Annotated in this window: 54 protein-coding genes and 1 pseudogene (2 of these 55 running past the window's edge); 26 read left to right on the top strand and 29 right to left on the bottom strand. The window is 67.7% G+C overall.

The annotated features are described in order from the left end of the window. From BP68_RS11660 to BP68_RS11675, 4 genes are all read left to right on the top strand, one after another. A protein-coding gene (locus BP68_RS11660) for a pyridoxine 5'-phosphate synthase (RefSeq protein ID WP_496371874.1) crosses the window boundary here: on the top strand, window positions 1–352 show its end. The gene continues 428 nt to the left of window position 1, outside the view; the window shows 352 of its 780 coding nt (coding positions 429–780); its start codon lies off the left edge, out of view; it ends in the stop codon at window positions 350–352. A gap of 57 nt (window positions 353–409) precedes the next feature. Continuing rightward, on the top strand, window positions 410–802 hold the full coding sequence (gene acpS, locus BP68_RS11665; protein WP_496371876.1) for a holo-ACP synthase: 393 nt from the start codon (window positions 410–412) through the stop codon (window positions 800–802). A gap of 67 nt (window positions 803–869) precedes the next feature. Then, complete coding sequence (gene nagZ, locus BP68_RS11670; RefSeq protein ID WP_496371878.1) at window positions 870–1,961, top strand: beta-N-acetylhexosaminidase; 1,092 nt, start codon at window positions 870–872, stop codon at window positions 1,959–1,961. Window positions 1,962–1,981: 20 nt separating this feature from the next. Then, window positions 1,982–3,043, top strand: a complete 1,062-nt coding sequence (locus BP68_RS11675; RefSeq protein ID WP_496371880.1) for a 6-phosphofructokinase — start codon at window positions 1,982–1,984, stop codon at window positions 3,041–3,043. A gap of 110 nt (window positions 3,044–3,153) precedes the next feature. On the opposite strand, the gene BP68_RS11680 is transcribed toward BP68_RS11675, so the two are convergent. Next, window positions 3,154–3,504 (bottom strand): hypothetical protein, encoded by a 351-nt coding sequence (locus tag BP68_RS11680; protein WP_496371882.1) that lies wholly within the window; start codon window positions 3,502–3,504, stop codon window positions 3,154–3,156. 387 nt (window positions 3,505–3,891) lie between these two features. Between BP68_RS11680 and BP68_RS11685 the strand changes: the two genes are divergently transcribed. Both BP68_RS11685 and rbp read left to right on the top strand, forming a co-directional pair. After that, a complete protein-coding gene (locus BP68_RS11685; protein ID WP_496371884.1) occupies window positions 3,892–4,107 on the top strand; it encodes a hypothetical protein in 216 nt (71 codons plus the stop codon). Window positions 4,108–4,371: 264 nt separating this feature from the next. Next, window positions 4,372–4,674: pseudogene (rbp, locus tag BP68_RS11690) on the top strand (RNA-binding regulator); the annotation flags it as partial. A 259-nt stretch (window positions 4,675–4,933) separates the two neighbouring features. Here rbp and BP68_RS11695 read toward each other — a convergent pair. From BP68_RS11695 to lysS, 8 genes are all read right to left on the bottom strand, one after another. After that, the gene (locus BP68_RS11695; RefSeq protein WP_496371886.1) at window positions 4,934–5,644 is read right to left on the bottom strand and encodes an ABC transporter ATP-binding protein; all 711 of its coding nucleotides are present in this window, start codon (window positions 5,642–5,644) and stop codon (window positions 4,934–4,936) included. Beyond that, window positions 5,644–6,411, bottom strand: a complete 768-nt coding sequence (gene livG / locus BP68_RS11700) for a high-affinity branched-chain amino acid ABC transporter ATP-binding protein LivG (protein WP_496371888.1) — start codon at window positions 6,409–6,411, stop codon at window positions 5,644–5,646. Before livG ends, BP68_RS11695 begins: the two co-directional genes overlap by 1 nt. Continuing rightward, complete coding sequence (locus BP68_RS11705; RefSeq protein ID WP_496371890.1) at window positions 6,408–7,649, bottom strand: high-affinity branched-chain amino acid ABC transporter permease LivM; 1,242 nt, start codon at window positions 7,647–7,649, stop codon at window positions 6,408–6,410. Before BP68_RS11705 ends, livG begins: the two co-directional genes overlap by 4 nt. Beyond that, on the bottom strand, window positions 7,649–8,575 hold the full coding sequence (gene livH, locus BP68_RS11710; protein WP_496371892.1) for a high-affinity branched-chain amino acid ABC transporter permease LivH: 927 nt from the start codon (window positions 8,573–8,575) through the stop codon (window positions 7,649–7,651). Before livH ends, BP68_RS11705 begins: the two co-directional genes overlap by 1 nt. Before the next feature lie 99 nt (window positions 8,576–8,674). Further along, a complete protein-coding gene (locus BP68_RS11715) occupies window positions 8,675–9,796 on the bottom strand; it encodes a high-affinity branched-chain amino acid ABC transporter substrate-binding protein (protein ID WP_496371894.1) in 1,122 nt (373 codons plus the stop codon). Window positions 9,797–10,155: 359 nt separating this feature from the next. Beyond that, a complete protein-coding gene (locus BP68_RS11720) occupies window positions 10,156–10,821 on the bottom strand; it encodes a mechanosensitive ion channel domain-containing protein (RefSeq protein ID WP_496371896.1) in 666 nt (221 codons plus the stop codon). Between the two features lie 43 nt (window positions 10,822–10,864). Continuing rightward, on the bottom strand, window positions 10,865–11,890 hold the full coding sequence (locus tag BP68_RS11725; RefSeq protein ID WP_496371898.1) for a GGDEF domain-containing response regulator: 1,026 nt from the start codon (window positions 11,888–11,890) through the stop codon (window positions 10,865–10,867). Window positions 11,891–11,957: 67 nt separating this feature from the next. Further along, window positions 11,958–13,508, bottom strand: coding sequence for a lysine--tRNA ligase (gene lysS, locus BP68_RS11730; RefSeq protein ID WP_496371900.1), 1,551 nt, complete (start codon window positions 13,506–13,508; stop codon window positions 11,958–11,960). Window positions 13,509–13,914: 406 nt separating this feature from the next. Between lysS and BP68_RS11735 the strand changes: the two genes are divergently transcribed. From BP68_RS11735 to BP68_RS11765, 7 genes are all read left to right on the top strand, one after another. Then, complete coding sequence (locus BP68_RS11735; RefSeq protein ID WP_496371902.1) at window positions 13,915–14,973, top strand: hypothetical protein; 1,059 nt, start codon at window positions 13,915–13,917, stop codon at window positions 14,971–14,973. 24 nt (window positions 14,974–14,997) lie between these two features. Continuing rightward, complete coding sequence (locus BP68_RS11740) at window positions 14,998–15,660, top strand: class I SAM-dependent methyltransferase (RefSeq protein ID WP_496371904.1); 663 nt, start codon at window positions 14,998–15,000, stop codon at window positions 15,658–15,660. Further along, a complete protein-coding gene (locus BP68_RS11745) occupies window positions 15,657–16,718 on the top strand; it encodes a glycosyltransferase family 2 protein (protein WP_496371906.1) in 1,062 nt (353 codons plus the stop codon). The genes BP68_RS11740 and BP68_RS11745 overlap by 4 nt, the downstream gene beginning before the upstream one ends. 104 nt (window positions 16,719–16,822) lie before the next feature. Further along, a complete protein-coding gene (locus BP68_RS11750; RefSeq protein ID WP_496371908.1) occupies window positions 16,823–17,461 on the top strand; it encodes a class I SAM-dependent methyltransferase in 639 nt (212 codons plus the stop codon). 4 nt (window positions 17,462–17,465) lie between these two features. Then, window positions 17,466–18,626: a DegT/DnrJ/EryC1/StrS family aminotransferase gene (locus BP68_RS11755; RefSeq protein ID WP_496371910.1), complete on the top strand. Its 1,161-nt coding sequence runs from the start codon at window positions 17,466–17,468 to the stop codon at window positions 18,624–18,626. Next, window positions 18,623–19,234 (top strand): sugar transferase, encoded by a 612-nt coding sequence (locus BP68_RS11760; protein WP_496371912.1) that lies wholly within the window; start codon window positions 18,623–18,625, stop codon window positions 19,232–19,234. Before BP68_RS11755 ends, BP68_RS11760 begins: the two co-directional genes overlap by 4 nt. Beyond that, window positions 19,231–21,066 (top strand): polysaccharide biosynthesis protein, encoded by a 1,836-nt coding sequence (locus BP68_RS11765; RefSeq protein ID WP_496371914.1) that lies wholly within the window; start codon window positions 19,231–19,233, stop codon window positions 21,064–21,066. Before BP68_RS11760 ends, BP68_RS11765 begins: the two co-directional genes overlap by 4 nt. A 22-nt stretch (window positions 21,067–21,088) precedes the next feature. Here BP68_RS11765 and BP68_RS11770 read toward each other — a convergent pair whose 3' ends face one another. Further along, window positions 21,089–21,724, bottom strand: coding sequence for an LON peptidase substrate-binding domain-containing protein (locus BP68_RS11770; RefSeq protein WP_496371916.1), 636 nt, complete (start codon window positions 21,722–21,724; stop codon window positions 21,089–21,091). Window positions 21,725–21,817: 93 nt separating this feature from the next. Between BP68_RS11770 and BP68_RS11775 the strand changes: the two genes are divergently transcribed. Continuing rightward, a complete protein-coding gene (locus tag BP68_RS11775; RefSeq protein WP_496371918.1) occupies window positions 21,818–22,366 on the top strand; it encodes a YggT family protein in 549 nt (182 codons plus the stop codon). Window positions 22,367–22,442: 76 nt separating this feature from the next. Here BP68_RS11775 and BP68_RS11780 read toward each other — a convergent pair whose 3' ends face one another. Beyond that, window positions 22,443–23,423 carry an inositol monophosphatase family protein gene (locus BP68_RS11780; protein WP_496371920.1) on the bottom strand — a complete coding sequence of 327 codons (981 nt, stop codon included), beginning with the start codon at window positions 23,421–23,423 and terminating at the stop codon, window positions 22,443–22,445. A gap of 193 nt (window positions 23,424–23,616) precedes the next feature. Here BP68_RS11780 and BP68_RS11785 point away from each other — a divergent pair, with 193 nt between their 5' ends. The 4 genes from BP68_RS11785 to BP68_RS11800 all read left to right on the top strand — a co-directional run bounded on the left by BP68_RS11785 (window position 23,617) and on the right by BP68_RS11800 (window position 26,521). After that, complete coding sequence (locus BP68_RS11785) at window positions 23,617–24,414, top strand: RNA methyltransferase (RefSeq protein WP_496371922.1); 798 nt, start codon at window positions 23,617–23,619, stop codon at window positions 24,412–24,414. A 37-nt stretch (window positions 24,415–24,451) separates the two neighbouring features. Further along, a complete protein-coding gene (gene cysE / locus BP68_RS11790) occupies window positions 24,452–25,243 on the top strand; it encodes a serine O-acetyltransferase (RefSeq protein WP_496371924.1) in 792 nt (263 codons plus the stop codon). Window positions 25,244–25,245: 2 nt separating this feature from the next. Continuing rightward, window positions 25,246–25,791, top strand: coding sequence for an HAD family hydrolase (locus BP68_RS11795; protein WP_496371926.1), 546 nt, complete (start codon window positions 25,246–25,248; stop codon window positions 25,789–25,791). Window positions 25,792–25,858: 67 nt separating this feature from the next. Then, the gene (locus BP68_RS11800; RefSeq protein ID WP_496371928.1) at window positions 25,859–26,521 is read left to right on the top strand and encodes a nitroreductase; all 663 of its coding nucleotides are present in this window, start codon (window positions 25,859–25,861) and stop codon (window positions 26,519–26,521) included. Window positions 26,522–26,568: 47 nt separating this feature from the next. On the opposite strand, the gene BP68_RS11805 is transcribed toward BP68_RS11800, so the two are convergent. The 3 genes from BP68_RS11805 to yjgA form a co-directional block, all read right to left on the bottom strand. Continuing rightward, complete coding sequence (locus BP68_RS11805; RefSeq protein WP_496371930.1) at window positions 26,569–27,669, bottom strand: NAD(P)-dependent alcohol dehydrogenase; 1,101 nt, start codon at window positions 27,667–27,669, stop codon at window positions 26,569–26,571. Window positions 27,670–27,773: 104 nt separating this feature from the next. After that, window positions 27,774–28,379: a molybdopterin adenylyltransferase gene (gene mog, locus BP68_RS11810; protein ID WP_496371932.1), complete on the bottom strand. Its 606-nt coding sequence runs from the start codon at window positions 28,377–28,379 to the stop codon at window positions 27,774–27,776. Further along, the gene (gene yjgA, locus BP68_RS11815) at window positions 28,372–29,028 is read right to left on the bottom strand and encodes a ribosome biogenesis factor YjgA (RefSeq protein WP_496371934.1); all 657 of its coding nucleotides are present in this window, start codon (window positions 29,026–29,028) and stop codon (window positions 28,372–28,374) included. The genes mog and yjgA overlap by 8 nt, the downstream gene beginning before the upstream one ends. Window positions 29,029–29,122: 94 nt before the next feature. Here yjgA and pmbA point away from each other — a divergent pair, with 94 nt between their 5' ends. Further along, window positions 29,123–30,532: a metalloprotease PmbA gene (pmbA, locus tag BP68_RS11820; protein WP_496371936.1), complete on the top strand. Its 1,410-nt coding sequence runs from the start codon at window positions 29,123–29,125 to the stop codon at window positions 30,530–30,532. A gap of 336 nt (window positions 30,533–30,868) precedes the next feature. Here pmbA and BP68_RS11825 read toward each other — a convergent pair whose 3' ends face one another. Then, complete coding sequence (locus BP68_RS11825; RefSeq protein ID WP_496371938.1) at window positions 30,869–31,360, bottom strand: DUF2938 domain-containing protein; 492 nt, start codon at window positions 31,358–31,360, stop codon at window positions 30,869–30,871. A gap of 79 nt (window positions 31,361–31,439) precedes the next feature. Here BP68_RS11825 and BP68_RS11830 point away from each other — a divergent pair, with 79 nt between their 5' ends. Beyond that, window positions 31,440–31,868 carry a helix-turn-helix domain-containing protein gene (locus tag BP68_RS11830; RefSeq protein WP_496371940.1) on the top strand — a complete coding sequence of 143 codons (429 nt, stop codon included), beginning with the start codon at window positions 31,440–31,442 and terminating at the stop codon, window positions 31,866–31,868. Window positions 31,869–32,190: 322 nt separating this feature from the next. On the opposite strand, the gene BP68_RS11835 is transcribed toward BP68_RS11830, so the two are convergent. Beyond that, window positions 32,191–32,748 carry a hypothetical protein gene (locus BP68_RS11835; RefSeq protein WP_496371942.1) on the bottom strand — a complete coding sequence of 186 codons (558 nt, stop codon included), beginning with the start codon at window positions 32,746–32,748 and terminating at the stop codon, window positions 32,191–32,193. Window positions 32,749–33,139: 391 nt separating this feature from the next. On the opposite strand from BP68_RS11835, the gene BP68_RS11840 reads away from it, so the two are divergent. Then, window positions 33,140–34,042 carry an EamA family transporter gene (locus tag BP68_RS11840; protein ID WP_496371944.1) on the top strand — a complete coding sequence of 301 codons (903 nt, stop codon included), beginning with the start codon at window positions 33,140–33,142 and terminating at the stop codon, window positions 34,040–34,042. A gap of 122 nt (window positions 34,043–34,164) precedes the next feature. Here BP68_RS11840 and BP68_RS11845 read toward each other — a convergent pair whose 3' ends face one another. The 4 genes from BP68_RS11845 to BP68_RS11860 all read right to left on the bottom strand — a co-directional run bounded on the left by BP68_RS11845 (window position 34,165) and on the right by BP68_RS11860 (window position 37,989). Beyond that, window positions 34,165–35,184, bottom strand: a complete 1,020-nt coding sequence (locus BP68_RS11845) for a YcjF family protein (RefSeq protein WP_496371946.1) — start codon at window positions 35,182–35,184, stop codon at window positions 34,165–34,167. A 188-nt stretch (window positions 35,185–35,372) separates the two neighbouring features. Next, window positions 35,373–35,699, bottom strand: coding sequence for a thioredoxin family protein (locus BP68_RS11850; protein ID WP_496371947.1), 327 nt, complete (start codon window positions 35,697–35,699; stop codon window positions 35,373–35,375). 33 nt (window positions 35,700–35,732) lie between these two features. Continuing rightward, window positions 35,733–36,245, bottom strand: coding sequence for a ClbS/DfsB family four-helix bundle protein (locus BP68_RS11855; RefSeq protein WP_496371949.1), 513 nt, complete (start codon window positions 36,243–36,245; stop codon window positions 35,733–35,735). Window positions 36,246–36,435: 190 nt separating this feature from the next. Then, entirely contained in the window at window positions 36,436–37,989 is a 1,554-nt protein-coding gene (locus BP68_RS11860; RefSeq protein ID WP_496371951.1) for a fumarate hydratase, read from the bottom strand. A 264-nt stretch (window positions 37,990–38,253) separates the two neighbouring features. Between BP68_RS11860 and fumC the strand changes: the two genes are divergently transcribed. Beyond that, entirely contained in the window at window positions 38,254–39,642 is a 1,389-nt protein-coding gene (gene fumC / locus BP68_RS11865) for a class II fumarate hydratase (RefSeq protein ID WP_496371953.1), read from the top strand. A gap of 11 nt (window positions 39,643–39,653) precedes the next feature. Here fumC and BP68_RS11870 read toward each other — a convergent pair whose 3' ends face one another. The 7 genes from BP68_RS11870 to BP68_RS11900 all read right to left on the bottom strand — a co-directional run bounded on the left by BP68_RS11870 (window position 39,654) and on the right by BP68_RS11900 (window position 47,979). Next, window positions 39,654–40,433 (bottom strand): Crp/Fnr family transcriptional regulator, encoded by a 780-nt coding sequence (locus tag BP68_RS11870; protein WP_496371955.1) that lies wholly within the window; start codon window positions 40,431–40,433, stop codon window positions 39,654–39,656. Between the two features lie 216 nt (window positions 40,434–40,649). Next, on the bottom strand, window positions 40,650–41,366 hold the full coding sequence (locus tag BP68_RS11875) for a response regulator (RefSeq protein WP_496371957.1): 717 nt from the start codon (window positions 41,364–41,366) through the stop codon (window positions 40,650–40,652). Next, window positions 41,363–42,877, bottom strand: coding sequence for an ATP-binding protein (locus tag BP68_RS11880; protein WP_496371959.1), 1,515 nt, complete (start codon window positions 42,875–42,877; stop codon window positions 41,363–41,365). The genes BP68_RS11875 and BP68_RS11880 overlap by 4 nt, the downstream gene beginning before the upstream one ends. Before the next feature lie 215 nt (window positions 42,878–43,092). Continuing rightward, a complete protein-coding gene (proX, locus tag BP68_RS11885) occupies window positions 43,093–44,142 on the bottom strand; it encodes a glycine betaine/L-proline ABC transporter substrate-binding protein ProX (RefSeq protein WP_496371961.1) in 1,050 nt (349 codons plus the stop codon). 52 nt (window positions 44,143–44,194) lie between these two features. Then, complete coding sequence (gene proW / locus BP68_RS11890; RefSeq protein ID WP_496371963.1) at window positions 44,195–45,394, bottom strand: glycine betaine/L-proline ABC transporter permease ProW; 1,200 nt, start codon at window positions 45,392–45,394, stop codon at window positions 44,195–44,197. Between the two features lie 22 nt (window positions 45,395–45,416). Further along, window positions 45,417–46,706 carry a glycine betaine/L-proline ABC transporter ATP-binding protein ProV gene (gene proV / locus BP68_RS11895; protein ID WP_496371965.1) on the bottom strand — a complete coding sequence of 430 codons (1,290 nt, stop codon included), beginning with the start codon at window positions 46,704–46,706 and terminating at the stop codon, window positions 45,417–45,419. 661 nt (window positions 46,707–47,367) lie between these two features. After that, on the bottom strand, window positions 47,368–47,979 hold the full coding sequence (locus BP68_RS11900; RefSeq protein ID WP_496371967.1) for a TIGR00645 family protein: 612 nt from the start codon (window positions 47,977–47,979) through the stop codon (window positions 47,368–47,370). 152 nt (window positions 47,980–48,131) lie between these two features. Here BP68_RS11900 and acs point away from each other — a divergent pair, with 152 nt between their 5' ends. Then, window positions 48,132–50,129 (top strand): acetate--CoA ligase, encoded by a 1,998-nt coding sequence (acs, locus tag BP68_RS11905; RefSeq protein ID WP_496371969.1) that lies wholly within the window; start codon window positions 48,132–48,134, stop codon window positions 50,127–50,129. 180 nt (window positions 50,130–50,309) lie between these two features. Next, window positions 50,310–50,813 (top strand): LapA family protein, encoded by a 504-nt coding sequence (locus BP68_RS11910; RefSeq protein WP_496371971.1) that lies wholly within the window; start codon window positions 50,310–50,312, stop codon window positions 50,811–50,813. Between the two features lie 85 nt (window positions 50,814–50,898). Here BP68_RS11910 and BP68_RS11915 read toward each other — a convergent pair whose 3' ends face one another. Further along, window positions 50,899–51,204 (bottom strand): c-type cytochrome, encoded by a 306-nt coding sequence (locus BP68_RS11915; protein WP_496371973.1) that lies wholly within the window; start codon window positions 51,202–51,204, stop codon window positions 50,899–50,901. A gap of 107 nt (window positions 51,205–51,311) precedes the next feature. On the opposite strand from BP68_RS11915, the gene BP68_RS11920 reads away from it, so the two are divergent. Then, on the top strand, window positions 51,312–51,554 hold the full coding sequence (locus BP68_RS11920; protein WP_496371975.1) for a TIGR04438 family Trp-rich protein: 243 nt from the start codon (window positions 51,312–51,314) through the stop codon (window positions 51,552–51,554). A gap of 118 nt (window positions 51,555–51,672) precedes the next feature. On the opposite strand, the gene ilvD (BP68_RS11925) is transcribed toward BP68_RS11920, so the two are convergent. Then, window positions 51,673–53,367 carry a dihydroxy-acid dehydratase gene (gene ilvD, locus BP68_RS11925; RefSeq protein ID WP_496371977.1) on the bottom strand — a complete coding sequence of 565 codons (1,695 nt, stop codon included), beginning with the start codon at window positions 53,365–53,367 and terminating at the stop codon, window positions 51,673–51,675. 251 nt (window positions 53,368–53,618) lie between these two features. Between ilvD (BP68_RS11925) and ilvD (BP68_RS11930) the strand changes: the two genes are divergently transcribed. Next, window positions 53,619–54,916: the 5' portion of a dihydroxy-acid dehydratase gene (gene ilvD, locus BP68_RS11930; RefSeq protein WP_496371979.1), read on the top strand. It continues 559 nt past the right edge of the window; only the first 1,298 of its 1,857 coding nucleotides appear in the window; the start codon lies at window positions 53,619–53,621; its stop codon lies beyond the right edge, outside the window.

Genomic DNA, 54,916 nt, shown 5'->3' on the forward strand with positions numbered 1-54,916 from the left:
CCCCATTCCCGCGCAGATGGCGTTGGCGCGCGCCGTGGGCGCCGACCGCGTGGAGCTGTACACCGAGCCCTACGCCGCCGCCTGGGGCACGCCGCAGCAAGAGCCGCAGTTGCAGACCTACGCCGCCGCCGCGCAGGCCGCGCTGGACGCCGGCCTGGGCGTGAACGCCGGCCACGATCTGAACCAGGACAACCTGGCCGCCTTCGTGGCGCGCGTGCCGGGGCTGCTGGAAGTTTCCATCGGCCATGCCTTCGTCGCCGATGCGCTGGAGCTGGGCTATGCGGGCACCGTCGCCGCCTACCAGCGGTGCATCGACGACGGCATGGCCGCACGCGCTGTGAGCAACTCCTGATCTCATAGCTGCTGGTGCTTGTCCATCAAGCGTTGGAGGCTTTATTGGCTTGAAACCATGATCTACGGCATCGGTACCGACATCTGCGACGTGCGCCGCATCCGTGCCAGCCTGGAGCGGCACGGCGACCGTTTTGCCGAGAAGGTGCTGGCCGAGGGCGAGCTGGCCACCTGGCGCGCCCGGGGCGCCCGCTGGCCCGAGCGCGGCCTGCGCTACCTGGCCACGCGCTTCTCGGCCAAGGAGGCGTTCAGCAAGGCCATTGGCCTGGGGATGCGCATGCCCATGACCTGGCGCCACTGCGAGGTGGCCAAGCTGCCCAGCGGCCAGCCGGTGATCGTGCTGCACGGCGCGCTCAAGGACTGGTTCGAGTCGCGCGGCCTGCGCTGCCACCTCAGCGTGACCGACGAGAGCGACTACGCCGCCAGCTTTTGCGTGGTGGAGAAAGATTGAAGCAAAATAGGCCTGCAGCGCCCATCCATCAAGCGCTGGCAGCTATCAAAATGAAAGCGAATATCCGATGACAGAACATGCGCCCCTCATCATCGACGTGGCCGGCACCCGCCTGACCGCCACCGACCGCCGCCGCCTGGCCCATCCGCTGGTCGGCGGGGTGATCCTGTTTGCGCGCAACTGGGAAGACCGTGCGCAGCTGCTGGAACTCACCGCCGCCATCAAGGCCGTGCGCGCAGACCTGCTGGTCTGCGTGGACCACGAGGGCGGGCGCGTGCAGCGCTTTCGCACCGATGGCTTCACCCACGTCCCGCCCATGCGCGCCTTCGGCGAGCTGTGGATGAATGACGGCAAGGGTTCCAAGCACCGCGAGGGCAGCGGCGCCCTGCGCGCCATGGACGCGGCCACGGCCGCAGGCTACGTGCTGGGCAGCGAGCTGCGCGCCTGCGGCGTGGACTTCTCCTTCACCCCCGTGCTGGACCTGGATTGGGGCGAGAGCGGCGTGATCGGCGACCGGGCCTTCGCCCGCGACCCGCGCGTGGTCGCCATGCTGGCCCGCGCACTCATGCAGGGCCTGCTGCAGGCCGGCATGGCCAACTGCGGCAAGCATTTTCCCGGGCACGGCTTCGTCAAGGCCGATTCGCACACCGAGATTCCCGTCGACAAGCGCAGCCTCACGGCCATCCTGGCGGAAGACGCCGCGCCGTACCCCTGGCTGTCCAGCGTGCTCACCAGCGTCATGCCCGCGCATGTCATCTACCCCAAGGTGGACGGCCGCCCGGCGGGCTTCTCCCGCAAATGGCTGCAGGACATCCTGCGTGGCCGGCTGCGCTTTGATGGCGCCATCTTCAGCGACGACCTGAGCATGGAGGGCGCTCGGCGCCTGGACGGCCAGGTGGTCAGCTACACCGACGCCGGCGTGGCCGCGCTCAATGCCGGCTGCGACCTGGTGCTGCTGTGCAACCAGAGCCTGGGCGACGGCAGCGCGGTGGACGAACTGATCGACGGCTTGGCCGCCGCGCAGGCCGCGGGCCGCTGGCAGGCCAGCGCCGCCAGCGAGGCGCGCCGCCTGGCGCTGCTGCCCGAGACCCTGCCCCAGCCCTGGGACGACCTCATGGTGCAGCCGGCGTACATGCACGCGCTGGACCTGCTGCCGTAAACACGTTGCCAGGAGGAAGCATGCGCGTAGGGGTGTTGACCGGCGGCGGCGACTGCCCGGGGCTGAACGCGGTGATCCGCGCGGTCACCAAGTCGCTGATCCAGCATGGCCGCGGCAAGGGGCTGGAGGTGCTGGGCATCTATGACGGCTTCGAGGGCCTGATGAGCGAGCCCCCGCGCACGCGGCCGCTGGGGTGGGAGCAGGTGTCGGGCATCTTGCATATCGGCGGCACCATCCTGGGCACGAGCAACAGCGCCAACCCGCTCAAGGACGCGGCCACGCTGGAGCGGGTGGGGCGCAACGTCAAGCGCCTGGGCCTGGACGTGGTGGTGGCCATCGGCGGCGACGGCACCATGAGCCTGGCCCATGGCCTGGAGCAGGTGGGCCTGCGCTGCGTGGGCGTGCCCAAGACCATCGACAACGACATCGCGCTGTGCGAGCGCAGCTTCGGCTTCGACACCGCCGTGGCCACGGCGACGGATGCGCTGCGCCGCATCGAAAGCACGGCCTACAGCCACCACCGCGTGATGATCGTCGAGACAATGGGCCGCCATGCGGGCTGGCTGGCGCTGGAGGCCGGCATCGCCGGCGCGGCCGACGTGATCCTGCTGCCCGAGATCGACTACGACCTGCGCTCCGTCATCGACCGCTGCCGCGCGCGCGAGCAGCGCCAGCGCTACACCATCATCTGCATCGGCGAGGGCGCCAAGGAGCGCGGCGGCAGCCTCACGGTGCGCGAGCGCGTGGCGCACAGCCCCGACCCGGTGCGCCTGGGCGGCGTGGCCCATGTGCTGTGCGTGCGGCTGCAGCCGCACCTGAAAAGCGAGGTGCGCGCCACCGTGCTTGGCCATCTGCAGCGCGGCGGCGATCCCACGCCGTTCGACCGCGTGCTGGCCACGCGCTTCGGCCACCACGCGGCGCGGCTGGTGATCGAAGGCGCCTTCGGCCGCATGGTCACGCTGCAGGGCGGCCAGATCGGCAGCGTGGAGATCGCCCAGGTGGCCAACACCCAGCGCACCGTGCCGCTGCAGCACGAGCTGCTCACCATGGCACGCGACATCGGCGTGTGCCTGGGGGAATAGACGCCTGCCTGTTCTGTTGCTGCATATTCAGGAGCGTTCAGCGCTTGCTCCATAAGGGCCGGAGGCCTATTTCATCTGATTTCAGCCATGCCTTCGGGACGGTGTGAGGCTCAGGCGGCCGGGGCCCGCGCCCAGGCCAGAAGCGCGTAGGCGGTGCCCGCGGCATAGAGGGCGCCAAAGATGGGCTTGTTGTACTTGGCAAGCCAGCGCGGCAGGTAGATGTCGAAGTTCTCGCGCCGATCGTCCGTGTACCGCGCCGCAACGGCCGTCAGCGGGCAGGTCCATTGGTTGAGGGCCAGCACCAGCACCTCCACCAGCACAACGGCCGCCAGCTCGGCAGCTAGGCGGTGTGCGCCGTACAGGCTGGCCATGGGAATGGCCAGGATGCAGCCGGCAAAGAAGGCCCAGACCAGGGTGTGCAAGACCTTGACGGCTTGCAAATGGACGGAGTGATTCAGCATCGCCGGCAGTCTATGTCCCGTGACGCAGCGTTGGGCGTCAGCGGGCTTCACATGGTCGCTTGAGCCCGTACCCCAGGGGAATATGCATTATTGAGAATAAAAGTTTGCGTTTTTTGATTCGAAAGGGCATAATTCGTCGGCGCGCTGCCCACTGCTTGCTTCGGCGGCGCCCGTCTGACGGCATTCCAGTCCATCCTCTGTTCCGCCGCACTTCTTGCGAAGTCCGCCGGCTGTCACTCTTCCCTTCGCGGCAAGCCCACTGCAGATCCTCACCTTCTTTTCTGGATCTGCCCCTGTTTTCCCTGTACCACCGCGCAGCAGGGCTTTTCCCCCTTTTTTTTGATTCTCTGATGGAGCGCCACAACGGCGAATGTCCGTCAGTCCGCAATGCTTACACCACAAAACGCTGAGCGCGTTGGCAACTACGTTGTCACGCCGCTTACCCGAACGACCGATGTCGGGTTCGCCGCTTCGGTCTCCATCCGCCGAGGGATGTACGACAGAATTTTCCGATTCATCCCCCGCTTCACATGCGACGCACAAGCCGTCCAGTACGCCTTGGCCCAAGGGCGCAGCATGGTTCTGGAGAACCAGCTGGACTGATGCAGCCCGCTGTGGCCTCGGGAGGCACAGGGGCTGCGGACCCATTGCAGACACACCGGGAACGAATCTCGTATTCGCGCCCCGGCAGGCACGCTCAGGCACCCTACCAGGGGCGTCGTGCGGGCTTGGCGCAGCAGTCGGCTGCTTGCGCAATCGAAGCCAGGAGCGCCATGTGCGGCGCACAGGCTTCACTTCTTCTCATTTTTCCGCTCGGGACGGGCTTTGCACAGCCACTCCCTCTCTCTACGAAAGAAAGACACGTATATGAACAATCGACTGTATGTTGGCAACTTGGCCTATTCCGTCCGTGACGAATCGCTCATCCAGCAATTCTCCCAATTCGGGAACGTCACCTCTGCAAAGGTCATGATGGAGCGCGACACGGGTCGTTCCAAGGGTTTTGGCTTTGTTGAAATGGGCAGCGACTCCGAGGCCCAGGAAGCCATCAACGGCTTGAATGGCATGTTGGTGGATGGGCGCGCCTTGACGGTGAATATCGCACGCCCGATGGAGGCTCGGCCGAGTTCTGGCGGTGGGTCCGATCGTGGCGGCTATCGCGGTGGCCGCTATTAAAAAAGAGGCACCGGTCGCTGCTTTCGAAGCAGCATCACCACCGGTTCACCGGGCAGAGCGTCCAGCGCGGGTGCGCATTCGTTCAGGATAGATGGTCCATAGCGATGGACTCACGGTGATGCCCTTCAAAGAAGACAGGCATCCAGGCGTGAGGTTGTAGCAAAAACCGGCGCTAGCCCTTATGGAGCAAGCGCTAGAAGCTATCAAAACAAAAGCGGCCAATGGCCGCTTTTGTCTTTTTCAAGGCCGTGGTTCAGGCGCCCAGGTAGGCCTTGCGCACGTCGGCGTTGGTCAGCAGGTTGGCGCCCGTGTCCTCCAGCACCACGCGGCCGTTTTCCAGCACGTAGCCGCGGTCGGCGATCTGCAGCGCGCGGTTGGCGTTCTGCTCCACCAGGAACACGGTGACGCCTGCGGCGCGGATGGTCTGGATGATCTCGAAGATCTGCGCAATGATCAGCGGCGCCAGGCCCAGCGTGGGCTCGTCCAGCAGCAGCAGGCGCGGCTTGCTCATCAGCGCACGGCCGATGGCCAGCATCTGCTGCTCGCCGCCCGACATGGTGCCGGCGCGCTGGTTGGCGCGGTCCTTCAGGCGGGGGAAGAGCTTGAACGCATGCTCCATGCCGTCGTCGATGGCCGCGGCGTCCTGGAAGAAGCCGCCCATCTTGAGGTTCTCGACCACGGTCAGGTTCGAGAAGATGCGGCGCCCTTCGGGCGAGACGGCGATGCCCTTGCGCATGATGAGGTGCGTGGACTGCTGGGTGATGTCCTCGCCCTCGAAGCGCACGGTGCCGCCGCTGGCGCGCGGCGTGCCGCAGATGGTCATGAGCAGCGAGGTCTTGCCCGCTCCGTTGGAGCCGATCAGCGAGACGATCTCCCCCTGGTTCACATGCAGGCTCACGCCGTTCACGGCGCAGATGGCGCCGTAGTGCGTGGACAGGTCTTGTACTTGCAGCATGGGCGTCATCAGGCTTCTCCCAGGTAGGCCTTGATGACCCGTTCGTCGTTGCGGATGGCCTCGGGCTCGCCCATGGCGATGGGCTTACCGTATTCCATGACCAGGATGCGCTCGGACACGCCCATGACCAGGCCCATGTCGTGCTCGATGAGCAGCACGGCCACGCCGTACTGGCGGCGCAGCTGGTCGATCAGGCCCTGCAGGTCCTTCTTTTCCTGCGGGTTCAGGCCGGCGGCGGGCTCGTCGAGCATGAGCAGGCGGGGCTTGGTGATCATGCAGCGCGCGATCTCCAGGCGCCGCTGGTGGCCGTAGGCCAGGTTGCCGGCCTCGCGGTTGGCAAACTGGCGCAGGCCCATCACGTCCAGCCAGTGCAGGGCGTTTTCGACCTTCTCGGCCTCGCTGCGGCGGTAGCGCGCGGTGTTGAGCAGGCCCGACAGCAGCGGCGCGCGCGACTGGCGGTGCTGGGCCACCAGCAGGTTTTCCAGCGCCGTCATGGCCTTGAACAGGCGCACGTTCTGGAAGGTGCGCACCACCCCGTGGTTGGCCACCTGGTGGCTGCTCTGGCCCGCGATGCTCTGGCCCTGCAGCGCGATCTGGCCGCTGCTGGGCTGGTAGAAGCCGCTGATGCAGTTGAACACCGTGGTCTTGCCTGCGCCGTTGGGGCCGATGATGGCGAAGACCTCCTGGGGGCGCACGTCGAAGCCCACATGGTCCACCGCCAGCAGGCCGCCGAAGCGCATGCACAGGTCTTTGACTTCAAGCAGGGGGGCGCTCATGCGGGCACCTCCACGTGGTGTCGCTTCATGGGCAGCAGGCCCTGTGGGCGCCAGATCATCATCAGGATCATGACCAGGCCGAAGATCAGCATGCGGTACTCGGAGAATTCGCGCGCCACCTCGGGCAGCACGGTCAGGAGGATGGCCGCGAGGATCACGCCCAGCTGCGAGCCCATGCCGCCCAGCACCACGATGGCCAGGATCAGCGCGGATTCGATGAAGGTGAACGACTCGGGATTCACGATGCCCTGGCGCGCCGCGAAGAACGCGCCGCCGAAGCCCGCGAACATGGCGCCCAGTGTGAAGGCCGAGAGCTTGATCTTCATCGGGTTCAGGCCCAGCGAGCGGCAGGCGATCTCGTCCTCGCGCAGCGCCTCCCAGGCACGGCCGATGGGCATGCGGATCAGGCGGTTGCTGATGAACAGCGTGACCACGGCCAGCAGCAGCGCCATCAGGTACAGGGCGATCACCATGTGCAGCGAGCTGAACTCCAGGCCGAAGAACTGGTGGAACGTGGTGCCGCCCTCGGTGCTGGGGTTGCGTGCCATTTCCAGTCCGAACACGCTGGGCTTGGGAATGCTGGAGATTCCGTCCGGCCCGCCGGTGAAGCTGGTGAGGTTGACCAGCAGCAGGCGGATGATTTCGCCGAAGCCCAGCGTCACGATGGCCAGGTAGTCACCGCGCAGGCGCAGCACCGGGAAGCCCAGCACGAAGCCGAACAGCGCCGACGCCGCGCCGGCCAGGGGCAGGGCCTCCCAGAACGACCAGCCGGCCCAGTGGAACAGCAGGGCGTAGGTGTAGGCGCCCACGGCGTAGAAGCCGACGAAGCCCAGGTCCAGCAGGCCGGCAAAGCCCACGACGATGTTCAGGCCCAGGCCCAGCATCACGTAGATCATGGCCAGCGTGGCGATGTCCACCGCATTGCGGCCGGCGAAGAACGGCCACGAGGCGGCGAGCATCAGCGCCACGAAGATCAGCACCTTGCGCTGGTTCGGCGCCGCCTGCGGCAGGCTGGGCAGCGAGAGCTTGGGCAGCCGCGCGGCGAGCAGCGGCCGCAGCAGCTGCACCACGAACACGGCCAGGCAGCCCCACAGCAGCGTGCTCCATTCGGGCACGATGACGGTGCGCATGCCCGCGCGTTCCAGGTGCAGCGTGAAGATGGGCAGCACCACCACCGCGGCGAGCAGGGTGGCAATGCAGGCGTTGCGCAGATGGGTGGAAAAACCGGTGTTGTGCATCAGACCTTCTCCACTTCAGGCTTGCCCAGCAGGCCGGTGGGGCGGACCAGCAGGATCAGCACCAGCAGGCCGAAGGCCACGATGTCCTTGTATTCCGACGAGATGTAGGCGGCGGCGAAGGTCTCGGCCACGCCCAGGATCACGCCGCCGAGCATGGCACCCGGAATGCTGCCGATGCCGCCCAGCACGGCCGCCGTGAAGGCCTTGATGCCCGCCAGGAAGCCGATGAACGGATTGAGCTTGCCCACCGCCAGCGCGATCAGCACGCCGCCCACGGCCGCCAGCATGGCGCCCAGGATGAAGGTGAAGGAGATCACGCGGCTGGTATCGATGCCCAGCAGGTTGGCCATGTGCATGTCCTGCGCGCAGGCGCGCGAGGCGCGGCCCATGCGGGAATGCTTGATGTAGAGCGTCAGCAGCGCCATCAGCACCACGGCCACCACGATGATCAGGATGCGCGAGTAGGGCACATAGATCTCGAAGCCGCCTTCAGCGCCGAAGCGCAGCGCGCCGGGGATCAGCGAGGGCACGGCCATGTCGCGCGCTCCCTGGCCCAGGGCCACCCAGTTCTGCAGGAAGATGGACATGCCGATGGCAGAGATCAGCGCCACGAGCCGCGGGCTGCCCCGCAAGGGCTTGTATGCCACCTGCTCCACCACGAAGCCGTAGACGCCGGTGATCACGATGGCGACCACCAGCATCAGGCCGATGATGGCCCATATGGGCAGGCCGCTTTGCATGCCGATGGCCGACAGCGTGACCAGGCCGATGTAGGCGCCGATCATGTAGATGTCGCCATGGGCGAAATTGATCATTCCGATAATGCCGTAGACCATTGTGTAGCCGATGGCGATCAGGGCGTAGATAGCGCCCAGAGAAAGACCGTTGAACAGCTGCTGTAACAGCTGGGGTAAGAGATCAGACATGCGTGCCACCCCTCAACAGAAAAAGGCCCGAAGGGCCCGAATGCAATGAACCAAGGGTGCGCAGCCAGCGCTGCGCACCCTTGGGGCGGGGAGGGCGGATTACTTGGCGGCGACGGACTTGCTGCCGTCCTTGTGCCACTGGAAGACCTGGAAGTCGAAGGAGTTCAGGTCACCCTGCTTGTTCCAGGATACGGGGCCCAGCACCGTTTCGATGGTGCTCTTGTGCAGGTGGTCGGCCACCTTGGCGGGGTTGTCGCCCACGGCCTTGATGCTCTCGAGCAGCACCTGCGTGGCGGCGAAGGAGGTCAGCTGGAAGGCGCCGGAGGCGTTGCGCTTCTTGTCCTTGAAGGCGGCCACGACAGCGGCGTTCTTGGGGTTGGCGGCGAAGTCGGCGGGCAGCGTCACCAGCATGCCTTCCACGGCGGCACCGGCGATGGCGTTGACCTCGGGGTTGCCCACGCCCTCGGGGCCCATCATGCGCACCTTCAGGCCCTGTTCGCCGGCCTGGCGCAGCAGCAGGCCCATTTCGGGGTGGTAGCCGCCGTAGTAGACGAAGTCCACGCCGGCACCCTTGAGCTTGGTGATGACGGCGGAGTAGTCGCTGTCGCCGGCGTTGATGCCCTCGAACAGTGCCACGTTGATGCCGGCCTTCTTCAGGTCGTCACGCACGGAGGCGGCGATGCCCTGGCCATAGGACTGCTTGTCGTGCAGCACGGCCACCTTCTTGGGCTTGGCCTTCTCCGCAATGAACTTGGCGGCGGCGGGGCCCTGCTGGTCGTCGCGGCCGATGGTGCGGAAGATGAAGTGGTAGTTCTTGCCGTCGGTCAGGGCCGGGGAGGTGGCGGACGGGGTCACGACGACCACGCCTTCGTTGTTGTAGATGGGCGCGGCGGCGATGGAGGCGCCGGAGCAGACCGGGCCGATCACGTAGCCGATCTTGGCATTGACCACGCGGTTGGCGGCCACGGGGCCCTGCTTGGGTTCGCAGGCGTCGTCGATGGCGACCAGTTCGATTTTCTTGCCGCCCACGCCGCCCGAGGCATTGGCCATCTCGACGGCGGTGGTCACGCCTTCTTTGACCATGTCGCCGTACTGAGTCAGGGGACCCGTGGTGGGCATCACCATGGCGATCTTGACTTGCGCATGCGCGGTGGAGAACAAAGCGGCGCTGGCCAGGCCCAGTGCGGCAACGATGGTATGCATGCGGAATGGAGTGCTCATAGGAATCTCTCGACTTCGGATAAAGCGGTCTGAAAATTCAACAGGCCCCGGTAGGGGCCTGAGACTTAGACCACGAAGGTTAGCGATATGCGTGGTGCCGGAAAACAGGGTAACCGTGGGTGGCTCCGGCGTGCGGTTTTTGCTAGACGGGTGAATTCCACGCGGGAAGGGAGCCGCAGCGTCGCCCTGGCGGCTTACGGTGAACTGACGGGGATGTCCCTTGCATGGTTTTACCAGGGGCCCGGCCGCACCCTGTTGTTCAAATTTTGTTACAGGTCAAAAGATGCCTGAATCGGCGTCTGTGAAGCGTGAAAAGCTATTGTTTTAATAGCGATCTGCTTGTGCAGCCGTTCCGCCGTTCAGGGGAAGCTGGCTGCCTTGGGCGCGGGGGCAGGCTCCGGCGTATTGCCAGCCGTGGGCGCTTCGCCATGGCTGGCGGGTTGCAGCCTGGCGGCCGGCACGGGCGTTCCGGCGCGCCAGCGGCGCACCACGCGCTGGAAGATCAGAGCGTTGGGGATCTGCAGCAGCGTGTCGGGCTCGGGGGCGGTGGCGTCTTCCAGGGTGGTGTAGAGCAGGTTGATGTCTACCACGCGGCCCAGGGCGCCGGGTTTTTCCGCCGTGTCCAGCACTTCGATGTGGTCCCCCACGCGAAACGGCCCCACGGTGAAGATCAGGAAGGCGCAGAACAGGTTGGACAGCACGCTCCAGGCGGCGAAGAAGGCCACGGCGCCCACGGTGGCGAAGCCGGTGAAGGCCGTCCACAGCACGGCTGCGGACACACCCAGGCGCTCCAGCACCAGCAGGCCGGCGCTGCCGATGATGAGCCAGCGCACCACGGCGTTGAGGGGCGTCAGCAACTCGTGCGGAAACTGGTAGTGGTCGCTGGCCCGCAGGATGATACGCAGCAGCACCCGCTGCAGCAGCAGGGCCGCCAGCAGGATGAGCACGATCTGCACGCCGGGCACGATGATGTCGAGCCAGTCATGCATCCAGAGGGGGAGGGCGGCTTTCAGGCGCGGCAGCATGGCGATTCAGCAAGAAAAGGGCGTGGCACGGGTTCCGGGGGGCTCAGAGTTGCCGCTGCTCGACGGTGTCCATCTGCATCTCGAAGCTGAAGAAGCGGTCCCGGCCCTGGGCCTTGGCGGCGTACAGGGCCTCGTCGGCGCGCATGAGCATGCTTTCCGCGCTGGTGGTCTCGTCGGGCACGCAGGTGGTGATGCCGCCCGAGAGCGTCAGCATTTCGCCGTTGGGCGAGCCGGGGTGGGCGATGGCACGGGTCTTCAGCAGCTTCCCCAGCGCCCGGGCAAACGTCATGGCGCCCGAACGCGGGGTGTTGGGCAGGATCAGCGCGAACTCCTCTCCGCCGTAGCGCGAGGCCACGTCGCGCGGGCGCATGCAGACCTCGTGCAGCACGCGGCTGACCTCCTTGAGGCAGGTGTCACCCTGCACATGGCCCAGGGTGTCGTTGTAGCGCTTGAAATGGTCCAGGTCGCACAGCATCAGCGTGAGCGGCGTGCCGTCGCGGCGCGCCGCCAGGATTTCGCTGTGCAGGATGCGGTCGAAGCCGCGGCGGTTGACCAGGCCCGTGAGCGGGTCCATCTCCACCATCTCGTTGAGGCGCTGGTTGGCCAGGTGCAGCTCCTCGGTGAGCGCCACGAGGCGCCGGCGCATGTCGCGCAGCCGGCGCATGGCGCGCAGCTTGGCGGCGAGCACGATGGGCTTGACGGGCTTGACGAGGTAGTCGTCCCCGCCGGCTTCGATGCCGCGCCACACGTCCAGGTCGCCGTCCAGGCCCGACAGGAAGATGATGGGCGTCCAGCCGCCGGTCTCGGCCTCGCGCATGCGCTGCGCCACCCAGTAACCGTCGTTGCCCCCAGGCAGGCGGATGTCGAGCAGGACCAGGTCCGGGCGCCGCAGCTTGAACAACTGCAGGGCCGCGTCGGCCGACGCGGCCTCCAGCACCTCAGTGACGCCCACATGGCGCAGCTCGGAGGCCAGTGTGGCGCGCACCGCCGCCAGATCCTCGACCAGCAGCACGCTGAAGGGCTCCTGCAGAAAGTGGGGGAAGGCACTGGCGTTGTGGGGTGGGCTCATGAGGGCTCGCGGTACGCGGTGCGTTGGAGGTGATGGGGTGCAGCCCGCCCCGGAGGGCGGGAAGGGGTCAGTGCTCGCGGCGCAGGGCGGGGAACAGGATCACGTCGCGGATGCTGGGGCTGTCGGTGAGCAGCATCATCAGGCGGTCGATGCCGATGCCGCAGCCGCCCGTGGGGGGCAGGCCGTATTCCAGGGCGCGCACGAAGTCGTGGTCGAAGAACATCGCCTCGTCGTCACCCGCATCCTTGGCCTCCACCTGGGCGTGGAAGCGCGCGGCCTGGTCCTCGGCGTCGTTGAGCTCAGAGAAACCGTTGCCGAACTCGCGGCCGGTGATGTAGAGCTCGAAGCGCTCGGTGACCTCGGGGCGCTGATCATTGGCGCGCGCCAGCGGGCTGATCTCGGTCGGGTGCTCCATGATGAAGGTGGGCTGCCACAGCTTGTCCTCCACCTCTTCCTCGAAGTACAGCACCTGGAGGCTGGCCAGGGTGCGGGCGGACAAGCGGTCCTTCTCCTCCGTCTTGCCCAGCTTCTTGAGCGCGCCGATGAGCCAGGCGGCGTCATCCACATGCGCACCCGCCTCGGTGTACTGGAAGATGGCTTCGCGGATCGTCAGGCGCTGGAAGGGCTGCGACAGGTCCACCGCGCGTCCGCCGTAGGTCAGCTGCAGCGTGCCCGCGGCCTTCTGGGCCGCGTCGCGCACGAGCTGCTCGGTGAAGTCCATCAGGTCGCGGTAGTTCCAGTAGGCCGCGTAGAACTCCATCATCGTGAACTCGGGGTTGTGGCGCACCGAGATGCCTTCGTTGCGGAAGTTGCGGTTGATCTCGAACACGCGCTCGAATCCGCCCACGACCAGCCGCTTGAGGTATAGCTCGGGGGCGATGCGCAGGTACATCTCCTGCTCCAGCGCATTGTGGTGGGTGACGAAGGGCTTGGCGTTCGCACCGCCGGGAATGGGGTGGAGCATGGGCGTTTCCACCTCCAGAAAGCCATGCTCCATCATGAACGAGCGGATGCCGCCGATGGCCTTGCTGCGCGCCACGAAGCGGCGGCGCGCGGACTCGTCGGTCATCAGGTCCACATAGCGCTGGCGGTACTTCACCTCCTGGTCGGCCACGCCGTGGAACTTGTCGGGCATGGGGCGCAGGCTCTTGGTGAGCAGGCGCAGGCGGTCGACCTTGACCGACAGTTCGCCGGTCTTGGTCTTCATGAGCGTGCCTTCAGCGCCCACGATGTCGCCCAGGTCCCAGCGCTTGAAGTCAGCATAGGCCTCTTCACCCACGGCGTCGCGCGTCACGTACAGCTGAATGCGGCCACCGGTCTCGCCGAGCGAGCCATCCTGCAGCGTGGCAAAGCTGGCCTTGCCCATGACGCGCTTGAGCATCATGCGGCCGGCCAGGCTCACGGCCACGGCCTGCGCCTCCAGAGCCTCGTTCTCCAGGGGCGCGTACTGCTGCTGCAGCGCGGCCGCGTGGTGCTGGGGCTTGAAGTCGTTGGGGAACGCCACGCCGCGGCCCTGGGCCTGGCTCTCGCGCAGGGCCTTGAGTTTCTCGCGGCGCTCTGCGATGAGCTGGTTTTCGTCCGTAGGGGCAACGGTAGGGCTGGGCTGATCGGAAGACATAAGGAAAGTACGAAGATTGGCGGGAGAGCGTGGACAATGCTTGGCGACTCGCCGTGGTGCCCGCAGTTGCGCTCTGAAGAATCCCCCGATTTTAGGTGTTGGCGTGCCGGGGCTGCCGAGTAGGCCCGTGAGGCCGTTTCATTCACAGGAGAACATGAAGATCGCAGCCGTCGGCTCCAGGTGCCCTAGCCCCATTTTTCCTGCCGCCAGGGCGTGGGTGCGGTGACGTGTGATGCGGGATGTTGAGCGCCCTCTGCCACGCTCCGGTGCACATGGTGGCATTCGGAGGGCAGTGACATGGACCTTGGCGCAGCACGGTGCCTTCTTCGCCTCCGCCTGGCTCGTGTCCTGGTGGGCCGGAGCCGAGAGCTTTGGTGCCTGGAGCCAGGCGCTGGCGTTGGCGACCATGCTCTCCACCGTGGTCACCCTGCGTCTGGAATACGCAGGGCAGCTGGAACCGCGACAGCAGCGCGCGGATTCCCTGTTTGCCGCCGCCTGGCTATTGGCTGTGGGCTTTGGGGTGGCTGTGGGGGGGCTGGCCCTTGCAGCATGCCTGGCTTTGGGCGCTCCCTGGTGGCTTTGTGCAGGGGCCTTGGCGGTGGTGCCTCTGGCCGCGCTGCAGATCCGGGCCGCGAGTCTGGCCAGGGCCGGGCTGGTGGCGCGGGCTGCGGCAACACGCGCGGCGCCGGCGCTGTGGATGCTTGCGCTGCAGGTCGGGGCCGCCACAGCTGCGCGATCCGAGGCGGTCATCTGGACTTTGCCCATGGCCGCTGGAATCAGCTGGTGCCTGTCCAGACCATGGCATGGTCGAGCCGCAGGCGCCCACGGCAAGCGCCGGCTGCGCCGGTTGTTGCGCGCGCGTTGGGCCTTTGTGCGCGCAGAGTGGCCGGGCCTGTTGCTCAACACATCGGCCAATCATGGCCAGGTGCTCCTGGTGGGCTGGCTGGCGGGTAATGGAGCGGCCGGGGTGATGGCCCTGGGGCTGCGGGTGGCCATGCTGCCCACCAGCCTGGTGGGCCTGGCCTGGGCGGACAGCCTGCGTTCGCGGGTCATCGCGCATTCCTCCCGCGCGGCGGCGCGGGCCCTGGTGGTGGATGCGTTGCGGCGCATGGCCGTGTGGTCGGCGGGAATGCATCTGGTGGGGGCATGGGCCACCTGGTGGGTATTGCCGCTGCTGTTTCCGCAGCAGGGTTCGGTGTTGGTTGCGGTGGTGTTGCTGCTACTGCCGCTGGGGGCCGTGCGCATGGTGGCCAGCCCCATGGCCTTCTTGCTGGCCTGGCGTGGCTGGCTGGGCCTGAGTTTGCTGGGGCAGTGCCTGCTGTTTGGTGCCGCGCTGGGGGCGGCCGTGATTGGCGGCTGGTATGCCGGCGTCTCCGGGGTTGCCGCGATTTACGCCGTGGCTGCAGCCTGCGTGTATGTTGGCTATATCTGGTGGGGGCTGCGTGCCGTTCGCGCCGATACTTGAGCCTTCTGCAATTGATCGCACACCATGAACAGGCACGGCAAGGTTGGGGCGCAGCGCGAGGCGGCGCTGGAGCGCTCGTATTACACGGGCGACAGCAATTTCACGCCCGAGCATCTGCACTCCATGTCGTTCCAGATTCTGCAGTTGCGCAGTTTCCGACCGCGCCGGGTGCTGGAAATCGGCATCGGCAATGGCTTCGTGTCCACCTTCCTGCGGCAGGCGGGGGTCGAGGTGGTGACGGCGGACATCAATCCCGCCTTGGGGGCAGACATCTGCGCCCCGTTGGCCGACCTGCCGCTGCATCTGGCGGGAGAGCGGTTCGACGTGGTGGCGTGCTGCGAGGTGCTGGAACATATTCCTTTCGAGCAGTTCGGCGCGCATCTGGATGTGCTGCGCAGCCTGGCGCCCAATGCCTTCATTTCCTTGCCGGGGCATTTCCCGTGGCTGGGCCTGAGCGGGCGGCTGGGCGTGCACAACCGCTTCGTGGATGTCTGCCTGGGGCTGCGCATACCGTGCCGGCGGCGGTTGACGGACGGGCACTACTGGGAGATCGGATCGCAATGGCAGACGCGCAGGTCTGCACTGGTGGCCCAGATGCGCCAGCGGTACGCAGCGGTGGAAAGCGGTGTCTTTCCCATGCACCGCTACCACTACTTCTTTCGCTGTGCGGGTGAACGGGCGCCATGACCCTCGAGACAACGCCCTGGGCATGGCCTGGGCTGGAGCCTGGCGAGCCAGATCTGCTGTCGGTGATCGCCCCCTGCCGCAACGAGAGTGAACACATTCTTGCGTTCTGCCGCAATGTCGCGCAGCAGGAGCTGCCACCGGGCTGGCGCATGGAGGTCCTGGTGGCGGACGGCAACAGTGACGACGGCACGCGTGAAGCGCTGGCGCAGTGGTGCACCCAGGACCGGCGCTTTCATTGCGTGGACAACCCGGGGCGCATCGTTTCCATGGGGCTGAACCGGTGCATTGCCCGATCCAGAGGCGCCGTGATCGCACGCCTGGATGTTCACAGCCGGTACGCGCAGGACTATCTGCGGCAATGCATCGAGACCCTGCAGTCCAGCGGCGCCGACAACGTGGGCGGCGCATGGCACGCGCAGGGCGCAGGCACCATGCAGTGCGCGGTGGCTGCAGCCTTCCAGTCGCCCTGGGTGGCCGGCGGTGCACGCTCGCGTGATCTGCAGTATGCAGGGGAGGTGGACACCGTGTACCTGGGCTGCTGGCCGCGCGCTACCTTTGCCAAGGTGGGCGGCTTCGACGAGCAACTGGTACGCAACCAGGACGACGAGCACAACCTGCGCATCCGCCGCGCCGGCGGGCGCATCTGGCAGAGCCCGGACATCCGCTCCACCTACTTCCCGCGCGCGCAACTGGGGCAGGTGTTTCTCCAATATGCGCAGTACGGTTACTGGAAACCCTTCGTCATGCGCAAGCACGGGCAGGCGGCAGCGTTGCGGCATCTGGTGCCCGCGGTGTTCGTGGCCGCGATGGCGGTCGGTGCCGGGCTCGCAGCGGTGGCCAGCGTTGTGCCGCTGGCAGTCCTGCTGCTGGCCTATGCGCTGTTGTTGATCCTGGCGCTGCGGGGCATGCGCGGCGAACTGCTGCCAGGCATGGCGGTGCGCGTGGTGGCGGTCATCGCGGCCTACCACATCGGCTATGGCTGGGGTTCGCTGCGCGGGTGGTGGGACCTGCTGTGGCGCCGCGCGCCGCAGCACCGCTGGGGAGCCTTGACGCGATGAGGCACCCATCACCACAACCCGGGCCATGGGGGGCGGAGTCCGAGCGTGTGCGCGGGCGCTATGCCAGGCGGGATGGCGGCGCCGATGCGCGTCGGTATGGACTCATGGACCCCTATGCGCTGGCCGCCTGGCAGGAGCGCCAGCGTGTGTCGCTGCGCATGCTGGCCGCATCGGGGCTGGGAGCGCTGGCCGACCTGCAGGTGCTTGAGGTGGGCTGCGGCTTCGGCGGCAACCTGCAGGACCTGATCCGCGCCGGCGCCAGCCCGCAGCGGCTTCAGGGCATCGAGTTGCAGGAGGAGCGTGCGGCCGTGGCGCGCACCGTGCTGCCCGGCGCGTGTCGGGTCTGGTGCGCTGATGCGCTGGCACCGGCCATGCGGGCGCAGGTGCCGGATGCAAGCCAGGACCTGGTGCTGCTCTTCACCGTGTTTTCGTCGATTCTGTCGGACGCGGTGCAGCAGGCCTTGGCCGAGCGTGTGTGGCACTGGCTGCGGCCGGGCGGTGCGGTGCTGTGGCACGATTTCGTGGTGAACAATCCGCGCAACGCCGACGTGCGCGGTGTGCCGGTAAGCCGGGTGCGGGCGCTGTTTCCCGAAGGACGCATGCAGATGCGCCGCGTGACGCTGGCTCCGCCCCTGGGGCGCGCCGTCTGCCGTGTCCAGCCCGCGCTCTATCCCTGGGTCAATGGCATTCCGTGGCTGCGGACCCATGTCCTGTGTCTCATTCATAAAGAAGGGCGCGACTGAGCTCATGTCATCCGCATCGTCATTCTTACCGTTCGCACTTCCCGATATCGGCGAGGAAGAAGAGGCCGAGGTGCTGGACACGCTGCGCTCGGGTTGGCTGACCACGGGCCCGAAGACGCGCAAGTTCGAGGCCGCCTTTGCGGAGTTCCTGGGGGATGTTTCCCTGGAGACGGTTGCGGTGAATTCCGCCACCGCGGGGCTGCACCTGGCCCTGGAGGCCCTGGGCATCGGCCCGGGCGACGAGGTCATCACCACCACGCACACGTTCACGGCGACGGCCGAGGTCATTCGCTACCTGGGCGCCGATCCGGTGCTGGTGGACATCGAACCTGATTCGCTGTGCATCGATCCGAAGCAGGTGGAGCAGTGCATCACACCGCGCACGCGCGCCATCATCGCCGTGCACTTTGGGGGGCGCAGCGCCAACATGGCGGCCCTGCTGGCGCTCGCGCGCGAACACGGGCTGAAGGTGGTGGAGGACGCAGCCCATGCCCTGCCGGCCACGCATGGCGGGCGCATGGTCGGCACGCTGGGCAGCGATGCCACGGTGTTCAGCTTCTACGCCAACAAGACCATGACCACGGGGGAGGGCGGCATGCTGGTGACGCGCAATGCCGCGTTGGCGCGCCGTGCCCGCACCATGCGCCTGCATGGCATGGACCGTGATGCCTTTGCGCGCTTCAACACCCCGGTGCCCGCATGGCGCTACGACGTGGTGGCGCCCGGCTTCAAATACAACATGACGGACATCGCGGCGGCCCTGGGCCTGGCGCAGCTGCGCAAGGTGCACCGCTTCCAGCAGCGCCGCGCGGCTATTGCCCGGTACTACCGTGAGGTGCTGGCCGGTCTGGACCTGGCGCTGCCGCCGCAGGCGGCCGAGGGCGATGTGCACGCCTGGCACCTGTTTCCCATCGAGGTGCTGGGCATGCCGCGCGATGCCTTCGTGGATGCCATGTTCGCCCAGGGCATTGGCATGAGCGTGCACTACATCCCTTTGCACCAGCATTCCTATTGGCGGGACTCCTGCGGCCTGGATGCGGCGCAGTTCCCCGTGAGCCAGGCGGTAGCAGAGCGCACGGCCTCGCTGCCCATCTACAGCCGCATGGACGATGACGCGGTGCTGCGCGTGGTGAGCGCCGTGCGGCAGGTGCTGGGGCGGGCATGACGCTCAAGCGGTGCGTGGATGTGGCCGGCGCCCTGCTGGGACTGCTGCTGGTGTGGCCGCTGGGGCTGGCGGTGGCCGTTGCGGTTCGCCTGGACTCGCCGGGGCCCGTGCTCTTTCGCCAGCAGCGCGTGGGGTGGCGGGGCCGGCTCTTTCGCATCCACAAGTTCCGCACAATGCGTGCCGATGGGTTGCCGGGGCCGCTGGTCACGGCGGGCTCGGACGCGCGCATCACCCGGGTGGGGCGTGTGCTGCGCCGCTACAAGCTGGACGAATTGCCGCAACTGATCGACGTGCTTCGCGGAGAGATGAGCCTGGTGGGGCCGCGCCCGGAGGTGCCGCGCTACATGGCCCTGTATGCGGACGGTGTGCGCCACAGGATTCTCTCGGTGCGGCCGGGCATTACCGACCCGGCGACGATCCTGTTCCGTGACGAGGAAAGCCTGCTCGCCGCGGCGCCGGACGCCGAGCGTGCCTATATCGAGACCATCATGCCCATCAAGCAGCGCCACTACCTCGACTACGTGGCGCACCACAGCGTGTCTGGCGACCTGGTCATTCTGCTGCGCACCGTGGGGGCGGTGCTGTCCACGCGCAGGGGAAAGGCATGAGCATGTGGGGAGGTATGCGCTGGAGCCGCGCCGTGCTGCTGTTCGCCCTGGCCGACGTGTCCATGGTGGCACTGGCCTGGTGGGCGGCCTTCTGGCTGCGGTTCAACTTCGAGATGCCGCATGAATACCTGAGCATGGCGCTGGACACCATGCCCTGGGCCGTGGTCTGCATGGTCCTGGGGCTGGCCGCCGCGCAGGTGCAGCGGCAGTCGTGGCGATACGTGGGCCTGGCGGATCTGCGCCAGCTTGCGGGGGGCGTGCTGCTGGGCGCGCTGGGCACCACGGCGTGCATCATGGTGCTGCGCTATCCCGGTTTCGCGCGATCGGTGTTCCCCTTGTTCGGGGTGCTGGCGCTGGTGCTGCTGGCCGGCGCGCGGGCCGCGTGGCGCACGCGGGCCGAGCGGCGTATGCAGCAGGGCCGGCAGGGGCAGACGCCGTTGCTGGTCGTTGGCACACTGGAAGAGGCGGACCAGGCCCTGCGCACGATCAAGGGGGCACCGGGCTGGCATGTGGTCGGCATTGTGTCGCCGCGCGACGAGGACACAGGCCGCAGCCTGCAGAACGTCAGCGTGGTGGGCGGCACGGGCCGGCTCGACAGCCTGGCGCGCGATCTGCAGACGCGGTCGGTTCTCGTGGCCAGCCCGCCGGGTTCGGCCCTGCGGCGCGACGTGCTGCTGCGCTGGTCGGGCGCCGGATTGAATCTGCTGTCCATGCCATTGGCCGGCCACTGGCTGAACGCGCCGGCCGCCGATCTGCGCAAGGTGGAGCTGGAAGACCTGCTGAGCCGCGCTCCCGTGGTGCTGGACGCGGGCGGGCTGGCGCATTGGCTGTCGGGGCAGACCGTGCTGGTGACCGGCGCCGGCGGCTCCATCGGGGCCGAGCTGTGCCGCCAGGTGGCACGCTTCGGCGTGGCGCGGCTGGTGTGCGTGGACGTATCGGAGGCGGCGGTGTACCCCCTGGAGCAGGAGCTGCGGGCGGCCCATCCGCAGATGCAGGGCTTTTACTACACCGCCAACGTGCGCGAGCGGGCGCGCATGGAGGCGATCGCCATGCGCCACCGGCCGGCAGTGGTCTTCCATGCGGCGGCCTACAAGCATGTACCGCTGATGGAAGAACTCAACGAGATCGAGGCCCTGCACACCAATGTGCTGGGCACGCTGCACATGGCGCGGCTGGCGGGGGAGTGCGGGGCCCGCAAGTTCGTGCTGGTCTCCACCGACAAGGCCGTGAATCCGACCAACGTCATGGGCGCCAGCAAGCGGCTGGCCGAGCGCGCCGTGCAGAGCGTGGCGGCCCAGTACCAGGGCGCGACGGACTATGTGGCCGTGCGCTTCGGCAACGTGCTGGGTTCCAGCGGGTCGGTGGTGCCCCTGTTTTCGGCGCAGATCGCGCGGGGCGGGCCGGTGACGGTCACCCACCCGGAGATCGTGCGCTATTTCATGACCATTCCCGAGGCCGCGCAACTCGTGGTGCAGGCGGGCTGGATGGGACGTTCGGGACAGATCTACGTGCTGGACATGGGCGATCCCGTGAAGATCGTCGAGTTGGCGCGCATGTTGATCCGCCTGTCGGGCAAGACCGAGTCGGAGGTGCCCATCGTGTTCACGGGCCTGCGGCCCGGCGAGAAACTCTACGAGGAATGGCTGGCGGACGATGAAACCACGCTGCCCACGCAGCACCCGCGGCTGCGCGTGGCTCGCCAGGGCGATCAGCTTCTGCTTGACCTGGCGCTGCTGGAGCAATGGGTGGATGGGTTGGGGCCGGCGCCACTGCCGCGCGCGCTGCGGGACGGCCTGCGGGAGCGGGTGCCCGAGTACCGGGCCGGGCCCTGACGGGGCCTGCGCTTGCGCGCTGCTACAGCGCGATCCCCGTGCGTTCCAGCACGTCGCCCACCAGCTCCAGGCGCACCAGCGGGTTGTCCAGCGTCATCAGGCGCTGCTTGAGTTCCAGCGGCACGGGCAGCAGCTCGCACCAGCGATTGGCCACCCAGCCGCAGTCCTGCAGCTGCGCGGGCGTGGGGGCGTGGTGGGGGCCTTGGCCGTGCTCGCGCTCCTGCAGCGAGGCCAGCACCTGCGCTAGCACGGCCGCCGTGCGCTGCAGGTCGTCCGGCACCGGCACATGCGGATCGACCGGCATCTGCTCCACGTCGGCGATCCAGAGTCCGTGCGGCAGATGGCTGTGGCGTGTGATGTGGAAGCGCTCCGTGCCGCGGCAGCGCAGGGTGATCAGCCCGGACTGCGGCGACTCCATCTGCTCGATGACGGCCAGGGTACCCATGTCGTGGAACTGTTCGTCGGGGGCACCGGCTCGGCGCACCTCCTGCCCCGCCGTGAGCGCCACCACGCCGAAGGGCGCGCCCGCATGCTGGCATTTGCGCACCATGTCCAGGTAACGCACCTCGAAGACGCGCAGTGCCAGCACGCCGCCTGGAAACAGCACGGTGTCGAGCGGGAACAGCGGGAGTGATGTCAGTGTCAGGGGATGGGGCATGGTGGTGTGCCAAGGCTGCGTCGCTATCATCCCACGTAGTGCCCGCGTCAGCCCTGTGCCGCGCCCGCGGCGGGCGTTCTTTTGCTGCTTCCCATGCTGTTCCAGATCATTTCCTTTCTTCTCGACGTTGCCGGCGGCCTGCTCACCGGCGCCTGCCTGCTGCGCCTGTACATGCAACTGCAGCGGGTGTCGTTCGCCAACCCCGTTGGGCGGCTGGTGTTCGCGCTGAGCGACTGGCTGGTGCTGCCGCTGCGCAAGGCCGTGCCGGCTGCGGGGCGCTGGGACCTGTCATGCCTGGCTGCCGCGCTGCTGCTGCAGCTGGCGCAATACCTGTTGCTGTGGCTGCTGTTGAGCGGCGCCATGGGGCTGGCCTGGCTGCCGTGGATGGCGCTCTTCGGCATGGCGCGGGTGGCCGTCTCGGGCCTGATGGGGCTGCTGATCGTCTATGCCGTGCTGTCCTGGGTGCAGACGCGCTCGCCCATCAGCGAGGTGATTGCCCGCCTGTGCGAGCCCCTGCTGCGCCCGGTGCGGCGCGTGCTGCCGCTGCTGGGCGGGGTGGATCTGTCGCCGCTGGTGGTGTTGGTGCTGCTGCAGGTGCTGATGATCGTGCTGGGGCACCTGCAGGCCGGCGTGATGCGGTGAGGCTGGATTATCAATAAAAATAGCTGCCAGCGCTTTTCTGTCAAGCGCTGGCAGCTATTGTTTTGGTAGTGAGTTTTTACGGAGCGGCGGCGGGCCGGGTCTGGCTGTCCTCGGCGGCGCTGTCGGGGGCCGTGATGGTGTCGTCTGCTTGCGGCTCCATGCCATCGGCGGCGGCGTTATCCGCGGCGCCGTCCAGCGCATCTTCCGTGGCGCCGGTGGCCTGGCGCACTGCGGCCTTGTCGCCGGCGCTGGCGAACTTGCTGTACTTGCCCAGCAGGCCCACAAGCTGGCCATAGATGCGCGGCGCGCCGGCCAGGCATTCGCGCTGCTCCATGTAGTCGGACTCGCCCGTGAAGTTGCCGACCAGGCCGCCGGCCTCGGTCACCAGCAGGCCGCCGGCGGCCACGTCCCAGATCGACAGGCCGGTCTCGAAGAAACCGTCGGTGAAGCCCGCGGCCACATAGGCCAAGTCCAGCGCGGCGGCGCCGGGGCGGCGCAGGCCGGCGGTGCGGGGCATCACGTCCGCCATCATGGCCAGGTAGCTCTTGAAGTTGTCGCCCGGGCGGAAGGGGAAGCCCGTGGAGACCAGGCATTCGCCCAGGCGCGTGCGCTTGCTCACGCGGATGCGGCGCTCGTTCAGGAAGGCGCCGCGCCCGCGCGTGGCGGTGAACAGGTCGTTGCGCGTGGGGTCGTAGACCACGGCCTGCTCCACCTTGCCGCGCACGGCCAGGGCGATGCTCACGCAATAGACGGGGAAGCCGTGGATGAAGTTGGTCGTGCCGTCCAGCGGGTCGATGATCCAGACATATTCGGAATGCTTGGAGCCGTGCTGCGTGCCCGATTCCTCGGCCAGGATGCCGTGGCCCGGGTAGGCGGTGAGCAGCGTCTCGATGACGGCCTGCTCGGCCGCGTGGTCCACTTCGGTCACGAAGTCGTTGATCTGCTTTTGCGAAATGCGCACCGCCTCCACGTCGAGGGCCGCGCGGTTGATGATGGCGCCGGCGGCGCGTGCGGCCTTGATGGCCACGTTGAGCATGGGGTGCAGATTGGACGACATGGATTGTGGGTAAGGAGCGGGCGGCGCGTGGCCGGGACAGCGCGGCCGGCGATGCGGGCGCAAAGCGTGCATTTTAACTGCGGGGGTTGCGGAGTGCACGCCCGGGGTCGCAGGCACCGGCCGGCGCGGGGGCAGGCTTGCGGCGACAATGGCGGGTTTTTCCGCCTGTGCGGCCCCTGAGCGCCATCGCCCCATGAAAACCCGCTTCATCCTCATCCACACCAGCCATGCCGGCAACGTGGGCGCCGTCGCGCGCGCCATGAAGACCATGGGCTTCGACGACCTGGTGCTGGTGGCCCCGCGCTGGGCCAACGTGCTGCGGCGCGAGGAAACCATCCAGCGCGCGAGCGGCGCGCTCGACGTGCTGGAGCGCGCCCGCATCGTGGCCACGCTGGACGAGGCGCTGGAGGGCATGAGCCACCTGTGCGCCACGGCCATGACGCCGCGCGACTTCGGCCCGCCCACGCGCACGCCGCGTGCGCATTTCGATTTGCTATTGAAAGGTGAGCTGTCAGCGCTTGATGGTAGGGCGTCTGAGCCTGATTTGGTGCCCAATGCGCAGCCGCCGCAGGAGAACAGGGAGGCTGGCGTGGCCTTCCTGTTCGGCTCCGAGCGCTTCGGCATGGCCAACGAGGATGTGTACCGCTGCCATGTGGCGCTCAGCATTCCCACGAATCCGCAGTTCGGCTCGCTCAACCTCGGCGCGGCCGTGCAGGTCGTCGCCTATGAGTGGCGGCAGGCGCTGGGCGGCTTTCCCGCGGCGGAGTCGGCGCCGCAGGGCGACCGCGCCGACGCGGCCCAGGTGGCGGGCATGCTGGCGCACTGGGAGCAGGCGCTCACCGCCATCGATTTCCTCGACCCCGCAGCGCCCAAGAAGCTCATGCCGCGCTTGAACCAGCTTTTCAACCGCGCGCAACTCACGCAGGAGGAAATCCACATTCTGCGCGGTGTCGCCAAGTCCATGATCCAGGCCGCGCAGTCAAAACGCTAGACTGCAAGGCTCCTTTCAGCTCTCTTCCGTCTGCTTCATGCTTGCCCGCCTGCGATCCGACATCCAGTGCATTCTTGACCGCGACCCGGCTGCGCGCAGCACCTGGGAAGTGGTCACCTGTTACCCGGGCCTGCACGCCATCTGGCTGCACCGGCCCGCGCACTGGTGCTGGACGCAGGGCTTCAAGTGGCTGGGGCGCTTCATCTCGCACTTCGCGCGCTGGTTCACGGGCATCGAGATCCATCCGGGCGCAAAGATCGGCGAGCGCGTGTTCTTCGACCACGCCATGGGCGTGGTCGTGGGCGAGACGGCCGAGATCGGCGACGGCTGCACCATCTACCAGGGCGTGACGCTGGGCGGCACGTCGCTCTACAAGGGCGCCAAGCGCCATCCCACGCTGGGCAAGAACGTGGTGGTGAGCGCGGGCGCCAAGGTGCTGGGCGGCTTCGAGGTGGGCGACGGGGCGAAGATCGGCTCCAACGCCGTGGTCATCAAGCCCGTGCCCGCGGGAGCCACGGCCGTGGGCATCCCGGCGCGCATCATTCCTTCTAAGGAAGGGCAGAGCGCCGATGTGACCGAGCCGCACAAGCCCGAGGAAGCCAAGTTCAGCGCCTATGGCGTGACGCAGCAGCAGGACGACCCGCTGACCCAGGCCATGCGCGGCCTGATCGACTCGGCGTCCACGCAGGAGCACCAGATCGCGCTGCTGTGGCAGGCCATAGAAAAGCTCTCGCAGGCCACGCCGCAGGGCGCCGGCTGCGTGCCCCAGGATGCCGTGCGCTGCGAGCAGTTCCAGGCTGCCAAGCTCAACGACATCATCGGCAAGTAGCCGTGCAGCCTGCACCGATCCAGCGGCGCTTCGATGCCCTGTGCTTCGACTGGGGCGGCACCCTGATGGCCGAGCGGGGCGGCCCCGACGAGCTGCCCATGGCGCAATGGCCACAGGTCTGGCGCATCGACGGCGCCCTGGAACTGCTGGCACGACTGCATGCCCAAGGCGAACGCCTGTGCATTGCCACCAATGCGTCCGTCTCGCAGCGAGCCGACGTGCAGCAGGCCCTGCAGCGTGCGGGGCTGCTGCGTTTCGTGAGCGACATTTTTTGCTACGCAGACATCGGTCACCGCAAGAGCGATCCCGCCTTCTGGCGGGTGGTGCAGCAGCGGCTGGGCCTGCCGGACCTGTCGCGGGTGGCCATGGTGGGCGATTCGCTGGACCAGGATGTGCTGGGACCGCTGCGCTGTGGTGTCGGTGCCGCCGTCTGGTTCAACGCGGGCGGGCGCCAGCTTCTGCCGGCCGGCCTGCCGCCGGTTGCCATGGCCCCATGCCTGGCGGCCGTGGCGGACCTGCTGTACGCGGCGGCGCCAGCGCCGCGATGACTGTGGAGGCGCCGCGCAGGGATGTCCGCGCGCAGGCCCCGACTGGGATGGATAAGGAGAGAGCCCCGTGGATGTGACCCAAGCCCTGAGCCAGCGCCGTTCAGTGCGCGCGTTTCTGCCCGATGCGCCCCCGGTGGCGCTGGTGCAGCAGTTGTTGGAGGAGGCGGCACAGGCCGCGTCGGGCGGCAACCTGCAGCCCTGGCGCGTGGTGGCGCTGGCCGGAGAGCCCCTTGAGCGCTTGCTGGCGGCCGTTGCCGGTGCGCAGGCCGAGGAGGAGGCGGGCAACCAGTCCTATCCGCCCGGCCTGTGGGAGCCCTACCGTACGCGCCGTTTCGCCAATGGCGAGGACCTGTACCGCACCCTGGGCATTGCCCGCGATGACAAGGCCGGGCGGCTGCGGCAACTGGCCAAGAACGCCGAGTTCTTTGGTGCGCCCGTGGGGGTGTTCGTGTGCGTGGACGAGCGCATGGGGCCGCCGCAATGGGTGGACCTGGGCATCTATCTGCAGTCCCTGATGCTGCTGGCCGTGCGGCATGGCCTGGCCACCTGCGCCCAGGGCTTCTGGCGCCGCTATGCCGGCACGCTGCAGCAGCAACTGAACCTGCCCGAGCCCTATCGGGTGGCCTTCGGCGTGGCACTGGGCTACGAAGACCCGGCCGCACCCATCAATGCACTGCGATCCACGCGGGCCCCCTGGGCCGAGTGGGGCGAGCTGCGCGGCCTGGCATGAGGCGCGGATGAGGCGCGGCGGGCCCTGCCGCGCCGGCGTGGCAGCGTTCAGTGGGGCTTGATGGCGACCTTCAGCACGCCGTCGCGCTGGTGGGAGAACAGGTCGTAGGCCTCCACGATGTCGTCCAGCTTGCGCTGGTGCGTGACCAGCACGCCCAGGTCCAGACGCTGGGCGGCTATCACGTTCATCAGGCGGCGCATGCGCTCCTTGCCGCCGGGGCACAGCGCGGTGCGGATGGTGTGGTCGCCCAGGCCGGCCGCAAACTGCGCCAGCGGGATTGACAGGTCTTCCGAATACACGCCCAGGCTGGACAGCGTGCCGCCGGGCTTGAGCACCTTCAGGGCCTGGGCGAACGTGGTCTGCGTGCCCAGCGCCTCGATGGAGCTGTCGGCACCCTTGCCGCCCGTGAGCTTCATCACCTCGTCCACGATGTCCACGTTGCGGAAGTTCAGCGTCACGTCGGCGCCCAACTTCTTGGCGATACCCAGGCGGTGGTCGTTGCCGTCCACGACGATGATGGTGGTCGCGCCCAGCAGGCGCGCGCCCGCCGTGGCGCACAGCCCGATGGGGCCCTGGGCCAGCACCACCACGGTGTCGCCGATCTTGATGTTGGCGTTTTCTGCGCCTCTGAAGCCGGTGGACATGATGTCCGGGCACATCAGCACCTGCTCGTCGGTCAGGCCGTCGGGGATGGGAGCCAGGTTGGCCTGGGCGTCGGGCACCAGCACGTATTCGGCCTGGGCGCCGTCGATCAGGTTGCCGAAGCGCCAGCCGGCCGTGGCCTTGTAGCCGTGGCAGCCGCACAGGCCGCGCGCCGCCAGGTAGCTGCCGTCCTGGCTGGGGAAGCCGTCCTGCGCGGCATAGCTGTTGAAGTTGGGGCAGATGGCGCCGGCGATCACGCGCTGGCCCTCCTGGTAGCCCTGTACGGCGCTGCCCAGCTTCTCGATCACGCCCACGGGTTCGTGCCCCACGGTCAGGCCCTTGGCCACCGGGTACTCGCCCTTGAGGATGTGCACGTCCGTGCCGCAGATGGTGGTGGTGGTGATGCGCACCAGGGCGTCGTTGGGCCCTACGTCGGGAATGGGTTTGTCGGCCAGCTCGATGCGGCCCTTTTCGACGAAGACGGCGGCTTTCATCATGGAGGTCATGGCGATGCTCCTTTCGCGTGGAAAGCGCCACATTACGCCGTGTGCGGGGCCGTGCGGCCACGTCCCTGTGGACTGGTCAGGTATCTGGCCGTGAGGGCCGGCCCTCAGCGGGTGCGAATGGCCGATTTGGGGCGGAATGCCTTGCAGACCTCGGGCCGCGTCTCGAGGTACGGCCCGCCGATCAGGTCGATGCAGTAGGGCACGGCCGCGAAGATGCCGGGCACAAGCTGCGCTCCGTCCGCGTCCTTGAGGCCTTCGAGCGTCTCGGCGATGGCCTTGGGCTGGCCCGGCAGGTTGATGATCAGGCTTTGTGCGCGGACCACGGCCACCTGGCGCGACAGAATGGCCGTGGGCACGAACCGCAGGCCGATCTGGCGCATCTGCTCGCCAAAGCCCGGCATTTCCTTGTCGGCCACGGCCAGCGTGGCCTCGGGCGTCACGTCGCGCAGCGCGGGGCCGGTGCCGCCGGTGGTCAGCACCAGGCTGCAGCCGGCATCCACCAACTCGATCAGCGTGGCGCTGATGCGGTCCTGCTCGTCAGGGATCAGGCGCGGCTCGAATTGCAGGGGGTTGTGCAGCGCGCGCTTGAGCCAGTCGTGCAGCGCGGGCAGGCCTTTGTCCTCATAGGCGCCCGAGCTGGCGCGGTCGCTCACGGACACGATGCCGATCTTCACGGCGTCGTAGAGGGGAGTGGTCTTGGCGTCAGGCATCGTCTTCGCGCTCCTCGTCGGCGGCCTGGGCACCGGCCTCGGCCATTTGTTCGCGCACGAGCTGGAACAGCTCGCGGTAGGCGCGTCCCTTGCGCGGGGCCAGGCCCTGCGAGACGGCGGCCTTGTCCTCGGGCGGCGCGTCCTTGCGCGCCTGGCGGATCAGGGCGCGGACCTGCTGCGTGTCGGTGCGCGGGAACTGCTCCAGCCACTGGGGCAGGGCGTCATCGTCGGCGATCAGGCGGTCGCGCCAGTGCTCGGCCTGGTGCAGCGCGAGCTTCTCCGCCGCCGAGCCGTTGTGCTGCTCGTCCAGGGCGGCCTGGATGGCCGCCACGGTGTCGTCCTCCAGCTTGCGCATGAGCTTGCCGACAAACTGCATCTGCCGGCGCTTGCCCTCGAAGTTGGTGATGCGCTTGGCCTCGGCCAGTGCCTCCTGCAGCTTCTCGGGAAGCGCCAGGCGCGCGAACAGGTCGCCGCGCAGCGTGAGCAGGTCGGCGCCCAGCTGCTGCAGCGCCTCCATCTCGCGCTTGAGGTCGGTCTTGGTGGAGCCGGTCGTGCCTTTGAGTTCGGCCTTCAGTTCCAGGTCGAGTTCGCTGCCTTCGGCAACGAAGTGACCCTTCACGTAGTAGCCTTTTTTGGGTTTGCGTGACATGGTGAGGCGAGGGGAAAAAGGGGCCCGCAGCCCGGTGGCTGCAATGGCGTACGCTGCGCGGTGGCGCAGGGCGGCAAGTATCATAGCCGCCGATATGAATACACCCCGCTCCAGCGCCACGGGCGCCGTCTCCTCCCAGCCCGACAGCGGCTTCAGCTACACCCGCGAGTTCTTTGAAGGCCTGGTGGATCACGCACTGGCGCATGCCAGGAAACTGGGCGCCACCGATGCCGGGGCCGATGCCTCGGAGGGCTGTGGCCTGTCGGTGAGCGTGCGCAAGGGCGAGCTGGAGACTGTGGAGCGCAACCGCGACAAGTCGCTGGGCGTGACGGTGTATGTGGGCCGCCGCCGCGGCAACGCCAGCACGTCGGACTTTTCCGCCGAAGCCGTCGAGCGCACGGTGCAGGCTGCCTATGACATCGCCCGCTTCACGGCCGAGGACCCGGTGGCCGGCTTGCCCGACGAGGCCGACATCGCCCCGGCGGACACGCACCGCGACCTGCAGCTCTTTCACCCCTGGGACGTGTCCAGCGAAGAGGCCGCACGCCTGGCGCTGGAGTGCGAGGCCGCCGCGCTCAAGACGCACCGGCGCATCACCAACAGCGAGGGCGCCGGCGTGTCGGCCCAGCAAAGCCATTTCTTCAGCGCCCACACGCGCGGCTTTCGCGGCGGCTACGCCAGTTCGCGCCACAGCATCTCGGTCGCTCCCATCGCCTCACTGCCCGGGCGCAATGCCGAGATGCAGCGCGACGCTTGGTATAGCTCCATGCGCGACGCGCGTGAGCTGGCCGCACCCGAAGCCGTGGGCCGCTATGCCGCGCAGCGCGCCCTGAGCCGCCTGGGCAGCCGCAAGATCCCGACCACCGAATGCCCGGTGCTGTTCGAGTCGCCCCTGGCCGCCGGCCTGCTGGGCGGCTTCGTGCAGGCCGTGAGTGGCGGCGCGCTGTACCGCAAGAGCAGCTTCCTTCTCGACTCGCTGGGCAAGCAGGTGTTTGCCAAGCACATCAACGTGAGCGAAGACCCGTTCGTCCTGGGCGGCAAAGGCAGCTCGCCGTTCGACGAAGAGGGCGTGCGCGTGGCGCCGCGCCAAGTGGTCAAGGGTGGCCGCGTGGAGGGCTACTTCCTCAGCACCTACTCGGCGCGCAAGCTCGGCATGAAGACCACGGGCAACGCCGGCGGTTCGCACAACCTGGTGCTGTCGTCGCGCCTGACCCAGGCGGGGGACGATCTGGACGCCATGCTCAGAAAACTGGGCACGGGCCTGTTCGTGATCGAGCTCATGGGCCAGGGCGTGAATTACGTGACGGGCGACTACTCGCGTGGCGCCAGCGGCTTCTGGGTGGAAAACGGCCAGATCGCCTACCCCGTGCACGAGATCACCATTGCCGGCAACCTCAAGGACATGTTCCGCGGCATCGAGGCCGTGGGTGCTGATGCCTATAACTACGGCGCCAAGACCGTGGGCTCTGTTCTCATCAACCGCATGAAGGTGGCGGGTAGTTGAGGCGGCATCCGCCGCTGCAGCCATATTCCAGCCGATTGGGTGCATCGGTGCATCCACTTCGGGGTGGCCGGACAGAGGCCCGACAGGGGCAATGACTGCGCTCGGTGTCGAGCGCACCTGGGTGGTTACGGCAATCCAGCAGAATTGCCAGGTGGGAACCGGAGGCATGAAGCACCTGGGCACTTATCGCAGGATATGAGGAGAGAGCCCATGCGTGGTTTGCCAGCTTTGGCACGCTGAGCACCCGCTTGGAGCGGCGTTTGGACTGACCGCCTGCGATGGTTCCGCTTGATCAGGATCCGATACTGGTAGGCGGAGTTTGGCCAGAAGCAGTCGTTAAAGCGAGATGAAGGCTTTTGCGCAGAGGTATAGGCCAACTCCAAAAACCAGATGCGTAGCCAGACCCGCTATGCGACTGCGCCATGGTCGAGGTGTTTTCGCACTTGCCAATCCTGCTCCAAGTGCTGGCTGCAATACGACCCACGGGAAAAATACTGTAGCTACACCAAAAATCAGTGCTGGAACCAATGTAGGCGCCTCGATCCAATGATGCCCTGCAACGAAGACAAACATCAGCGCGAAAACGATTCCAGTCAGATAGTGCAACGTCCAGCCAAGAAATTTCTCACTGCGCACAGTTTGGGCTTCTTGGATGCGCTGGTGGAACCAGATGCCGTTTCGCCAGTGAAGGCACCAACGCCCCAGCATGGCGTAGTTCAAGGTGGTTACTCCCATGCGACGAAGCACGGCAGACCACAGGTCCATCAGTAAAGTAGCACCGATACCGAGGCCAAAAATCAGCAGCCAAGTATTTGTAAGCTTAATCATTTCTTCGTATTGCTTCCGAGGATTACAGTGACGGGAATCACTGTAAAAGCTCAAGTGCACTTGAGCGCAAGGCCTGAATATGGACATCTCAGAAGTAGCAAAACGAACGGGGCTATCCGTACCGACACTCCGCTTCTATGAAGAGAAGGGACTGATCCATTCCATCGGAAGACATAGGCAGCGGCGACTGTTTGACGCCCAGGTTTTAGAGCATCTATCGGTCATTGCTCTTGGGCGGGCAGCTGGATTTTCGCTGAACGAAATTCGGTCTATGTTGCCTCCTGATGGAAAAATACAGGTGCACAGAGAAATGCTGCTTACCAAGGCCGATCAGGTGGATAGGTCCATTAAGCAATTAAAGGCCGTGCGTGAAGGCTTGCGACATGCGGCCAACTGTCCGGAAAAGAATCATCTCGATTGCCTAACGTTTCAACGGCTGATGCATGCAGCCCTGGCGGGGAGGATTCACCCACTCACAGTGGCAGTCAGAAAAGCTAGGTCAACTTGAATGCCTGCTTTGGGTGCTGACGATGGCGGCCGCCAAGCGCGCCCCCGCTGCGTGCCAGAAAGCAGTGGCTGGGTTCGGCGGCCGGGGCTGGCTGCTCACTGCTGCTGCCCGGTGTACTGTGGCCACGGGTCTGCTGCGACTTAGCTGGCGCTATGCCATTGACTGCTTTCCCGTCACCTGTACTGGCGGTTTCGGCCCAAAGCCGCCAAGCACTCTTGCCGTGGTGCAACGACGGCGCGTTGCGCGAAGTTGTCGCTGTACCGAGGAGCATTCCTCAAGCACTCGGGCACCCCGGACGAAATGGCGGCTGTCAGGCATGGCCTCACCGGGCACCCTGCCAGGCGTTGAAGCGGGCCTCCGCGTCGGCAAACATGACCTTGACCCGCTCGACCTCCCACGGCCCCTCGGCGAGAGTCTCGTGGTCCCACATGCTGCGAGGCTCGGGCGGCGCAAAGAAATCGCCGCCATAGACGTGGATCGCGCAGGTCATCTTGCCAATCGGGTTCAGCACGGAGTGAATCGCATCGCGCTCCAGCGTCGTGATGTCGCCGGCACCCAGAGATTTCGCACTGTGTGCCTCAAGGCCGCCCGCGGTGCGTCGCCAGAACACGTTGTCCTCGCGGCCCGTGTAGATGCCCACCACTGAAAACATATGGTGGTCGTGCGGCATGAGGCTCATGCACGGGGCCCACACGAAGTTGATGATGGTCAGGTTCGGCGCTCGGTACAGCGTGTTGATGCCCGCATGGGTTGGCTCGCCGAGCTCGGAGATAACGCGCGCGCCATCCGATACCGCCGCTGCGACGAGTTCACTGATCGCAACTTCGCCTTCGTCTACGCTCTGGATGCAGTCCGCAATGAAACGATCTTTGTCGAACATGATCGGCGCTCCTTGATGCTCGCCTCCTTTGTAGTCAGCCAGCCGGACGTCTGCAACCTGATGGTTCACTAGGCCCTGATGGTTGCATGGTGGAAGTTTTGAGGGGCTGCAACGGGTCGAACTCTGCTGGTCAAGCGCAAGCGGCACAGGTGGTCGGCCCACTAGGAATGTGCAGTGAGGATCTCGTTCGGCAGATGCCCCCTTGTGGCCGGCGACAGCCCTGGGGTCGGCCGCACCGCGCTGCATGCGGCGCGGTTCTGGGGCATGATCCGGCCCACTTTTGCGCCGCGGCGGTCTTGGCGGGCGGGCACAACACGGGGAGCTTCAGGGTGGTATTTGCAGGCGTAGGCGGCGCATGGCGCTGCGGCGGGCCCATGTGCGGGGCCTGGGCATGAGCGCATCGTTATCGCGGGCCGACTGGGCCAAGGCGCTGGTGGTGATCGTGGTCTGGGGGCTGAACTTCGTGGTCATGAAGTGGGGGCTGGCCACGCTGTCGCCGCTGATGCTGTGCGCGCTGCGCTTTTTGCTGGCCTCGCTGCCCTTTTTGCTGCTGGTGCGCCCGCCCCAGCATCTTTCCTGGGGGCTGCTGGCGGCCTATGGACTGGTGCAGGGGGTGGGGCAGTTCGGCCTGCTGTTCACGGGCATGCAGCTGGGCATGCCGGCGGGCATGGCGTCCGTCGTGCTGCAAACGCAGGCTTTCATCACCATGCTCATGGCCGCAGCGGTGCTGGGCGAGAAGCCCCAGCGCTGGCAGTGGATCGGGCTGTGCATCGCCATCGGCGGGCTGGCCTTCATCGGCGCGGCCCATGGCGACAGCCCGGCCGACATGACGCTGGCGGGCTTCATCCTCACCGTGGGCGCGGCGGCCATGTGGGCGGCCTCCAACCTGCTCACCCGCCTGGCGGCGCGGCAGGGGCCGTACGAACCCGTTTCCTTCATCGTGTGGACCAGCCTGTTCCCCATCGTGCCGCTGCTGCTGCTGTCGCTGTGGCTGGAGGGGGGCGACGCCATGGCGCGGCAGTTGCAGTCCATGGGCTGGCGCGAGCTGGGCGTGGTGGCCTATCTGGCCCTGCTGTCCACGCTGCTGGGCTACGGCCTGTGGACGCGCCTGCTGCAGCGCTATGCCGCCAGCACGGTGGCGCCGCTGTCGCTGCTGGTGCCGGTGGTGGGCCTGCTGTCGGCCATGCTGCTGCTGGACGAGCGGCCCACGGGCTGGCAGTGGCTGGGGACGCTGGGGGTGCTGCTGGGCATGGTGATCAACCAGTTCGGCGGCAAATGGGCACGGCGCGCCTAGGTTTTTGCTAAAAAGGCCTCTGGCGCTTGTGTATCAAGCGCTAGTAGCTATAAAAATAATAGCATTTTGCGGGCCGCCGCCTGGGTGCTGGCGACGGCCTGCGCGCGCGGGTGCGTGCGAGGTCAGCCGCCGCGCACCATGGACAGGATCTTGGCCGTGTCCAGCTGGCGCGCGGTCTCCTGCATCTGCGGCAGGTAGCGCGACTGCAGCTGGCGCCCGTCCTGCATGACATGCTGGTAGGCGTCCTTGAGCATGTCGGTGGACAGCACGCGGCCGCCCGCGTAGTACTGGTTGGCCACATGGCCCAGGGCGTAGGTGGCGGCAAAGCTCATGCCGCTGCTCACGGCCTGGCGCCCCAGGCCGCCCAGCAGCCCCTTGCCGGCCTTGCCCAGCAGGCCGCTGAGCAGCTTGCGGCCCGCCTGCTCCAGGTACTGCGACGTGAGTCCCACGCCCAAGGCCGCCAGGAAGTCCTTGATGTGGCCCTTGTCCAGCTCGTAGCCGTAGCTCTGGCCGATCTGGTAGACCAGCCGCATCTGCAGCGGAATGATGGCCAGGGTGGAGAGGTTCTCGGGCAGCAGCTCGATGGCGCCGTTCATGATCGACGCCTTGAGGATCTTGCTGTCCATCTCCGCCGCGGACAGGCTGCCGGGGCGGCGCTGCGAGGGCGGCGTGGGCATGGCGTCTGCCGCTGCGGGGTGCGGCGCTGCGCCGCCGGGGGACTGCACCACGGCATCGGGCAGGTCCAACTCCAGCGGGGCGTTGACCACGGCCTGGGCTTGGGCCTCAAAGCCGGCGGCGGGTGCCGCGGCCGCACTTCCGCCCAGGCCCCAGGCCTGGCGCAACTGGCCCAGGAAGGCCTCTTCCTTGGGGCTGGTGTGCCCGTCGGCGTCGCACACGCATACGGCCATCTCGTAGGCCAGCTGGCGCGAATCGGGCGTGGTCAGGCGGCCGAGCACGTCCGCCAGCTGCACGCGGCGCAGCAGCACGTCCTGGTACAGACCGGGCAAGTTGACCTGCTGGTCGCCCGCCAGTCCTTCCGCCACCTGGCGGATCTGCTCTCGTTCGCGGTCATGCTTTTCGCCGTCGGCGTAAGACGCCAGCAGGCACACGGTCAGCGTGGCGCGGATTTCCTCAGCGGTCATGGTGCTCCAAAGGGTTGGTTGCGAAGTCGGTGGGTGGGATTGCGGCGCGGCCGCGAGGTTCCCTCGGGCCGTCCACCCCGGGCCGGCGGCGCCAGCGCCCCGGCAGCGTCGGAATGTGCCGGAAAACACGGGCCCCGGGGCCATTTTCCGGGCTGGGGGCGAGGCTTTGGGCCTGCGCCGGTATCCGGTCACCCGAAGGCGATCTGGTAAGGGCGCGCGATGGCCTCGCGCAGCTGGCCCAGGGAGAACACGCGCCCGAACTCGGCGAACTTGCGCCCGCCAAACCACACCTGCACCACGGGCAGCGAGAACACGCCCTCCTGCGCGCAAAGCCCCGATGCGGCTCCCTGGCAGTCGATGTAATAGCTCTCCAGCGCCGGAAACTCGTCTGCCAGCAGGGCCTCCAGCTTCGGCTTCAGCGCCTGGCATACGCCGCAGGCCTGACCGCCGAACAGCAGCAAGACCGCCTCTTGCCTGTGCCTGCTCAGTTCTGCCTGGTCGTCGATCGTCTGCATGGGGTTACCGGTGGGCGCGGTCGGGGCGCGGATTCAGGGGTGCGAGGGGGCCGATTTTTTCCACCTGCGCAATTTGGTGCGGGCGCTTTTGTACGGGGCGATGGTGTTCACCTGAATCCATTTGGCCACGGGCCATTTCTCGCCGGCCCAATGCCGCATGCCGATGCGAAACAGCTCGTCTTCGGTGCAGGTGTCGATGAACCGCCATATGCGGCCGACCAGCAGCTCGAATGCCGCCAGCAGGCGCTCCAGTGTATGGCCGCTGCGGGCCTGGTGGAAGGAGTTTGCCAGCAGGCCGAGCTGGTTCCACTTGAAGCCGGGTGCCGGCATGTCGACGGCTTCGCCCCGGGCCTCCAGCGCGTCCCACGACAGGAGCAGCCTGCCCCAGCCGATCTGGTAGGCGATGAGGTCGCAGGGCGAGATGCCGCCTTCGAGTCCGGCGCAGCGTTCCTGGGCAGGCGGGATGGAGGCGGCCTCTTCGTGCAAGCGGGCGTAGGCGCTTTCCAGCTCCTTCAGCAAGTCGGCTTTGTGGGTGGCAATGGGCATCGGGCTCCTTGGGTTTCAAAGCATCTTGCGGCTGCGATGCCGGCGGTGCCCCGTATTTGTACCAGCAGGTGCCCGATGCGCCGTGGCGGGGCGCCCACCCCACAACAAGAAAACCGCCCTGGGGCGGTTTTGGGGGGGCTAGGCATCGCGCCATCCCTTTCCCGTGGGCGGGAGGGATGGGCGGGGGGCGTCAGGCCGTGGCGACCTCAATGCCCTTGAACTCGCCGCTGGCGATGCGCTTTTGCCATTCGGCGGGGCCGGTGACGTGAGCGCTGGTGCCGCCGGCGTCCACGGCCACGGTCACGGGCATGTCCACCACGTCGAACTCGTAGATGGCTTCCATGCCCAGGTCTTCAAAGCCCACCACCTTGGCGGCCTTGATGGCCTTGCTGACCAGGTAGGCGGCGCCGCCCACGGCCATCAGGTAGGCGCTCTTGTGGTTCTTGATGCTCTCGATGGCCACCGGGCCGCGCTCGGCCTTGCCGATCATGGCGATCAGGCCGGTCTTCTCCAGCATCATGTCGGTGAACTTGTCCATGCGCGTGGCGGTGGTGGGGCCGGCGGGGCCCACGGCCTCGTCGCGCACCGGGTCCACGGGGCCCACGTAGTAGATCACGCGGTTGGTGAAGTCCACGGGCAGCTTCTCACCCTTGGCCAGCATGTCCTGGATGCGCTTGTGCGCGGCGTCGCGGCCGGTGAGCATCTTGCCGTTCAGCAGCAGCGTGTCGCCGGGCTTCCAGCTCGCCACTTCTTCCTTGGTCAGGGTGTTCAGGTCGACGCGCTTGGACTTGTTGTAGTCCGGCTCCCAGTCGATCTTGGGCCACAGGTCCAGCGAAGGCGCTTCCAGGTACACGGGGCCCGAGCCGTCCAGCACGAAGTGGGCGTGGCGCGTGGCCGCGCAGTTGGGGATCATGGCCACGGGCTTGGAGGCCGCGTGCGTGGGGTACATCTTGATCTTGATGTCCAGCACGGTGGACAGGCCGCCCAGGCCCTGTGCGCCGATGCCCAGGGCGTTGACCTTCTCGTACAGCTCCAGGCGCAGCTCCTCGACCTGGTCGAGCTTCTCGCCGCGCGTGGCCTTGGCCTGCAGCTCGTACATGTCCAGGTCTTCCATCAGGCTTTCCTTGGCCAGCAGCACCGCCTTTTCGGCCGTGCCGCCGATGCCGATGCCCAGCATGCCCGGCGGGCACCACCCGGCGCCCATGGTGGGCACGGTCTTGAGCACCCATTCGACCAGGTTGTCGCTGGGGTTCATCATGACCATCTTGGACTTGTTCTCGCTGCCGCCGCCCTTGGCGGCCACGGTCACGTCCACGGTGTTGCCGGGCACGATCTGCACGTTGATGACGGCGGGCGTGTTGTCCTTGGTGTTCTTGCGGGCGAAGTGGGGGTCGGCCACCACGGAGGCGCGCAACTGGTTGTCGGGGTGGTTGTAGCCCCGGCGCACGCCCTCGTTGACGGCGTCTTCCAGGCCGCCGGCGAAGCCTTCCCAGCGCACGTCCATGCCCACCTTCAGGAACACGTTGACGATGCCCGTGTCCTGGCAGATCGGGCGGTGGCCCGTGGCGCTCATCTTGGAGTTGGTGAGGATCTGTGCCATCGCATCCTTGGCCGCGGGGCTCTGCTCGCGCTCGTAGGCGCGGGCCAGATGCTGGATGTAGTCGGCAGGGTGGTAGTAGGAGATGTACTGCAGCGCTGCAGCTACGGACTCCACGAGGTCGTTGTACCGGATGGTCGTGGTCATGTGGGAAGAGGTTCTGTGAAACGGGACGCCCGCAATTATCGCCCCCTCCCCGCCAGGACCCTGGTGCGGGGACAAATGCCGCCACGGCAGCGGCATCGCAGGGCCGGCGGGCCGCGCGCCCGATTGGGCCTACTGCCCGTGGGGCGCCGGCCTTCCGGTGCGCGCTGGAATGCGGTGAAATGGGCCTGCGTCGGGCGCCCTGTGCGCCCCGTCGTGTGCATCTCACCCGCCTTTCCTTCCCTTAGATCAGAAAGCCTGCACGCCATGACCAGCACCCGCATCGAACGCGATACCTTCGGCCCCATCGAGGTGCCGGCAGACCGGCTGTGGGGCGCGCAGACGCAGCGCTCGCTGCAGAACTTCGACATCTCGGGCGAGCGGCAGCCGCGCGAACTCATCCGCGCGCTGGCCCAGGTCAAGCGCGCCTCGGCGCGGGTGAACCATGCGCTGGGCCTGCAGGACGCGGGCCGGACGGACGCCATCGTGGCCGCGGCCGACGAGGTGATCGCCGGGCGGCACGCGGACGAGTTTCCGCTGGTGGTCTGGCAGACGGGCTCGGGTACGCAGACCAACATGAACGTGAATGAGGTGCTGGCCAACCGCGCGAGTGAGATCATGGGCGGCGTGCGCGGCGAGGGGCGCCTGGTGCACCCCAACGACGACGTGAACCGCAGCCAGTCCAGCAACGACGTGTTCCCCACGGCCATGCATGTGGCGGCCGTGGAGGCGATCACGCACCGGCTGCTGCCCGCGCTGGAGCGGCTGCGGGCCACGCTGCAGGCCAAGGCCCAGGCGTTCGACGGCATCGTGAAGATCGGCCGCACCCATTTGCAGGACGCCACGCCGCTCACGCTGGGGCAGGAGTTCTCGGGCTGGGTGGCGCAGCTGCAGCATGCCGAGCGCCATGTGCAGGGCGCCCTGCCGCACCTGTGCGAGCTGGCGCTGGGCGGTACGGCCGTGGGTACGGGGCTCAACGCGCCCCAGGGCTATGCCGTCCAGGTGGCGGCGGAGCTGGCGCAACTGACCGGCATGCCGTTCGTGACGGCGCCCAACAAGTTCGAGGCGCTGGCCAACTGCGACGCGCTGGTGGCGGCGCATGGCGCGCTCAAGGCGCTGGCGGCCAGCCTGATGAAGATCGCCAACGACGTGCGCTGGCTGGCCAGCGGCCCGCGCAGCGGCATCGGCGAGATCACCATCCCCGAGAACGAGCCGGGCTCGTCCATCATGCCCGGCAAGGTCAACCCCACGCAGTGCGAGGCCGTGACCATGCTGGCCGCACAGGTGCTGGGCAACGACGTGGCGATCAACGTGGGCGGCGCCTCGGGCAACTTCGAGCTGAACGTGTTCCGCCCCATGGTGGCGCACAACTTCCTGCAGAGCGTGCGCCTGCTGGCCGACGGCATGGTGAGCTTCCACGACCACTGCGCCGTGGGCATCGAGCCCCAGCGCGAGCGCATCGCCGAGCTGGTGGAGCGTTCGCTGATGCTGGTGACGGCGCTCAACCCCCATATCGGCTACGACAAGGCGGCCGCCATCGCCAAGAAGGCGCACCAGGAGGGCACGAGCCTGCGCGAGGCGGCGCTGGCGCTGGGCCATGTGACGCCCGCGCAGTTCGACGCCTGGGTGGTGCCCGAGCGGATGGTCGGGCGCTGAGGATCGCGGGCTCAGCCGCCCGCGTCGCCGCCGTCCGCCGTGGCCTGGTCGACCAGCGCCTGCAGGCCGGGTACGTCGTGCACCTCGATGCCGCGTTGGCGCACGCTGATGAGGCCCTCGCGCTCCAGCCACTTGAGCTCCACATTCACGCGCTGGCGCGAGCCGCCGAGTAGGCAGGCCAGTTCGTCCTGCGCCAGGGACAGGCCGATGGGGCGGCTCTCGCCGGGCTCCACCAGGGTTGGCCCGAAGCGTTGCAGCAGCTGCAGCAACTGCTTGGCCAGGCGCGCGCGCAGCGGCAGCGTGGCCATGTCTTCCATCATGCAGTACAGGGAACGCATGCTCCACGCCTGCAGCGTGAGCAGGGCCTCGCCGAACGAGGGGTGCTCCTGCAGCAGGGCGCGAAAGGACGCCTCGGGCACGCTCAGCAGCGTGGTGGGGCCGTGGGCATGGGCGTCGTAGGTGCAGGGGCGGCCGTACAGCACCTCGGCCTCGCCCACCCAGATGCCGGGCTCCACGTAGGCCAGCGTGACCAGCTTGCCGGCGGGGGTGGTGCGCCGAAACCGCAGGGCGCCGCTGGCGCAGGCGAACCAGTCGTGGGTGAGCCGCCCTTGCTCGACGATCAGATCCCCATGGGCGTGGCGCGTGACACGGCCCAGGCGGAAGATGTCGTGCCGCAGCGAGGGCGTGAGCGACGCGAACCAGGGGCCACGGTTGATCGCCTCGCGCTCCTGCTGGGTCAGCAGGGGGCGCTGGAGCGGTGTGTCGACACTGAAGCGCAGAGAGGCGTGCATGGGCGGAGAGGGACAGGGCGGCGCAAACTGCCATTTTATCGAACGACCGTTCGTTTTTGTCAAGGCCGGTAGCCATCCCAGTGGTCGATGCCCCGCGCGAAGCGGCGGCAATAGGCCGATTTTTGGGGTGGAATTGGCCTGAGGTGCTTGCTGGTAAAGCGTAAGCAGCTATTGAATCAGGAGTGATGCGCCCAGAGGGTGGCGAGACCCGTGGCGCTAGGCGGCCGCAGCGTCGTCCGGCGGATTGAACGCAAAGCCCACGCCGTAGACGGACCGGATCCAGTCGTGCCCCGCCGTGTCGGCCGCGCGCAGCTTGCGGCGCAGGTTCTTGATGTGGCTGTCCACGGCGCGTTCGTTCAGGTCCTGCGTGTCGCCGTGGTAGGCCAGATCGAGCAACTGCGCGCGCGACAGCACGCTGCCGTGGTGCGCCATCAGCGTCTGCAGCAGCTGGAACTCGCGCGGTGTGAGCGGCACGGGCGTGCCGTGCAGCGTGGCCTGCTGCTGCGGCTCGTCCAGCGCCAGGGCGCCGTGGATGGCGTTGGCCGGCGCATCGGCCGGCGGGGCGCGCCGGCGCAGCACGGCCTTGACGCGCGCCACCACCTCGCGCGGCGAGAAGGGCTTGCAGATGTAGTCGTCCGCGCCCAGCTCCAGGCCGATGAGGCGGTCCACCTCTTCCACGCGGGCGGTGAGCATGATGATGGGGCTGTCCGTGTGGCGGCGCGCCTGGCGCAGCACCTCCAGGCCGTCGATGCCGGGCAGCATCACGTCGAGCAGCGTGAGGTCGGGCGGCGCGGGGCCCGTGAGCTGCGCCAGCGCCGCGCGGCCGTCGGCCGCGTGTTCGGGCGCAAAGCCCGCGTGGCGCAGGTAGTCGAGCACGATGTCGGCGATGTCGTCTTCGTCTTCGACGACGAGGATGCGCTTGGCGGTGGTCATGGCGGCGGGGCCTCCAGCAGGGGCAGGGTGAGGGTGATGCACAGGCCGCCCAGCGGGGAGGCGCCGGCCTCGATGTGGCCGCCGTGTGCCTGCACGATGGTGCGGCAGATCGCCAGGCCCAAGCCCGAGCCGCCCAGGTCGCCCGTGGCGCGGTGGCGCGAGGCCTCGGCGCGGAACAGGCGCTCGAACAGGTGCGGCAGCTCGTGCGGGGCCACGCCGGGCGCGGTGTCGTCCAGGCGCAGGACGAGCTGCGGGCGCCCACCGTTGCGCTGCACGCTGGCCGTGATCTGCAGCCGCCCGCCCGGGTCGGTGTAGCGCAGGCTGTTTTCCAGCAGGTTCAGGAACACCCGGTGCAACTGCTGCGCGTCGCCCCGCACCTGCGGCATGCCCTGGCGCGCCAGCGCCAGCAGCTCCGGCGTCGCGTGCAGGGCCACGCCCGTCTGGTCGAAGCGCGACTGCATGCCGGCCATGGCCTCGCGCAGCAGCGCCAGCGGCTGCACGGGCACCAGCGGGGCGGGCGGCTCGCCGCCCGTCATGTCCACGCTGGCGCGCAGGTCGCCCACCAGCTGGATCAGCCGCATCACCTGGCGGTGCAGGCGCCGCGCGGTCTTGTCGCCCCAGGGGCGCACGCCGTCCTGCACGGCCTCGATCTCGGCGCGCATGGCGGCCAGCGGCGTGCGCAGCTCGTGCGCGGTGTCGCCGATCCACTGGCGGCGCGAGGCCTCCATGCTGGCGAGCTGTTCGGCCATGTCGTTGAAGGTGTGGATCAGGCGCGTGAATTCTTCGCTGTCGGCCTGTTCGGGCACGCGCGTGTGCAGGCGGCCCGCGGCAATGGCCTGCGCGCCCTCGATCAGCGTGTCGATGGGGTGCAGCCAGCGACGCGCCAGCCACCACGACAGCAGCAGCGCCAGCACCAGGCCGGCCACGCCGCTCCAGATCACGAAGCCGAGCTGCTTGGCCAGGAAGGCGCGGTCGGCGTCGCGCTCCAGGCCGTCCAGCGGTGCCAGCACCAGGTGGCCGATGAGGCGGCCGTCGCCGTCGCGCAGCGCGGTGCGCGCGCCGCCGGGCACGGGCGCCGCGCCGGCGACGAGCCGGCCCTGCGCATCCACCACGCCCAGCCGGCGCGACAGCGCATCCACGGGCTGCGGGACGCCGCCGGGCGCCGCGCCGGGGGCGGCGCCCGGCAGCAGCAGGGGTTCGGGCCCGGCCTGCGCGGGGCCGAAGACGGGCATGTGCAGGTTGCGCGGCCGGCGCAGCTCGCGCCACAGCCCGGGCTGTTCGCGCAGCGTCTGCCAGCCGCCCTGCTGGGTGTAGGCGGCCTGCAGGCGGAAGGCCAGCCAGTCCATGCGGGCCAGTTCGACCTCGGCCACATAGGGGCCCAGGCCGCGCTGCAGCCCCAGCAGGGAGAAGCCCACGAAGAGCAGCAGCATCACCACCAGCAGCGCCGAGAGCGCGGCGAAGGCCTTGCCTTGCAGGGTGAGGTGGGGCAGGTGAATAGAGGGGGTGCGCATGGCCGTCGGTAGGCACCGAGGATGGCATGGCACCGCGCCGGGCCGCGGCGGCGGCCCGGGGGTTAATGCAACCATTGGCAACGACGGGGCAGCGGCGCCGGGGCGGGCGCGCGGCTTGCGTTGCGGTGGTTTTGTGCTATTAAATTAATAGCTTCTAGCGCTTGATGGACGGGCGCTACATCCGCATTTGATACAAATTCTTGCGAATGCCGGCGTCAGCGCGCGGCCGCCCGGGCCTGCGTGATCCAGCCGTCGAAGGTCTTCTGGTGGGCCTTGATCCAGCCGTTCACATGGCGCTCGATGTCCGCGGGCTTGTTCTGGCCGCGGCTCATCAGGTGGTTCTGGGCGTTGATGTCGGCCACGTTGAGCTGCATCACCTCGAACAGCTTGGCGGCGGCCGGGTTCTGCGCGGCCCAGGCCTTGTTGGCCACGATCTGCTGCTGGTTCACCACGAAGCCGTAGTTCTTGCCGTTGGGCAGCTTCGTGTCCAGGCCCTTTTGCTCGCCGGGCAGGGAGGAGAACGGCACCTCCAGCCACACCACGTCGCGGCCGGGCTTGAGTTCGTTGCTCACCCAATAGGGCGTCCAGGTGTAGTACAGGACGGGCTTGCCGGCCTTGTAGCGGGTGATGGTGTCGGCGATCAGCGCGGAGTAGGTGCCCTGCTGGTGCGTGACGGTGCCGCGCAGGCCGTAGGCGTCGAGGTGGTGCTCGATCAGGGCCTCGCAGCCCCAGCCGGGCGTGCAGCCCGTCAGGTCGGCCTTGCCGTCGCCGTTGGAGTCGAACAGTGCGGCGATCTTCGGGTCCTTGAGCTGCTCGACGTTGGTGATCTTGTGGGCGTCGGCCGTCTTCTTGTCGATCAGGTAGCCCTGCGCGGCATTGTCCGAATAGATGCCCTTGCGGTAGAGCTTGGCATCGCCGCCGGCGTTCTTGTAGTAGTCGGCGTGCTGGTGGTTCCAGTGGTCGGCCATGAAGGTGGCGTCGCCATTGGCGATGGCGATGTGGGCCGTGGGGTATTCCACCTCCTGGATGGGCTGCACGTCGTAGCCCAGCTTTTGCAGTGCCTTCATGACCAGCAGGGTCTGGAAGGTTTCCTCGGCGATCGAGCTCTTGAGCGGCAGCACCTTCACGCCCTTGCCGGGCAGGTCGGCGGCCAGGGCGCCGGTGCAGGCCAGGGCCAGGCCCGTGGCGGCCAGGCCGGCGCGCAGGCGGTGGCCGAAGGGGCGGCTGCGCCGCGTGGCGGTGGTGCTGAAAACGGTGGTTGTCATCCTTGAAATCCCTTTCTTGTGGTGGAACGGTGGTTGCGTGTGCCCACGGCCTTCAGGCCGTGGATTCGCGCGCGGTGGCCGGCAGGGGCTGGCGTTCGGGGGCTGGTGCGGGAGCGGCGGGTTCGGCGTGGGGGGCTGGCCTGCCGCGCAGCGCGCGCAGCAGCAGCCCGGCGGGGCCCGTGTGCCACCAGCGGGCGCTGGCGCGGCGGGGCTGGCCCATGGCCTGGGTGATGCGGTCCAGCACGATGGCCAGCAGCACGATGCCCAGGCCGCCCACGGTGGCCAGGCCCATGTCCAGGCGGCCGATGCCGCGCAGCACCATCTGGCCCAGGCCGCCCACGGCGATCATGGAGGCGATGACCACCATGGACAGCGAGAGCATCAGCGACTGGTTGATGCCGGCCATGATGGAGGGCATGGCCAGCGGCAGCTGCACCTTCCACAGCAGCTGCAGGGGCGAGGCGCCGTAGGCGCGGCTGGCTTCGATCAGGTCCGGGCGCACCTGGCGCAGGCCCAGGTTGGTCAGGCGCACCAGCGGCGGCAGCGCGAACACGATGGTGACGATCACGCCGGGCACGTTGCCGATGCCGAACAGCATCACCACGGGCACCAGGTACACGAAGGCGGGCGTGGTCTGCATGGCGTCCAGCAGCGGGCGGGTCCAGCGCTGGGCGCGGTCGCTCGACGCCAGCGCAATGCCCAGGGGCAGGCCGATGACCACGCAAAACAGCAGCGAGGTGAGCACCAGCGCCAGCGTGACCATGGCGTCGGGCCAGATGCCCAGCAGCACCACCAGGGCCAGCGACACCACGGCGCCGGCGGCCAGCGCGCGGCCGGCGAACTGCCAGGCCAGCAGCGCCAGCAGGCCGATCAGCACGGGCCAGGGCACGGCCAGCAGCATGTCGGTCACGCCGTTCAGCGTGGCGTCGATGGGCGCGCGCACGGCCTGGAAGAAGGGGCGGAAGTTCTCCACCACCCAGTGCAGGCTGTCGTTGATCCAGCCCTGCACGGGCAGGCCGTCGGTGGCGATCTGCTGCCACAGGCCGGCCAGGCCCGCGTCATCGGCCGGCGCAGGCGCGGCGCTGCCGTCCAGCCAGTCGGCGCCGGCGGTGGGGCTGTCGCCCGGCGTGGCCCAGGGGTCGGCGGCCTGCATTTGCGCGGGGGGCGCATCGGGCGCCGGGGCGCCGTCCGCGGCGGCGGTCCATGGGTCGTCGAAGGCAGCGGTGCCGTGGTCTTGCGCCATGTGGTTCATGCGTCTTCTCCTGGTGGGGTTCTCAGTGCGCGGGCGCCACGGGGTTGCTGGCGCGCGCCGGGAAATGCGGGTTGAGCTGGACGGGCGGCACCTCGGCCTGTGGCGGCGGCACGGGCGGCGTGTCGCGGTCCAGGAACTTCATCAGCGTGGTGCGGCTGACCACGCCCAGGTAGGTGCCCGCCTCGTCCACCACGGGCAGCGGGCAGGGCGCGGTGGACATGGGGCCGAACAGGTCGGCCACGGGCGTGGCGGCGTCCAGCGGCGGGGCGTCGGGCAGGAAGGCCTGCCGCAGGCCCAGCGCGCCCTGGCGCCCCTGCAGCGCGGCGCGCAGCGACTGCGACGACACCACGCCCAGAAAGCGCTTGCGGCTGTTGAGCACGTAGGCGTGGTCGCGGTCGGAATCCTCCAGCAGGCGCAGCGCGGCGCGGCAGCCCCGGTCGTCATGCTCGGACACCACGGTAAGCGCCTGGCGCGCGATGTCGCTGGCCTTGAACACGGCGGCAGCGTCCACGCCGCGCACGAAGCTGCGCACGTAGTCGTTGGCGGGGGAGCGCAGGATCTCGTCGGGCGTGCCCACCTGCACCACATGGCCGTCCTTCATGATGGCGATGCGGTCGCCGATGCGCATGGCCTCGTCCAGGTCGTGCGAGATGAAGACGATGGTGCGGCGCTTGATCTGCTGCAGGCGCAGCAGCTCGGACTGCATCTCGGTGCGGATGATGGGGTCCAGCGCCGAGAAGGCCTCGTCCATGAGCAGGATGGAGGGGTCCGCCGCCAGCGCCCGCGCCAGGCCCACGCGCTGCTGCATGCCGCCCGACAGCTCGTCGGGGTAGCAGGCGCCCCAGGCGCCCAGGCCCACCTGTTCCAGCGCCGCCTGCGCGGCCGCCTGGCGCTCGGCGCGGTCCACGCCGGCCAGCTCCAGGCCGAAGGCCGTGTTGTCCAGCACCGTCATGTGCGGCATGAGGGCGAACGACTGGAACACCATGCTGATGTCCTTGCGCCGCAGCGCGCGCAACTGGCGGTCGCTCAGGCCGTTGATGTCCTGCCCGTCCACCAGGATGCGGCCGCTGGTGGGCTCGATCAGCCGGTTGAGCATGCGCACCAGCGTGGACTTGCCCGAGCCCGACAGGCCCATGACGACGAAGATCTCGCCGGCCTCGATGGTGAAGCTGGCGTCGAACACGCCGATCGAATGGCCGGTGCGCGCCAGGATGTCCTGCTTGCTCAGGCCCTGCTGCACGAGGTCCAGCGCTTCTTGCGGCGCTTCGCCGAAGACCTTGAACACGCGGTCGATGATGATTTGTTTGGCCACAGTGTGGTTCCTCCCTCGGTTGATACGGGTTGAACTCACCCCGGCCGCACCAATGGCGGCAGGGGCACGAAGGCCGAAGCGCTGCGCAAACATGCGCGACCCCGATGCGGTGGCTGCGCCGGGGCGCGGGCGTCCTCAATGGGCGCACGCGGCCGACGGGGCCGGGAAGAGGGCGGACACGAGAGTGGCCAGATCGGCCCGAATGGCACGCGAAAAGGTGCGCAAGGGCCTGGGTGCGTGGCACAAGAGGTCGGTCAGAGGACTTGCGCGCTCACGCGGATGCCTCGGCGCCGCGCGGCGGCGGCAGGACATCCTGGGCATCGGGGCCGGAGCTTCGGCCGCGGCGCCGGAAGCCGCCAGCACAGTGGCGGCCCGCCGGCTCAGTGATTCGCCCCGGTGACAGAAAGCCGGAAAAGAGCGAATTACCTGCATTGCAGGTTGTAAAACACCGGAAAAGTATATTGATTCAGTGTTTTTAAGTCAAAAAATAGGTTTTTATAAATGTGGTAATGGCGCGCGATGGTTCTAGGGGGCGGCGATTTCTGCTATTAAATATATAGCTTATTGCGATTGGTGGGTGCGGAAAGAAGCCCTTTTTTGGCATAAAAAAACCCATCCGCCGCCGTGGCGGGGATGGGCTGGGGTGCGGCGGCGATGCCGGTCAGTGCTTTTCGTCCGGGGCGTGGAGCAGCTTGTCGGTGAGCGCGATGGCCAGTGCGCTGAGCAGGAAGGTGACGTGGATGATGGTCTGCCACATCAGCACCTTCTCGCTGTAGTTGGGGGCGTTGATGAAGGTCTTGAGCAGGTGGATGGAGCTGATGCCGATGATCGACAGGCCCAGCTTCACCTTCAGCACCGAGGCGTTCACATGGCCCAGCCATTCGGGCTGGTCGGGGTGGCTTTGCAGGCCCAGGCGGCTCACGAAGGTTTCGTAGCCGCCCACGATCACCATGATGAGCAGGTTGGAGATCATCACCACATCGATCAGCGCCAGCACCACGAGCATGATCACCGTCTCATTGAGCGCGGTGATGGGGGCGTCTGGCTTGTAGCCGATGCTGGTGATCAGCGCCTGCAGTGCCGCCTGGTTGCCGAATGCGGCCTCCACGAGGTGCCACAGCTCCACCAGGAAATGCCACACGTACACGCCCTGGGCGGCGATCAGGCCCAGGTAGAGCGGCAGTTGCAGCCAGCGGCTGGCGAAGATGAGGGAGGGCAGCGGGCGCAGCGGGGCATTGGCCATGCCGGCGGGGGTGGGGTGGGGGGAGGTCATGGAGACGGAAAGGGCGTCAGAAATGGCTTGGCGCGCGATTTTAGGGGCAGTCGAACCGCGGGTTGCGCGGGTTAAGCTCCGCACCGTCAGTGGCTTGTAAGTACCGAGACCGACAGTACCGCACAAAATTCTTAGCTTCAGGAGACAAGACCATGAATGCACCTACCAATGCCATCCAGTCCGTGCTGGTGGAGAACCGCGTTTTCCCGCCGTCGGACAGCCTGGTCAAGGCGGCCCGCGTGTCCGGCATGGCCGACTACGAGGCCCTGTGCGCCGAGGCCGAGCAGGACTTCCAGGGTTTCTGGGCGCGCCTGGCGCGCGAGCAGTTGCAGTGGACCAAGCCCTTCACGCGCACGCTGGACGAGTCCAATGCGCCGTTCTACAAGTGGTTCGATGACGGCGAACTCAACGCCAGCGCCAACTGCCTCGACCGGCACATGGGCACGGCGGTCGAGAACAAGACGGCCATCCTCTTCGAGGCGGATGACGGCACCGTCACCCAGGTCACCTACAAGGAACTGCTGGCCCGCGTGGCCCAGTTCGCCAACGCGCTCAAGGCCCAGGGCATCGCCAAGGGCGACCGCGTGGTGATCTACATGCCGATGACGATCGAGGGCGTCGTGGCCATGCAGGCCTGCGCGCGCATCGGCGCCACGCACAGCGTGGTGTTCGGTGGCTTCTCGGCCAAGGCGCTGCAGGAGCGCATCATCGATGCGGGCGCCGTGGCCGTGATCACGGCCAACTACCAGCTGCGCGGCGGCAAGGAGTTGCCGCTCAAGTCCATCGTGGACGAGGGCATTGCCATGGGCGGCTGCGAGTCGGTCAAGACCGTGCTGGTCTATGAGCGCACGCCCACCACCTGGAACCGCGTCGCGGGTCGCGACAAGACCTTCGCCGAGGCGCTGGCCGGCCAGTCCACCGAATGCGCGCCCGTGCCCGTGGGTGCCGAGCACCCGCTCTTCATCCTCTACACCTCGGGCTCCACCGGCAAGCCCAAGGGCGTGCAGCATTCCACCGGCGGCTACCTGCTGTGGGCCAAGCAGACGATGGAGTGGACCTTCGACATCCAGCCCAGCGACATCTTCTGGTGCACCGCCGACATCGGCTGGATCACGGGCCACACCTACATCGCCTACGGCCCGCTGGCCGCGGGCGCCACGCAGGTCGTGTTCGAGGGCGTGCCCACCTACCCGAACGCAGGCCGCTTCTGGCAGATGATCGAGCGTCACAAGGTCACCGTGTTCTACACCGCGCCCACGGCCATCCGCTCGCTCATCAAGGCGGCTGACTCCGACGCAGCGGTGCATCCGAAGAACTGGGACCTGACATCCCTGCGCATCCTGGGTAGCGTGGGCGAGCCCATCAATCCCGAGGCATGGATGTGGTACTACCGTAACGTGGGCGGCGAGCGCTGCCCCATTGTGGATACCTTCTGGCAGACCGAGAACGGCGGTCACATGATCACGCCGCTGCCGGGCGCCACGCCGCTGGTGCCCGGGTCGTGCACGCTGCCGCTGCCGGGTATCGCAGCGGCCATCGTCGACGAGACGGGCAAGGATCTGCCCAATGGCTCGGGTGGCATGCTGGTCGTCAAGCGCCCCTGGCCCAGCATGATCCGTACCATCTGGAACGACCCCGAGCGCTTCAAGAAGGCCTATTTCCCCGAGGAAATGGGCGGCACGACCTACCTGGCCGGCGACGGCGCGGTGCGCGACGCCAAGACGGGCTACTTCCGTATCACGGGCCGCATCGACGACGTGCTCAACGTCTCCGGCCACCGCATGGGCACGATGGAGATCGAGTCGGCCCTGGTCGCCAAGACCGACCTCGTGGCCGAGGCCGCCGTCGTGGGCCGCCCCGACGACCTGACGGGCGAGGCCATCTGCGCCTTCGTGGTGCTCAAGCGCCCGCGTCCCACGGGCGAAGAGGCCAAGCAGATCGCCAAGGAGCTGCGCGACTGGGTGGCCAAGGAGATCGGCCCCATTGCCAAGCCCAAGGACATCCGCTTCGGCGACAACCTGCCCAAGACGCGCAGCGGCAAGATCATGCGCCGCCTGCTGCGCTCCATCGCCAAGGGCGAGCAGATCACCCAGGACACCAGCACGCTGGAAAACCCCGCCATCCTGGATCAGCTGGCACAGTCCAACTGAGCGGGCGGGCGCCGCAGGCGCGCCGGTTTTTGGGGCAAGGGCATCGCCACGGGGTGGCGGTGCCCTTTTTTCTGGCCGGGCGCAGCGTGTAGGAGCAAGGCGCAAATGCCTGCGCCGCGACAGGCCACGGGCGCCTGCTGGGGTACAACCGGGGGGTATACCGCAACGGGAGTCCCACACATGCACCTTAGAACCCTTGTCTTGCTGCTTATCGTCCTGGCCATTGGCGCCTTGGCCGCGCTGAACTGGCCGACGCTGATCGCGCCCGCCACCGTGTCGCTGGGCGTCACCACGGTGGAAGCGCCGCTCGGGCTCATCATGCTGGCGCTGACCGCGCTGCTGGGCGCGTTCTGCCTGGCCTATGTACTGACGCTGCAGGGCTCGGTGCTCATGGAGACGCGCCGCCATGCCAAGGAAATGGCGGCCCAGCGCGAGCTGGCCGACCGGGCAGAGGCGTCGCGGTTCACCGAGCTGCGTGTTTTTTTGGAAACGCAGCACCGTACCGGCCACGATGCCTTGCTGGCGCGCCTGGATACGCTGGAGGCCCGCATGAGCGCGCGGGCGCAGGAGTCCGACAACATCACGGCCGCCTACTTGGGACAGCTGGAGGACCAGTTGCAACGGCGCGGTGGCGCGGCGGCAGCCACGCTGCCTGCCCGTACCGAGTCGGGCCCGCACGCCTGACACACCAAAACAAAAGCCGCAGAGCGAAGAGCGCTGCGGCTTGTGTCGAAGGGGCGCCCCGAAGAGCGCCCTGTCGCGGTCGGGATTACTTGAGCGACAGAATCCAGGCCGCCAGCTTCTTGGCGTCGGCCGCGTTGACCTGCGCATTGGCGGGCATGGGCACGGGGCCCCACACGCCGGAGCTGCCCTTCATGATCTTGTCGGCCAGCTTGTCTGCGGCGCCGGCCTGGCCGGCGTACTTGCCAGCCACGTCCTTGTAGGAGGGGCCCACGAGCTTCTTGTCCACGGCATGGCAGGCCATGCAGTTCTTGGACGTGGCGAGCGCCTGGTCGGCGAATGCAGGTGCTGCAACCGACAGCGTCATGGCGAGGGTGATCAGGGTACGCTTCATCGCGGGGTTCCTCTAGGGGTTGGAGTACATTTAGCCTTCAATGTGATTGTAGTGTTCGAGGTTGACGGGCTCCACGCGAAAGCTCGCACCGCACGGAGGATGTGGCCATGTATGCGTTGCTTTTGGGCGTCTTGTTGATACTTCTCAAATATCTGGAGATCGGCCCCGTGGCGGCATGGTCCTGGTGGTGGGTGCTGTCGCCCTTCGCCGTCGCATTCGCGTGGTGGGCCTGGGCCGACGCCACGGGCTACACCAAGCGCAAGGCCATGGAGAAGATGGAGCAGCGCAGGAAGGAACGCATCAGCAAGCACAAGGAGGCCCTGGGCATGGGGCCACGCCGCCAGCGCTGAAGCGGCCAGATTCTTGCCGCCAGACACAAGGCCCGCAGTACATGCGACTGCGGGCCTTTCTTTTTGCTATGCTATTGATAGCTTGTGGCGCTTGATGGACAAGCGCTACGGGCCATTTCTATTCAAAATCATCGAGCACGGCGCCCTTGCTGGCGCTGGCCGCGTTGAACGCGAACTTGGCCAGCACGCCGCGCATGTAGCGCGGCGCGGGCGGCTGCCAGCCCTGGCGGCGGTGCGCCAGTTCGGCATCGCTCACGTTCAGCTGCAGTTGGAGCTGGTGCGCGTTGATGGTGATGCTGTCGCCCTCGCGCACGAAGGCGATGGTGCCGCCGGCTGCCGCCTCCGGCGCGACATGGCCCACCACCATGCCCCAGGTGCCGCCGGAAAAGCGCCCGTCGGTGATCAGGCCCACGCTCTCGCCCAGGCCGGCGCCGATCAGCGCGCCAGTGGGTGCCAGCATCTCGGGCATGCCGGGGCCGCCCTTGGGGCCCAGGTAGCGCAGCACCATCACGTCGCCGGCCCGGATCTTCCCGTCCAGGATGGCCTGCAGCGCAGACTGCTCGTCGTCGAACACGCGCGCGGGGCCGGTGATCACGGGGTTCTTCAGGCCCGTGATCTTGGCCACCGCGCCCTCGGGGCTCAGGTTGCCCTTGAGGATGGCCAGGTGGCCCTGCGGGTACAGCGGCTTGTCGATGGGGCGGATCACGTCCTGGTCGGCACGCGGCTGGTCGGGCACGCCGGCCAGGGTTTCGGCCACGGTCTGGCCGGTGATGGTCAGGCAGTCGCCGTGCAGCAGGCCGGCGTTCAGCAGCAGCTTCATGACCTGCGGAATGCCACCCGCGCGGTGCAGGTCCACGGCGAGGTACTTACCGCTGGGCTTCAGGTCGCAGATCACCGGCACCTTCTGGCGGATGCGCTCGAAGTCGTCGATGGACCAGTCCACGCCCGCCGCGTGCGCGATGGCCAGAAAATGCAGCACCGCATTGGTGGAGCCGCCGGTGGCCATGATCACGGCCACGGCGTTCTCGATGGAGTGGCGGGTAACGATGTCGCGCGGCCGCAGGTCGCGGCGGATGGCCTCGATGAGCACCTTGGCCGATTCGCGGGCCGAGTTCTGCTTCTCGTCGTGCGGATTGGCCATGGTGGACGAGTAGGGCAGGCTCATGCCCAGCGCCTCGAAGGCCGATGACATGGTGTTGGCCGTGTACATGCCGCCGCACGATCCCGTGCCGGGGATGGCGTGCTGCTCGATGTCCTTGAGCTCCTGGTCGCTGATCTTGCCGGCCGCGTTCTGGCCCACGGCCTCGAACACGCTGACGATGTTCAGGTCCTGCCCCTTCCAGCGGCCCGGCAGGATGGTGCCGCCGTAGACGTAGATGGCCGGCACGTTGGCGCGCAGCATGCCCATCATGCCGCCGGGCATGTTCTTGTCGCAGCCGCCGACGACGAGCACGCCGTCCATCCACTGGCCCTGCACGCAGGTCTCGATGCAGTCGGCGATGACCTCGCGGCTGATCAGGCTGTACTTCATGCCCTCGGTACCCATGGCCATGCCGTCGCTGATGGTGGGCGTGCCGAACACCTGGGCGTTGCCGCCCGCTGCCTCGATGCCGGCGATGGCCGCATCGGCCAGCTTCTGCAGCCCGCTGTTGCAGGGCGTGATGGTGCTGTGGCCGTTGGCCACGCCCACCATGGGCTTGGCGAAGTCGCCCTCCTGGTAGCCCATGCCGTAATACATGGAGCGGTTGGGGGCGCGCGACTTGCCCTGGGTGATGTGGGCGGAGCGGCGGTTCAGGGGCGTGGGGTCGGTCATGGCGGTTTGGATGCGGGCGGTGAAGCCGGCAGTGTGGCGTGCCTGCGCGGCGCCTGTCCATCGGGATCAACGCGGTGCCCGAAGCCCCGCGCCGGCGCGAGCGGCAGGGGTGCGACATAATGAAAAAGTTCGCCCAGGGCGGGGGCTCAAGAGGTTTCCGCTGCGGTGCGTGCCCGTCTCTAGAAGCGCAGGGGCGGGCCATCGATGCGACAGGCAATTTCCTCTCCCCTTTTTCCGATTCCGCAACCACGATGCCCGCATACCGTTCCAAGACCTCCACCGCCGGCCGCAACATGGCAGGGGCCCGCTCCCTGTGGCGCGCCACTGGCATGAAAGACGACGACTTCTCCAAGCCCATCATCGCGGTGGTCAACTCGTTCACCCAGTTCGTGCCGGGCCATGTGCACCTGAAGGACCTGGGCCAGCTCGTCGCGCGCGAAATCGAGGCCGCCGGCGGCGTAGCCAAGGAGTTCAACACCATCGCCGTGGACGACGGCATCGCCATGGGCCACGATGGCATGCTGTATTCGCTGCCCAGCCGCGACATCATTGCCGACAGCGTGGAATACATGGTCAACGCGCACTGCGCCGACGCCATGGTCTGCATCAGCAACTGCGACAAGATCACGCCCGGCATGCTGATGGCCGCCATGCGCCTGAACATTCCGGTGATCTTCGTCTCGGGCGGCCCCATGGAGGCTGGCAAGGTCAAGCTGGCCGTGCCCGGCACCTCCACCATCCAGATCAAGAAGCTGGACCTGATCGACGCCATGGTGATGGCCGCCGACAGCAAGGTGAGCGACGCCGACCTGGCCGAGGCCGAGCGCAATGCCTGCCCCACCTGCGGCTCCTGCTCGGGCATGTTCACCGCCAACTCCATGAACTGCCTGACCGAGGCGCTGGGCCTGTCCTTGCCCGGCAACGGCACCGTGGTGGCCACGCACGCCGACCGCGAGCAGCTGTTCAAGCGCGCCGGCCGCCGCATCGTCGAACTGGCCAAGCAGCATTACGAGCAGGACGACGCCACGGTGCTGCCGCGCGCCATGGGCTTCAAGGCCTTCGAGAACGCCATGACGCTGGACATCGCCATGGGCGGCTCCACCAACACCATCCTGCACCTGCTGGCCATCGCCCAAGAGGCCGAGATCGACTTCGGCATGGCCGACATCGACCGCCTCTCGCGCAGCGTGCCGCAGCTGTGCAAGGTGGCGCCCAACACCAACAAGTACCACATCGAGGACGTGCACCGCGCGGGCGGCATCATGGCCATCCTGGGCGAGCTGGAGCGCGCCGGCAAGCTGCACACCGACGTGCCCACCGTGCACGCCAAGACGCTGGGCGAGGCACTGGCGCAATGGGACGTGACCCGCACCGCCGACGAGGCCGTCAAGACCTTCTACATGGCCGGCCCCGGCGGCGTGCCCACGCAGGTGGCCTTCAGCCAGAACGCGCGCTGGCCCAGCCTGGACCTGGACCGCGCCGAGGGCTGCATCCGCTCGTACGCGCATGCCTTCAGCAAGGAAGGCGGCCTGGCCGTGCTGACCGGCAA

This window comes from Diaphorobacter oryzae DSM 22780 (assembly GCF_059568935.1).

Bases quoted from the DNA above. Each gene is read 5' to 3' on its own strand.
- BP68_RS11825 (WP_496371938.1), bottom strand. From the start codon at position 31,360: ATGATTAAGCTTACAAATACTTGGCTGCTGATTTTTGGCCTCGGTATC.
- BP68_RS11915 (WP_496371973.1), bottom strand. From the start codon at position 51,204: ATGAAGCGTACCCTGATCACCCTCGCCATGACGCTGTCGGTTGCAGCA.
- BP68_RS11680 (WP_496371882.1), bottom strand. From the start codon at position 3,504: ATGCTGAATCACTCCGTCCATTTGCAAGCCGTCAAGGTCTTGCACACC.
- BP68_RS11750 (WP_496371908.1), top strand. From the start codon at position 16,823: ATGGACCCCTATGCGCTGGCCGCCTGGCAGGAGCGCCAGCGTGTGTCG.
- BP68_RS11910 (WP_496371971.1), top strand. From the start codon at position 50,310: ATGCACCTTAGAACCCTTGTCTTGCTGCTTATCGTCCTGGCCATTGGC.
- ilvD (WP_496371977.1), bottom strand. From the start codon at position 53,367: ATGACCGACCCCACGCCCCTGAACCGCCGCTCCGCCCACATCACCCAG.
- BP68_RS11775 (WP_496371918.1), top strand. From the start codon at position 21,818: ATGCTGTTCCAGATCATTTCCTTTCTTCTCGACGTTGCCGGCGGCCTG.
- BP68_RS11860 (WP_496371951.1), bottom strand. From the start codon at position 37,989: ATGACCACGACCATCCGGTACAACGACCTCGTGGAGTCCGTAGCTGCA.
- BP68_RS11725 (WP_496371898.1), bottom strand. From the start codon at position 11,890: ATGAGCCCACCCCACAACGCCAGTGCCTTCCCCCACTTTCTGCAGGAG.
- BP68_RS11760 (WP_496371912.1), top strand. From the start codon at position 18,623: ATGACGCTCAAGCGGTGCGTGGATGTGGCCGGCGCCCTGCTGGGACTG.
- acpS (WP_496371876.1), top strand. From the start codon at position 410: ATGATCTACGGCATCGGTACCGACATCTGCGACGTGCGCCGCATCCGT.
- livH (WP_496371892.1), bottom strand. From the start codon at position 8,575: ATGTCTGATCTCTTACCCCAGCTGTTACAGCAGCTGTTCAACGGTCTT.
- pmbA (WP_496371936.1), top strand. From the start codon at position 29,123: ATGAATACACCCCGCTCCAGCGCCACGGGCGCCGTCTCCTCCCAGCCC.
- BP68_RS11675 (WP_496371880.1), top strand. From the start codon at position 1,982: ATGCGCGTAGGGGTGTTGACCGGCGGCGGCGACTGCCCGGGGCTGAAC.
- BP68_RS11770 (WP_496371916.1), bottom strand. From the start codon at position 21,724: ATGCCCCATCCCCTGACACTGACATCACTCCCGCTGTTCCCGCTCGAC.
- lysS (WP_496371900.1), bottom strand. From the start codon at position 13,508: ATGTCTTCCGATCAGCCCAGCCCTACCGTTGCCCCTACGGACGAAAAC.
- proW (WP_496371963.1), bottom strand. From the start codon at position 45,394: ATGAACCACATGGCGCAAGACCACGGCACCGCTGCCTTCGACGACCCA.
- BP68_RS11840 (WP_496371944.1), top strand. From the start codon at position 33,140: ATGAGCGCATCGTTATCGCGGGCCGACTGGGCCAAGGCGCTGGTGGTG.
- BP68_RS11755 (WP_496371910.1), top strand. From the start codon at position 17,466: ATGTCATCCGCATCGTCATTCTTACCGTTCGCACTTCCCGATATCGGC.
- BP68_RS11845 (WP_496371946.1), bottom strand. From the start codon at position 35,184: ATGACCGCTGAGGAAATCCGCGCCACGCTGACCGTGTGCCTGCTGGCG.
- BP68_RS11785 (WP_496371922.1), top strand. From the start codon at position 23,617: ATGAAAACCCGCTTCATCCTCATCCACACCAGCCATGCCGGCAACGTG.
- BP68_RS11695 (WP_496371886.1), bottom strand. From the start codon at position 5,644: ATGACGCCCATGCTGCAAGTACAAGACCTGTCCACGCACTACGGCGCC.
- BP68_RS11830 (WP_496371940.1), top strand. From the start codon at position 31,440: ATGGACATCTCAGAAGTAGCAAAACGAACGGGGCTATCCGTACCGACA.
- BP68_RS11735 (WP_496371902.1), top strand. From the start codon at position 13,915: ATGCTCTCCACCGTGGTCACCCTGCGTCTGGAATACGCAGGGCAGCTG.
- acs (WP_496371969.1), top strand. From the start codon at position 48,132: ATGAATGCACCTACCAATGCCATCCAGTCCGTGCTGGTGGAGAACCGC.
- fumC (WP_496371953.1), top strand. From the start codon at position 38,254: ATGACCAGCACCCGCATCGAACGCGATACCTTCGGCCCCATCGAGGTG.
- BP68_RS11715 (WP_496371894.1), bottom strand. From the start codon at position 9,796: ATGAGCACTCCATTCCGCATGCATACCATCGTTGCCGCACTGGGCCTG.
- proX (WP_496371961.1), bottom strand. From the start codon at position 44,142: ATGACAACCACCGTTTTCAGCACCACCGCCACGCGGCGCAGCCGCCCC.
- mog (WP_496371932.1), bottom strand. From the start codon at position 28,379: ATGCCTGACGCCAAGACCACTCCCCTCTACGACGCCGTGAAGATCGGC.
- BP68_RS11705 (WP_496371890.1), bottom strand. From the start codon at position 7,649: ATGCACAACACCGGTTTTTCCACCCATCTGCGCAACGCCTGCATTGCC.
- yjgA (WP_496371934.1), bottom strand. From the start codon at position 29,028: ATGTCACGCAAACCCAAAAAAGGCTACTACGTGAAGGGTCACTTCGTT.
- BP68_RS11685 (WP_496371884.1), top strand. From the start codon at position 3,892: ATGCTTACACCACAAAACGCTGAGCGCGTTGGCAACTACGTTGTCACG.
- BP68_RS11870 (WP_496371955.1), bottom strand. From the start codon at position 40,433: ATGCACGCCTCTCTGCGCTTCAGTGTCGACACACCGCTCCAGCGCCCC.
- nagZ (WP_496371878.1), top strand. From the start codon at position 870: ATGACAGAACATGCGCCCCTCATCATCGACGTGGCCGGCACCCGCCTG.
- BP68_RS11880 (WP_496371959.1), bottom strand. From the start codon at position 42,877: ATGCGCACCCCCTCTATTCACCTGCCCCACCTCACCCTGCAAGGCAAG.
- BP68_RS11835 (WP_496371942.1), bottom strand. From the start codon at position 32,748: ATGTTCGACAAAGATCGTTTCATTGCGGACTGCATCCAGAGCGTAGAC.
- BP68_RS11900 (WP_496371967.1), bottom strand. From the start codon at position 47,979: ATGACCTCCCCCCACCCCACCCCCGCCGGCATGGCCAATGCCCCGCTG.
- BP68_RS11850 (WP_496371947.1), bottom strand. From the start codon at position 35,699: ATGCAGACGATCGACGACCAGGCAGAACTGAGCAGGCACAGGCAAGAG.
- livG (WP_496371888.1), bottom strand. From the start codon at position 6,411: ATGAGCGCCCCCCTGCTTGAAGTCAAAGACCTGTGCATGCGCTTCGGC.
- cysE (WP_496371924.1), top strand. From the start codon at position 24,452: ATGCTTGCCCGCCTGCGATCCGACATCCAGTGCATTCTTGACCGCGAC.
- BP68_RS11740 (WP_496371904.1), top strand. From the start codon at position 14,998: ATGAACAGGCACGGCAAGGTTGGGGCGCAGCGCGAGGCGGCGCTGGAG.
- BP68_RS11875 (WP_496371957.1), bottom strand. From the start codon at position 41,366: ATGACCACCGCCAAGCGCATCCTCGTCGTCGAAGACGAAGACGACATC.
- BP68_RS11720 (WP_496371896.1), bottom strand. From the start codon at position 10,821: ATGCTGCCGCGCCTGAAAGCCGCCCTCCCCCTCTGGATGCATGACTGG.
- BP68_RS11855 (WP_496371949.1), bottom strand. From the start codon at position 36,245: ATGCCCATTGCCACCCACAAAGCCGACTTGCTGAAGGAGCTGGAAAGC.
- BP68_RS11765 (WP_496371914.1), top strand. From the start codon at position 19,231: ATGAGCATGTGGGGAGGTATGCGCTGGAGCCGCGCCGTGCTGCTGTTC.
- BP68_RS11805 (WP_496371930.1), bottom strand. From the start codon at position 27,669: ATGACCTCCATGATGAAAGCCGCCGTCTTCGTCGAAAAGGGCCGCATC.
- BP68_RS11920 (WP_496371975.1), top strand. From the start codon at position 51,312: ATGTATGCGTTGCTTTTGGGCGTCTTGTTGATACTTCTCAAATATCTG.
- BP68_RS11780 (WP_496371920.1), bottom strand. From the start codon at position 23,423: ATGTCGTCCAATCTGCACCCCATGCTCAACGTGGCCATCAAGGCCGCA.
- BP68_RS11745 (WP_496371906.1), top strand. From the start codon at position 15,657: ATGACCCTCGAGACAACGCCCTGGGCATGGCCTGGGCTGGAGCCTGGC.